Annotated in this window: 52 protein-coding genes (2 of these 52 only partly in view); 27 read left to right on the plus strand and 25 right to left on the minus strand. The window is 44.7% G+C overall.

Features of this window, described 5'->3' with window-relative positions; all coding sequences use genetic code 11:
- From BLT53_RS16515 to BLT53_RS16525, 3 genes are all read right to left on the minus strand, one after another.
- Positions 1 to 572 carry the 5' portion of an XdhC family protein gene (locus BLT53_RS16515; protein WP_090236349.1) on the minus strand. Its footprint begins 502 nt before the window's first position, so the window shows 572 of its 1,074 coding nt (coding positions 1-572); its start codon is at positions 570 to 572; the stop codon falls past the left edge of the window.
- 1 nt (position 573) lies between these two features.
- Positions 574 to 1,362: a response regulator transcription factor gene (locus BLT53_RS16520; RefSeq protein ID WP_090236350.1), complete on the minus strand. Its 789-nt coding sequence runs from the start codon at positions 1,360 to 1,362 to the stop codon at positions 574 to 576.
- A 642-nt stretch (positions 1,363 to 2,004) separates the two neighbouring features.
- Positions 2,005 to 2,847: a nucleotidyltransferase gene (locus tag BLT53_RS16525; RefSeq protein WP_090236352.1), complete on the minus strand. Its 843-nt coding sequence runs from the start codon at positions 2,845 to 2,847 to the stop codon at positions 2,005 to 2,007.
- A gap of 318 nt (positions 2,848 to 3,165) precedes the next feature.
- On the opposite strand from BLT53_RS16525, the gene BLT53_RS16530 reads away from it, so the two are divergent.
- From BLT53_RS16530 to BLT53_RS16540, 3 genes are all read left to right on the plus strand, one after another.
- The gene (locus BLT53_RS16530; protein ID WP_090236353.1) at positions 3,166 to 4,137 is read left to right on the plus strand and encodes a patatin-like phospholipase family protein; all 972 of its coding nucleotides are present in this window, start codon (positions 3,166 to 3,168) and stop codon (positions 4,135 to 4,137) included.
- A 392-nt stretch (positions 4,138 to 4,529) separates the two neighbouring features.
- Positions 4,530 to 5,579, plus strand: a complete 1,050-nt coding sequence (locus tag BLT53_RS16535; RefSeq protein ID WP_090236355.1) for an NAD(P)/FAD-dependent oxidoreductase — start codon at positions 4,530 to 4,532, stop codon at positions 5,577 to 5,579.
- A gap of 195 nt (positions 5,580 to 5,774) precedes the next feature.
- On the plus strand, positions 5,775 to 6,734 hold the full coding sequence (locus BLT53_RS16540; protein WP_090236357.1) for a patatin-like phospholipase family protein: 960 nt from the start codon (positions 5,775 to 5,777) through the stop codon (positions 6,732 to 6,734).
- A gap of 429 nt (positions 6,735 to 7,163) precedes the next feature.
- On the opposite strand, the gene BLT53_RS16545 is transcribed toward BLT53_RS16540, so the two are convergent.
- The 8 genes from BLT53_RS16545 to BLT53_RS16580 form a co-directional block, all read right to left on the minus strand.
- A complete protein-coding gene (locus tag BLT53_RS16545) occupies positions 7,164 to 10,895 on the minus strand; it encodes a S8 family serine peptidase (RefSeq protein ID WP_090236358.1) in 3,732 nt (1,243 codons plus the stop codon).
- Positions 10,896 to 11,177: 282 nt separating this feature from the next.
- On the minus strand, positions 11,178 to 12,467 hold the full coding sequence (locus BLT53_RS16550) for a helix-turn-helix domain-containing protein (protein WP_090236360.1): 1,290 nt from the start codon (positions 12,465 to 12,467) through the stop codon (positions 11,178 to 11,180).
- Positions 12,468 to 12,658: 191 nt separating this feature from the next.
- Positions 12,659 to 13,588: a ribose ABC transporter substrate-binding protein RbsB gene (gene rbsB / locus BLT53_RS16555; RefSeq protein WP_090236361.1), complete on the minus strand. Its 930-nt coding sequence runs from the start codon at positions 13,586 to 13,588 to the stop codon at positions 12,659 to 12,661.
- Between the two features lie 30 nt (positions 13,589 to 13,618).
- A complete protein-coding gene (locus tag BLT53_RS16560; protein ID WP_090236362.1) occupies positions 13,619 to 14,563 on the minus strand; it encodes an ABC transporter permease subunit in 945 nt (314 codons plus the stop codon).
- Between the two features lie 2 nt (positions 14,564 to 14,565).
- The gene (locus BLT53_RS16565) at positions 14,566 to 16,062 is read right to left on the minus strand and encodes a sugar ABC transporter ATP-binding protein (RefSeq protein ID WP_090236364.1); all 1,497 of its coding nucleotides are present in this window, start codon (positions 16,060 to 16,062) and stop codon (positions 14,566 to 14,568) included.
- Positions 16,062 to 16,454 (minus strand): D-ribose pyranase, encoded by a 393-nt coding sequence (gene rbsD / locus BLT53_RS16570; RefSeq protein WP_090236365.1) that lies wholly within the window; start codon positions 16,452 to 16,454, stop codon positions 16,062 to 16,064. The genes BLT53_RS16565 and rbsD overlap by 1 nt, the downstream gene beginning before the upstream one ends.
- Positions 16,455 to 16,495: 41 nt before the next feature.
- Positions 16,496 to 17,374, minus strand: a complete 879-nt coding sequence (gene rbsK / locus BLT53_RS16575; protein WP_090236366.1) for a ribokinase — start codon at positions 17,372 to 17,374, stop codon at positions 16,496 to 16,498.
- Position 17,375: 1 nt separating this feature from the next.
- Positions 17,376 to 18,377 (minus strand): LacI family DNA-binding transcriptional regulator, encoded by a 1,002-nt coding sequence (locus tag BLT53_RS16580; RefSeq protein ID WP_090236368.1) that lies wholly within the window; start codon positions 18,375 to 18,377, stop codon positions 17,376 to 17,378.
- 321 nt (positions 18,378 to 18,698) lie between these two features.
- Here BLT53_RS16580 and BLT53_RS16585 point away from each other — a divergent pair, with 321 nt between their 5' ends.
- The 5 genes from BLT53_RS16585 to BLT53_RS16605 all read left to right on the plus strand — a co-directional run bounded on the left by BLT53_RS16585 (position 18,699) and on the right by BLT53_RS16605 (position 24,657).
- A complete protein-coding gene (locus BLT53_RS16585) occupies positions 18,699 to 19,250 on the plus strand; it encodes an AAA family ATPase (RefSeq protein WP_090236369.1) in 552 nt (183 codons plus the stop codon).
- Positions 19,251 to 19,395: 145 nt separating this feature from the next.
- A complete protein-coding gene (locus tag BLT53_RS16590; protein WP_090236371.1) occupies positions 19,396 to 20,379 on the plus strand; it encodes a BMP family lipoprotein in 984 nt (327 codons plus the stop codon).
- 35 nt (positions 20,380 to 20,414) lie between these two features.
- Positions 20,415 to 22,067: a methyl-accepting chemotaxis protein gene (locus BLT53_RS16595; RefSeq protein ID WP_090236372.1), complete on the plus strand. Its 1,653-nt coding sequence runs from the start codon at positions 20,415 to 20,417 to the stop codon at positions 22,065 to 22,067.
- 289 nt (positions 22,068 to 22,356) lie between these two features.
- Entirely contained in the window at positions 22,357 to 23,661 is a 1,305-nt protein-coding gene (locus BLT53_RS16600) for an MFS transporter (RefSeq protein WP_244520442.1), read from the plus strand.
- 15 nt (positions 23,662 to 23,676) lie between these two features.
- Positions 23,677 to 24,657 carry a 2-hydroxyacid dehydrogenase gene (locus BLT53_RS16605; RefSeq protein ID WP_090236374.1) on the plus strand — a complete coding sequence of 327 codons (981 nt, stop codon included), beginning with the start codon at positions 23,677 to 23,679 and terminating at the stop codon, positions 24,655 to 24,657.
- Positions 24,658 to 24,755: 98 nt separating this feature from the next.
- Here the strand turns inward: BLT53_RS16605 and BLT53_RS16610 are convergent, their stop codons facing one another.
- Positions 24,756 to 24,974: a hypothetical protein gene (locus BLT53_RS16610; RefSeq protein ID WP_090236377.1), complete on the minus strand. Its 219-nt coding sequence runs from the start codon at positions 24,972 to 24,974 to the stop codon at positions 24,756 to 24,758.
- Positions 24,975 to 25,214: 240 nt separating this feature from the next.
- Between BLT53_RS16610 and BLT53_RS16615 the strand changes: the two genes are divergently transcribed.
- Entirely contained in the window at positions 25,215 to 25,832 is a 618-nt protein-coding gene (locus tag BLT53_RS16615; protein ID WP_090236379.1) for a cell wall hydrolase, read from the plus strand.
- A gap of 197 nt (positions 25,833 to 26,029) precedes the next feature.
- Positions 26,030 to 26,968 (plus strand): LCP family glycopolymer transferase, encoded by a 939-nt coding sequence (locus tag BLT53_RS16620; RefSeq protein WP_090236380.1) that lies wholly within the window; start codon positions 26,030 to 26,032, stop codon positions 26,966 to 26,968.
- A 172-nt stretch (positions 26,969 to 27,140) separates the two neighbouring features.
- On the opposite strand, the gene BLT53_RS16625 is transcribed toward BLT53_RS16620, so the two are convergent.
- The gene (locus BLT53_RS16625; protein WP_090236382.1) at positions 27,141 to 27,683 is read right to left on the minus strand and encodes a Rok-like winged helix domain-containing protein; all 543 of its coding nucleotides are present in this window, start codon (positions 27,681 to 27,683) and stop codon (positions 27,141 to 27,143) included.
- A gap of 263 nt (positions 27,684 to 27,946) precedes the next feature.
- On the opposite strand from BLT53_RS16625, the gene BLT53_RS16630 reads away from it, so the two are divergent.
- A complete protein-coding gene (locus tag BLT53_RS16630) occupies positions 27,947 to 30,364 on the plus strand; it encodes an ABC transporter permease subunit (protein WP_090236383.1) in 2,418 nt (805 codons plus the stop codon).
- A 408-nt stretch (positions 30,365 to 30,772) separates the two neighbouring features.
- On the opposite strand, the gene BLT53_RS16635 is transcribed toward BLT53_RS16630, so the two are convergent.
- Entirely contained in the window at positions 30,773 to 31,075 is a 303-nt protein-coding gene (locus BLT53_RS16635; RefSeq protein ID WP_090236384.1) for a DUF4176 domain-containing protein, read from the minus strand.
- Positions 31,076 to 31,273: 198 nt separating this feature from the next.
- Between BLT53_RS16635 and BLT53_RS16640 the strand changes: the two genes are divergently transcribed.
- From BLT53_RS16640 to BLT53_RS16665, 6 genes are all read left to right on the plus strand, one after another.
- Positions 31,274 to 31,963: a response regulator transcription factor gene (locus tag BLT53_RS16640; RefSeq protein ID WP_090236386.1), complete on the plus strand. Its 690-nt coding sequence runs from the start codon at positions 31,274 to 31,276 to the stop codon at positions 31,961 to 31,963.
- A complete protein-coding gene (locus BLT53_RS16645) occupies positions 31,960 to 32,964 on the plus strand; it encodes a sensor histidine kinase (protein ID WP_090236387.1) in 1,005 nt (334 codons plus the stop codon). The genes BLT53_RS16640 and BLT53_RS16645 overlap by 4 nt, the downstream gene beginning before the upstream one ends.
- 104 nt (positions 32,965 to 33,068) lie before the next feature.
- Complete coding sequence (locus tag BLT53_RS16650) at positions 33,069 to 33,830, plus strand: ABC transporter ATP-binding protein (protein ID WP_090236389.1); 762 nt, start codon at positions 33,069 to 33,071, stop codon at positions 33,828 to 33,830.
- Entirely contained in the window at positions 33,820 to 35,769 is a 1,950-nt protein-coding gene (locus BLT53_RS16655) for an ABC transporter permease (protein WP_090236390.1), read from the plus strand. The genes BLT53_RS16650 and BLT53_RS16655 overlap by 11 nt, the downstream gene beginning before the upstream one ends.
- Positions 35,770 to 35,900: 131 nt before the next feature.
- Positions 35,901 to 36,722, plus strand: a complete 822-nt coding sequence (locus BLT53_RS16660; protein ID WP_090236391.1) for an SDR family oxidoreductase — start codon at positions 35,901 to 35,903, stop codon at positions 36,720 to 36,722.
- Between the two features lie 98 nt (positions 36,723 to 36,820).
- A complete protein-coding gene (locus BLT53_RS16665; protein ID WP_090236957.1) occupies positions 36,821 to 37,387 on the plus strand; it encodes a DUF2238 domain-containing protein in 567 nt (188 codons plus the stop codon).
- On the opposite strand, the gene BLT53_RS16670 is transcribed toward BLT53_RS16665, so the two are convergent.
- Positions 37,384 to 38,538 (minus strand): 2-methylaconitate cis-trans isomerase PrpF family protein, encoded by a 1,155-nt coding sequence (locus BLT53_RS16670; RefSeq protein ID WP_090236392.1) that lies wholly within the window; start codon positions 38,536 to 38,538, stop codon positions 37,384 to 37,386. The two genes, BLT53_RS16665 and BLT53_RS16670, sit on opposite strands and share 4 nt — an antisense overlap.
- A gap of 152 nt (positions 38,539 to 38,690) precedes the next feature.
- On the opposite strand from BLT53_RS16670, the gene BLT53_RS16675 reads away from it, so the two are divergent.
- From BLT53_RS16675 to BLT53_RS16685, 3 genes are all read left to right on the plus strand, one after another.
- A complete protein-coding gene (locus tag BLT53_RS16675) occupies positions 38,691 to 39,560 on the plus strand; it encodes a LysR family transcriptional regulator (RefSeq protein ID WP_090236394.1) in 870 nt (289 codons plus the stop codon).
- Between the two features lie 166 nt (positions 39,561 to 39,726).
- On the plus strand, positions 39,727 to 41,061 hold the full coding sequence (locus tag BLT53_RS16680) for a CitMHS family transporter (protein WP_090236395.1): 1,335 nt from the start codon (positions 39,727 to 39,729) through the stop codon (positions 41,059 to 41,061).
- 66 nt (positions 41,062 to 41,127) lie between these two features.
- Positions 41,128 to 41,862 (plus strand): ZIP family metal transporter, encoded by a 735-nt coding sequence (locus BLT53_RS16685; RefSeq protein ID WP_090236396.1) that lies wholly within the window; start codon positions 41,128 to 41,130, stop codon positions 41,860 to 41,862.
- 28 nt (positions 41,863 to 41,890) lie between these two features.
- On the opposite strand, the gene BLT53_RS16690 is transcribed toward BLT53_RS16685, so the two are convergent.
- The 5 genes from BLT53_RS16690 to BLT53_RS16710 all read right to left on the minus strand — a co-directional run bounded on the left by BLT53_RS16690 (position 41,891) and on the right by BLT53_RS16710 (position 46,144).
- The gene (locus BLT53_RS16690) at positions 41,891 to 43,201 is read right to left on the minus strand and encodes an alpha/beta hydrolase family protein (RefSeq protein ID WP_244520443.1); all 1,311 of its coding nucleotides are present in this window, start codon (positions 43,199 to 43,201) and stop codon (positions 41,891 to 41,893) included.
- Between the two features lie 235 nt (positions 43,202 to 43,436).
- Positions 43,437 to 44,096, minus strand: coding sequence for a TerC family protein (locus BLT53_RS16695; RefSeq protein WP_090236398.1), 660 nt, complete (start codon positions 44,094 to 44,096; stop codon positions 43,437 to 43,439).
- A gap of 138 nt (positions 44,097 to 44,234) precedes the next feature.
- Positions 44,235 to 44,693 (minus strand): SgcJ/EcaC family oxidoreductase, encoded by a 459-nt coding sequence (locus tag BLT53_RS16700; RefSeq protein ID WP_170834378.1) that lies wholly within the window; start codon positions 44,691 to 44,693, stop codon positions 44,235 to 44,237.
- A gap of 2 nt (positions 44,694 to 44,695) precedes the next feature.
- Positions 44,696 to 45,262, minus strand: coding sequence for a PadR family transcriptional regulator (locus tag BLT53_RS16705; protein WP_139168417.1), 567 nt, complete (start codon positions 45,260 to 45,262; stop codon positions 44,696 to 44,698).
- A gap of 138 nt (positions 45,263 to 45,400) precedes the next feature.
- Complete coding sequence (locus BLT53_RS16710) at positions 45,401 to 46,144, minus strand: YqcI/YcgG family protein (protein WP_090236402.1); 744 nt, start codon at positions 46,142 to 46,144, stop codon at positions 45,401 to 45,403.
- Between the two features lie 173 nt (positions 46,145 to 46,317).
- Here BLT53_RS16710 and BLT53_RS16715 point away from each other — a divergent pair, with 173 nt between their 5' ends.
- Together BLT53_RS16715 and BLT53_RS24760 are read left to right on the plus strand one after the other, a co-directional pair.
- The gene (locus tag BLT53_RS16715; protein WP_090236404.1) at positions 46,318 to 46,971 is read left to right on the plus strand and encodes an HAD family hydrolase; all 654 of its coding nucleotides are present in this window, start codon (positions 46,318 to 46,320) and stop codon (positions 46,969 to 46,971) included.
- A 261-nt stretch (positions 46,972 to 47,232) separates the two neighbouring features.
- A complete protein-coding gene (locus tag BLT53_RS24760; protein WP_139168418.1) occupies positions 47,233 to 48,147 on the plus strand; it encodes a C1q-like domain-containing protein in 915 nt (304 codons plus the stop codon).
- A 189-nt stretch (positions 48,148 to 48,336) separates the two neighbouring features.
- On the opposite strand, the gene BLT53_RS16735 is transcribed toward BLT53_RS24760, so the two are convergent.
- The gene (locus BLT53_RS16735) at positions 48,337 to 49,155 is read right to left on the minus strand and encodes a YihY/virulence factor BrkB family protein (RefSeq protein WP_090236410.1); all 819 of its coding nucleotides are present in this window, start codon (positions 49,153 to 49,155) and stop codon (positions 48,337 to 48,339) included.
- A 431-nt stretch (positions 49,156 to 49,586) separates the two neighbouring features.
- Positions 49,587 to 51,053 (minus strand): flavin monoamine oxidase family protein, encoded by a 1,467-nt coding sequence (locus BLT53_RS16740; RefSeq protein WP_090236411.1) that lies wholly within the window; start codon positions 51,051 to 51,053, stop codon positions 49,587 to 49,589.
- 399 nt (positions 51,054 to 51,452) lie between these two features.
- On the opposite strand from BLT53_RS16740, the gene BLT53_RS16745 reads away from it, so the two are divergent.
- Complete coding sequence (locus BLT53_RS16745) at positions 51,453 to 52,289, plus strand: STAS domain-containing protein (protein WP_090236413.1); 837 nt, start codon at positions 51,453 to 51,455, stop codon at positions 52,287 to 52,289.
- A 99-nt stretch (positions 52,290 to 52,388) separates the two neighbouring features.
- Here the strand turns inward: BLT53_RS16745 and BLT53_RS16750 are convergent, their stop codons facing one another.
- A complete protein-coding gene (locus tag BLT53_RS16750) occupies positions 52,389 to 53,177 on the minus strand; it encodes a TrmB family transcriptional regulator (protein WP_090236414.1) in 789 nt (262 codons plus the stop codon).
- A gap of 269 nt (positions 53,178 to 53,446) precedes the next feature.
- Between BLT53_RS16750 and BLT53_RS16755 the strand changes: the two genes are divergently transcribed.
- The 4 genes from BLT53_RS16755 (at position 53,447) to BLT53_RS16770 (ending at position 56,419) form a co-directional block, all read left to right on the plus strand.
- Positions 53,447 to 54,142, plus strand: a complete 696-nt coding sequence (locus BLT53_RS16755; protein WP_090236415.1) for a Na-translocating system protein MpsC family protein — start codon at positions 53,447 to 53,449, stop codon at positions 54,140 to 54,142.
- 183 nt (positions 54,143 to 54,325) lie between these two features.
- Positions 54,326 to 54,547: a hypothetical protein gene (locus BLT53_RS16760; protein ID WP_090236417.1), complete on the plus strand. Its 222-nt coding sequence runs from the start codon at positions 54,326 to 54,328 to the stop codon at positions 54,545 to 54,547.
- Positions 54,548 to 54,963: 416 nt separating this feature from the next.
- The gene (locus BLT53_RS16765) at positions 54,964 to 55,365 is read left to right on the plus strand and encodes an anti-sigma regulatory factor (RefSeq protein ID WP_090236418.1); all 402 of its coding nucleotides are present in this window, start codon (positions 54,964 to 54,966) and stop codon (positions 55,363 to 55,365) included.
- Positions 55,366 to 55,519: 154 nt separating this feature from the next.
- A complete protein-coding gene (locus BLT53_RS16770; protein WP_090236419.1) occupies positions 55,520 to 56,419 on the plus strand; it encodes a COX15/CtaA family protein in 900 nt (299 codons plus the stop codon).
- A 108-nt stretch (positions 56,420 to 56,527) separates the two neighbouring features.
- On the opposite strand, the gene BLT53_RS16775 is transcribed toward BLT53_RS16770, so the two are convergent.
- Both BLT53_RS16775 and BLT53_RS16780 read right to left on the minus strand, forming a co-directional pair.
- Entirely contained in the window at positions 56,528 to 57,280 is a 753-nt protein-coding gene (locus BLT53_RS16775) for a hypothetical protein (protein ID WP_090236421.1), read from the minus strand.
- Positions 57,281 to 57,301: 21 nt separating this feature from the next.
- A protein-coding gene (locus BLT53_RS16780; RefSeq protein WP_090236422.1) for a lactonase family protein crosses the window boundary here: on the minus strand, positions 57,302 to 57,671 show its end. The gene runs 683 nt beyond the window's last position; only the last 370 of its 1,053 coding nucleotides appear in the window; its start codon lies off the right edge, out of view; its stop codon occupies positions 57,302 to 57,304.

Consider the following 57,671-nt stretch of genomic DNA (forward strand, 5'->3'; position numbering starts at 1 on the left):
TCCGGTCCTGCACCAAAAATGACCAGTTGTGGAGGAGGCGTGAGGGTTTCTGAAAATACAAGGGCCTCTTTCTCTCCATAAGGGATAGAATACACCCCTGCCCTTGATTGGTGAAAAGGAACCTGCTCACTTACCCATTTTTCACCAATCAACACAGGGTCAGACGCTTCTACAATAGTGGCGATGCCGACTTCATGGGCAAGTGCCGTTTCACAGATATCCATGCTACGGGCTGCCTTTTCAGGGTCACCCAGTGTATCAAAGGGCTCCAGGAAAATATCGATGGAACCATTGCATCCGAGGCCAAGCCCCCATAGATCGTCACCGCCGCCTCGGAAATCATAGCTTATCGTTTTACAGGATGCCGACTTTAACACCTCTTTTGCGTGTTCCATGAAGTCTCCCTCAACACACCCTCCGCTTAATAATCCGGTTAACGTTCCATCTTCGCTCCAAAAGCATTTGGCCCCTGATTTTTGATAGGTAGAGCCTTCCGTACGGATAATCGTCCCCAAAACTCCCCGGAGACCGTTTTGGATACAGCGTTTCATTTCCAGATAAATCGGGAGCATCTCACACACCTCCAGATGATATCGTTAGTCCCTGCTCCGCTTCTAAATGAAATTGCTCACGGTAATCGCTCGGTGTTATTCCAGTAAGTTTTTTAAAGGTAGTGGCAAAATATCCCGAATTCGCAAAACCGGCATTGTTGGCAATCACTTCAATCGGCAGTGTTGACATTCTCAGCAGGGATTTGGCTTTTTGCACTCTGACAAACGACAGATATTCAACAAACGTCATTCCTGTTTCCTCTTTAAACATTCTGCTGAAATAAGAAGGGCTCAGGTATACCCTGTCGGCTACACCTTTTAATGTGAGGGGTTCGCTGTAATAGATTTGCATATATTGGATGGCGCTGCCGATCGGATTTTTCAGATCTGCAGTAAAGGGCTCTTCATTTGATTTCATAACCCGGTTTATACTTTTGCTGAGAACAGGAATTAACACCCTGTCTAGCGTTTCAATCAGTTCATTTTTAGAAAGCGGTTTCAATAAGTAACCTAAAAAACCGGCATTGATTGACGATTGAACGAGTTCAAACATCTTTAATTGGGTCATCACGATAATCGGAAGGTCCGGATACAACTGAAGAGCGATTTTGCCAAACGCTATGCCATCGGTATCTGGCAAAGAAATATCAATCATGAGTGCGCTCGGCTTGCTTTGTTTCAGCAACAGCATCCCTCGATGGGCCGTACTGGATTCATAAATGGATAAAAAGCTGTATTTACTTCCCTGAATGATTGCACAAACTTCTTTTCGGCATTGTTTATCATTATCGACAATAAGTAATTCCGACACGTGTGCCCCCCCTCACATCCTTAAGGTAACGCAATTACAAAATCAGCAGTTTTAAAATCGAGTTTTGATGGTTTTAAAATTTTGTTATAATTTTCAGATATTATTAAAATAACCGACTATAAAAAGTCGAAATCTGTAGAATCGTTATCTCTATGAAACCATAATTACACCGCCCCGCCAACAGACAGCAAAGTGGTGTTTCCTTTTATATGAATTTATGAGATGACTTGCAGATCGACATGATTAATTGCGGTTCGACAAAGAATACTTGCATATCACGTCATTTCATAACCCCCTCCGAGCAAAATCCATAAAAAAAAGAGCGCTCACCCTGGCGCTCTTCACCCATCGCTGCATCCCGGTCAATGACATAGAGGATTTCAGGATTCTTCCCGGAAATAAGTTCCATAGAGAGGTTTTGCCCATGCACTGGATCGGCGTGACTAAAGGATTCTGTTTTGAGCTGCTTTTACAATAAACCTTATTGAAACAATCCTTTTGACACCATATATGTTATATAAAAAGCAAAACTCGCCTCAAAGTTGGCGAGTTCTTTTTATTATAAATTGCCAGTTCTTTCATCAAGCAGCCTTTGTTTACGTACAACTTTTTGCGAATCACACATTTAGTGTTGAAATCTTTCTACATTTCCATATTGCTTACCTTTTGGGGGTTGTGAACCTGCAACCATTTATCAGCCTCGTTAATCATCCAAGTTCCCATATCCTCTAAAAAAAGAATGATTTCATTTCGATTTTCTGTAGGATTAATCGCAGAGTAAACTGCTTGTTTCATTTCACATTCCTTCTCTGGGTAATACTTAGAAAATATCTTATACGCTGGATACAAGTCTCTTGTATACTTCTTTTCTTTCTCAATGACAAGTGCAAGACCTGCCCTAACGATGATTTTCATAATCCATGCGCAACAATCCAATATATCTTCTTTATCGTCATTGCCTGCAAGGTCTTCCTTAGCTTGTTGGATTTGATTCTTCAGGGTAACAAGATGTTGGTTCCCCAATGTTTTATCTGCCTTATAGTTGGGTAATTGGCCCCTTACATCTTCTCCATAAACACATACACTATGAGTCTTGATCATAAACGGAATGATTGAAAAGGTAATGGTCTCTATAATATCTTCAATATAATAGAAACTAAACTCTACACCATTTATACAATCATACTTTCTGTTCAACTCCTTTTCTGCTTTATCCACCCATTCCAAGTCGATTTCATTTGTCTCTCTATTCGTTAGTGCGATTGTATCCAAGTCTGAAACACTATATATACCCAATCCACGGGGAACCGATCCCCTGACATATACACTATGCAGATCGGAGCCCAAGTATTTTTGGTAATTGTCCACTACCTCTTCTATCACCTTATAAAATTCAGGGTTAACCTTCTCTAAATTTGAGTCGTTCATTATAAAACCATTTTCATTCGCCGAGCAAAAACGTCCAATATTTTTAATATAAGTCACCGTATCCTCCACCTTTGTCACAACATTCTAACGACACACGATTTATTGTCTATTATAAATATAATGTTAATGGCTGTGCCATAAATAAGGAAACAAGCTGAAACGATATTAAATAGGGGAAAGTGACGTGTACCAATACACACGTATATTTAATAAAGCACCCTAATGCGGTGTTGGGAATTTTAGTTGCGGTTCAGCAAGAAACCGTTGCATACCACGTCATTTTCATAAGTCCTTCTAATCCATGCCCATACAACTGCCGCCAAACAAACATAAACTGAAGAAACTTCTGACCGGAATAGAAAGGGGAAATCAACTTTGGGCAAATACAGGATTATAACGTTTGATGGAGGCGGCACTTTGGGGGCATTAAGCCTGCAGCTGTTGAACCGATTGACGAAAATAACGCCACAACTCGTTCAAAAAACAGACCTTTTCTCCGGAACTTCCATCGGGTCGTTTACCGCTCTTTCCTTAGCCAGCGGAAGATCGCCAAAAGAGACCTTCCGTTTTTTTAAGGAAGAAATTTTGCCGGCATTTGGTGTTTCCCGGCCAGGTGGACCTGTTTTTAACCAGCAATTACCGTATTCCGGTTTTATTAAAGCGGTACGAGAGTTTTTTCCATCAGACCTTCGCCTGAAGGACTTAAATCGGAGAGTGGTTGTGCCTGCGTTTCAGCTCTATTCTCGAGAATTGGATCGTTGGAACACTGTCCTGTTCCATAACTTCCCCGGCTCTCCTCATTTAAATGAAAAAGCGAGCGATGTCATTCTTAGGAGCAGCGGTGCCCCCGCTACCCAACGTGCCTATCAGAACTATGTGGATGGGTATATCTTCGCAGCTAATCCCAGTGCAGACAGCATCTCGTTGGCGGTTGGGAAAGCCTGCGTACCCCTGGAGCAAATTGCGGCTTTATCCATTGGAACAGGTGAAGCGCCGACACGCTTAAAAAGAGATACAAGAGGCTGGGGAATGGTGAGCGCAGATAACATCCGTCCCGAAAACCTGGAGGATTTGCCTCCGAACTGGGGTGTGCTTTTAGACCATGCAACGGATGAACCATTATTGCCCTTTCTTCAAGTAACCGGCAGCAGCGCCTCGTACAATGCAACCATGATCAGTGGCAACCTGCTGGGCAAACGTTTTTTTCGATTAAATCCGAGCATCCCCAGCCTCTCTCTAACCGATCCTGCCTCCGCTCCGATTGTTATCGAGATTGCGAACGAAACCAATTTAAAGCCTGTTCTTCAATTTGTGGAGAAGAACTGGGGGTGTTCGCAGCCAAAATAGCATTTTTTTGGAGGGCCTTTCTGTCGTTAGTTGCGCTTCGGCAAGGTTTAGCTGCATATCATGTCATTTTTATAAACCGTACCATTCCGCACGAGGCAGAAAAGAGCGCTCAAACCCGAGCGCTCTTTTTTTACTTATACACCGAAACTGCTGTATGCTTTTTCAAAACATCAAGCAAGCCTTCATTATCATTTGCTATATTGCGGAGGCTGAACATAAATGGATGGATGTCCGGCCAGAAACCGCTGTCTACGAGTTTATACTAAGCCAATTTTTTTGGTGGTTTTTTATTTTTGTTTTAAACAAAATTCTGTTGTAAAAATTGGATGTTCGTTATATAGTATAAATGAGAATGATAATCACTACTATTCCCTTTCCAAGGAGAGGTACATATGACAAACAACGATATTTTTGATGTGACGATTATCGGCGGTGGTCCTGCTGGGTTATATTCCGCCTTTTATAGCGGGCTTCGGGAAATGAAGACCAAAATTATTGAGTTCCAGCCACAGTTGGGCGGAAAAATACATGTGTATCCTGAAAAGATGATCTGGGATGTCGGCGGCCAGCCTCCCCTGCCTGGAGCAAAGCTTATCGAAAACCTTGTTCAGCAGGGACTGACATTTGATCCAGAGGTTGTCCTAAACGAAAAAGTAGAATCCATTCGTCGGGATGAAGATGGAATCTTTATCTTGCAGGGCAGCAATGGCAGAATGCATTATTCCAAAACGGTCATTGTGGCTGTTGGCAGCGGCATTCTTAATCCTCAGAAGCTTGATATTGAAGGCGCGGAGCGATTTGAGGTGTCTAATCTAAATTACACTGTAAAGTCTCTTCAGCATTTTAAGGATAAAACCGTGGTTATTTCGGGTGGAGGAAACTCAGCCATCGATTGGGCCAATGAGCTTGTCAATATCGCGAAAAAGGTCTACATCACCTATCGAAAAGAAAACCTTAAAGGCCATGAGGCACAAGTGACGCAACTGATGAACAGCTGTGCCGATTGTATTTTTAACACATCAATCTCAAGGCTGTTCGCATGCCCAAATCATGAGGTTATCGACCAGATTGAGTTAACGAATCATGAAACAGGGGAAATCTCTTATCTGGACATTGATGAGGTGATTATTAATCACGGCTATGAACAGGATGCCTCCCTTCTTCAAAACAGCAGCCTGCGTGTTGAACTAATCGACAATTTTTACATTGCTGGCAATTCTGCCAGTGAAACTTCCATTCCTGGTTTGTATGCGGCCGGAGACATCTTGAAACATGATGGCAAATTGAACCTCATATCCGGCGCGTTCCAAGATGCAGCCAATGCGGTCAATAAAGCCAAACAATTTATCCAGCCAGATGCTCAACAAGTGGCCATGGTTTCCTCTCATAACGAAGTATTTAAGGATCGAAATCGTGACTTGGTCAAACAAATGATCAGGTAAAGTAAAATATAAAGCATGTTCAGCCAGCCGGCTTGTAATCGGCTGGCTTTTTTTGTGGTTAGTTGCGGTTCCACATGGTTTAGTTGCAAATCACGTCATTTTTATACCTCCATCTATTCCGTGCCCATACAACCGCCGCTAAATGAACATAAACTACAAGGATACTTGTGATCGGATTAGAAAGGAGAATCAGCTTTGAGCAAATACCGGATCATGACCTTTGATGGAGGCGGCACTTTGGGGGCATTGAGTTTACAGCTTTTAAACAGGTTGTCGAACCTAACGCCACAACTCGTTCGAAAAACGGAAGTCTTCGCCGGAAATTCCATCGGCTCTTTCACCGCTCTTGCGTTAGCCAGCGGAAGAACGCCAAAAGAAACCTTCCGTTTTTTTAAGAAGGAAATTCTGCCGGCATTTAGTGTTTCGTGGCCTGGAGGCCCTGTTTTCAACCAGCAATTGCCGTTCTCCGGCTTTACTAAAGCGATACGGGAATTTTTCCCGGATGACCTTCGCCTTAAAGACTTAAAAACAAAAGTTGTTATTCCTTCGTTTCACTTGTACGACCCAGAGGTGGATCGTTGGAATCCTGTGCTGTTCAACAACTTCCCCGGCTCTCCCTACTTAAATGAAAAAGCGAGCGATGTTATCCTCCGGAGCAGCGGCGCACCCACGGCACAGCGCGCTTACCAGAATTATGCGGATGGCTATCTCGTCGCAACAAACCCATGTACAGCCTGCATCTCGTTTGCCGTGGGGAAAGCGTGCGTTCCATTGGACAAAATTGCGGTTTTATCCATTGGAACAGGTGAACAGCCAACACAGTTAAGAAGAGATACCAGAGGCTGGGGAATGGTCAGCGCAGATAACATCCATCCTGAAAACCTCGAGGACCTGCCGCCGAACTGGGGAGTCCTCTTGGATCAATCAACGAATGAACCGTTACTCCCTTTTCTTCAAATTACCAGTAGCAGCTCCGCCTATTATGAATCCATGGTCAGTGCCAACCTGCTGGGCAAACGCTTCTTTCGGCTGGATCCCCGCATCCCCAACTTCTCTAAGACAGATCCAACCGTTGTTCCCGCTCTGATCGAGATTGCAAATGAGACTGATTTAGAGCCTGTTGTTCGCTTTGTGGAGAAGAATTGGGGTTGTTAATGTTAGGGATGTAAGAAAGCCATCCAAATTGGATGGCTTTTTGCTTTGTGTTTGTCGTTTAAGGGGATATTTCGTGTTAAAAAGAAGGCTTTTGGGTTATTAAAGTAGTTTAATAGAGTTCACAATACGATTTTAGCCTCTTATTGGCCAATTTATCGGAATAGATGGAGTTTTACCACGCATTTCATTTCCATAAATTCACTTACTCTCAAAAACAGTTCTTTTATTCTCAAAAATTACAATCTATTCTCAAAATCGGTTTATTTATTCTCAAAAAGTCCTCTTTTATTCTCAAACGGTTGATGCCTAATGGATTTCGACAAATTTCGCCATATTTATTCTCCTGCTAACTGCCCTCCCGCCTTTCCATCACACAAAAAAGAAGAGGCTCCCACAAGCCTCTTCTCATGCATCCGAACGATTTACCTATTACCTGACCCCATAGGCCTTAATAATATCCTGCTTAATTCTATTTCCTGCGTCATCCCACGCATTGGCTCGTAAGGAAACAGAGCTTCCGGCTTTGTTTGGATTTTTAATGTCGGCTGTCCAGCTGTCTCCGTCACGGACGAGCTTCACGTTTTTCCAAGTTTGCCCTTCGTTAAATGAAACATCCAGTGTTGCTCCCTGTACGTTTCCGTTGCCGATGGCGTCTTTGATCTGCGCCACAGAGATTACGAGTTTCGTAGTTTTGCCGGCAATCGCATCGCCGTTCATATCGGTGTCGAGGTTATAATCCAGGGAAAGCAGCGGCAAATTGTATTTGCCTTCTGGCTGTGCCTTGGACCAGAATGTCCACTCGGTGTGCGTGCTAGTAGATGTATGCCAGCGCTTGGCATCCCGTGTGGCATCATTGACCAATTTGTACTGTGTGTTGGCTTCAGGGTAGTTTTTAAACGAATAGATGGCTTGCCCTGTACGGTTTTCCACGAGGGTATCACCCTGATAGAGTTTCAGCGTCTGTGTATTATTCGGATCTTCTCCCAAATCGGAGCCGGTGTGCCCTTCACCTGAGTCGGCCCATGCCGGAATGTTCATAACCAATGAATTATCGGAACGGTATGGCACCCAGAATCCGTCACCTAAGCGCGGACGCACAACGGGAGCAAACCAATCCTGGCTTAAACGCTCTCCCGGTTTATAGGACAGGCGGGTTTCCCGGACACCCCACGAGCTGTCGATCACTTGTGCTTCATGGTACCATGACGTTCCAGCTTGTGCAGACATCCATTCGGTGCGAACAGAGGGAAGATCAATTTTGTACAGAAATCCGATGCCGCGTGCAGAGTATGGACGGAAGTCATAACGGAACTCTCCGCCAGGCGCGTTGCGGTCAGAATGGTAGCGTGTATTGATTTTCGCCAGCTCACTAGTTTTTGGTGCATAGGACAAGTCTTTTGGAATTTGATCCGTATGCGGGTCCACCAGATCATACACGTACGGTGTATTTGGCGTTCCTTTTGCATCAAGGGTCAGATTGCCGGAACGTGCGGCTTTTATGACCTTATCCCCTTCTGTCCCGCTGATGGCAGCAACCGGTATCTTCACATCACTGCCCTCATTGTTTGCATAGTACTCACTGATTTCTGTTGGTTTATCGTTGGCCACGATCAGCATTTTGGCTCCTGCATTCAAGGCATTCAGAGCGCGCTGATTCGGTTTCACCTCATCGCTGCGGTCCACGATAACAATTTTGTTCTTCGCGTTTAGACGGTTATAATCCTCAGCTGATCCTTTACCTGCATAAACCACTTTGGCATGGAGGTTTCCTTTTAACAGAGTGCTTCCTGCCTGTGGAAGGTCATCGAGTTCATTTCCTCTAAAATTGATCGTCAATACCGGTTTCGTAAGACGCCAGCGGGTGAGCACCTCAAACTGTCCTTCTTTTACCTTCTTTGTTGGTGCGGCGTACATTTTATCGACAGCTACTGGCAGCATCCAGACGTCATCGACCGTTTTTGACCCAAGCTTGCGGAACACCTCCATACGGCGGTAGCTTGGTTCAGCCTTCTTTGGAACATGTGCTGTAATTTCGCGTGCTTTGCGGGCATCCAGTTCCACCGTCTGCGCTTTGTTCAGCTTCACTTCCGGATCGCCGACCACAGCTGCTCCCGCATGATCGGTATCTGTATCCACATCCATAATGGACATTGCAGAATAGGTCCCTTCCGGAAGTCTTACCTCCTTCGTGCCGTTCACTTCCACAAAGGTGGGATCCATGTTTTCGCTGAACAGTGCCACATAGGCCAAGCCTTCGGAACCATCACGGTCGGTTGCCTTTAAGGTTAATGAATAGCGCTCGTCCTCTTTAATCATTCCAATCGCCGTGTGAGCAGCAGCCTTGCCGTCAGACGTTGCGGTAACTTGTCCCTGGTAACGGGAGCCTAAAGCACCAAGATTCGGGTCAACCGCCACTTTTACTTCTGCTGATCCGTTTGCCGGTACAGTGACTTTGGCTGCAGACAGCTTAACCATACCTTGAGGGGCATCGTTTCCTTTTTGATCCTTGAATGAAGCTGTCACATTTACCGATACATCCTGATCACTGTCATTCGTATACGTGATGGTCTTTTCTTTTACAGCATCGTTTTCATGCGGGTAATCATAGAACCCAAAATCAAGGGAGCCTGTTGCCTTAATGTGGCCGAGTGTGGCCTGGACAACATCCAGACGGCCGGTTCCCCCCTGGTACGGTTTGATGTCCGAAAGCTCTTTTGTTGAACTCATCAGCGCATCCTTCAGCTGCTGGCCGCTCCAGTCCGGATGGCGCTGTGACAGGATCGCTGCTGCACCGGCGACGTGCGGTGTTGCCATGGATGTTCCGCTCATGCTTAAGTACGAGCCTGATCCCTGCGTTGCATATTTGGAGCGCGCGGCCGTGATATCCACACCTGGTGCGGTAAGATCCGGCTTGAGCGCCTGGTCTCCGATACGAGGGCCTTGGGAGGAGAAGTACGCCAGCTTGTCCGACTTGTCCACTGCTCCCACAGTGAGCGCCTTATCGGCGGCTCCCGGTGATCCGATGGTTCCCTCATTGCCGTAGTTGCCTGCCGCGATCACAAACAGTGCACCGGTTTCCTCACTCAGGTTATTAACCGCCTGCGCCATCGGGTCGGTCCCGTCACTTGCTTCAGAACTTCCGAGACTCATGGAGACAACCTTTGCTTTGTGTGAAGCCCATTCCATACCGTCGATGATCCAGGAATCGAGACCGGATCCGCTGTTACTCAAAACTTTACCAACGATAAGCTTGGCTCCTGGTGCAACGCCTTTGTATTTTCCGGACGAGGCAGCTCCGGTACCGAGAACCGTGGAGGCAACATGTGTGCCGTGGGCATGATGGTCGACTGCATCCTCACCCGGCACAAAGCTGACTGCTTCCGTCAATTGAGGCTGTATGTCCGGGTGAGTGCTGTCGATTCCCGTATCAAGAACAGCAACCGTTGTTCCTTTGCCGTCATAGCCCGCAGCCCAAGCTTCAGGCGCACCGATTTGCGGCACACTTTCTGCAAGTGTGGCTTCTGCTTTTCCATCGAGCCAAACTTTCTTGATCCCTTGTTCGAAATTGGCCGCCTTTGCTTTTGCCGGCTGTTCTTCTTTCGTAATATCGGCCCAGAAATCCTCCGCTTCTTTTTTCTCTGCCGAAACAGCTGCGGCGTTGATGCTTTCCAATGTACGTGTCTTTGATGAGCCTTCCGGTGCAGCAGGTATAACCGCTTTTGCCCGGGCTTTGGATTCATTGTACTGAACGATGATTGGAAGCTGTTTCGTTTGTCCATCTGTATAGCCGTCTTCCAAAAGCGCTGTAATGTTAAACAGCTGCTTGTCCAGTTTATTGGTTGCAAGATATGGCATCGCTTTTTGCGGGATCACATATGTATCCTTGCCAATGGTTAAAATCCTTGTCCCCGTATCTCCCTTTTCAGCCGGTTCAACGGCTACCGTACTCTTTCCGTCCCCATGTTCCGTTATTGTGACCACATCGCCGGTAATGAGTGTAATTTTCTTTTCGTCTTTCTTTACCATTTGCGTGTTCTGATCTTGCGATGCTTTTGTTACTATCGTGGATGAGTTCATGGCATTGACCGGCAGATTTGGAACAGCAAGCAGAGCTGTTGTCATCACGGCTGCCAGCCATTTTTTCGATTTTAATTTTCCCATCATACAATCTCCTGTCTTTTGAGTAATGATGTCCCCCTGACAAAATTCCGCGAACGATCCTCCCTTTTATCGTTGTTAAGAAAAAGTATAAGGGGAACTTTTCGGGCTGGTAATTGGGAAAATCTTGTGTAAAAGCTGGGTGAAAACCGTATCTTTCAGCAGTCTTTCAGACCGGTAAAAAAGTACCAGACACCAGGCAGGAGAAGAAGGCTGGATACTTTTCAACTTGGGAAAAAAGCAAAAAAAGGCAAATAAAAAAGACAATTGCTGTCCACAATTGTCCTAACCTTTCACCACTTCTTTTTCAGGTTCTATGGGTGAACCTATGTTAAACAATAGATTTTTCATATGCTTTGTGGAAAGCCGGAGGAAATGGTTGGCTTTCTCAAAGTCTTTCTGGTCCTCATAAAAAGAGGAGATCATTTCAAGGTATTTAAACCCCCGGGTAAAGCTTGAATATTTTTGTAAAACAGCAAGGCCATCCTTGGTCAAATAGTTAATCAATGCTTTTTGATTCCCCAGTGCTTCCAGGTAAAGGATCTTCAGCTCGATAAACTGAGGAGATTTCTCATCATAAAAATGGTCGAGTTCCTTTTTTAAAAGTACAACCGCTTTCTCGTGCTGATGGTCGCTGATCAGCGTTTCCGCGATACAGGCAACCGTCACATAATACGATGAGGAATACGGTTCTTTTATTTTCAAAGCCACAGCATAATTATCCAATGACTCCTTCATCTGCCCTCTCCGAAAATACAAAAAGCCTAAGTTATGATAGGCCAACGAACGGATTTCCCGGTCTTTCAGCTGCTCCTCATCCCTTAAAATGAGCTGCAGCATCTCGTAACTTTTCTCATATTCTCCGATGAAAATAAAATTAACAGCGAGGATCATCTTTACATAAACGATCCGCAGCAGATTATTGCTGTTCTGATAAACTCTGAGCGCCTTATACGCATAGTGAATGGAAAGGGAATAGTGATAAAGATGCCCATGCACCGCCGACAAATAATAATAGTAGTCTGTCACCTTTGTTTGATAGAGTTCAGCTTTTTGCTCGTTACGGCTGTGTATCGACAGGGCCTGGGCAAATTGCTGCTTCTGTCCATGGTAGACACCCTGCAAAAAATCCCATAAAAACAATTCGAATGGGGAGAATTTCGACTGGTACTTTTTCATTTGAGGAGCTGTTTGTTCAAACTCCCCGAGTTCATTTGTCATGAGCATGTATCGAAGCCGGCACAGCTCATACAGATAGATCATTTCTGTGCATTGTATGTAATCTTTTTGTTTCTCCAGTACTTTATACAATTGTTGAGCCGAATCCTTTTGCAGCCGTTCCATGCTGTCAAAGAAGGTTTCAAGCAGGCGGCTGATCTGGCTGCTTTTCCTGTTTTCTTCTTCTGTCGAAATGTTCAGCCTCTCGCACAGCAGCTGCAGCGTTTTCGGATTCGCATCTTTTACGTTGTTCTCAATCTTGCTTAAGTGAGTCACCGAGCAAATCCCCTGGCAGAGCTGTTCCTGTGTTTTGTTCTGCTTCCTGCGATGATAATAAATGATTCTCCCTATGGACATCCCACCCACTCGCTTTCCCGTATCGTATCCTTATAAATTACGGAAAAGCACGCTCATTCCCTGCAAAAATTGTGGAATTTCCCCGGAAATAACCAAGAGTATATAAAAAAGCCAGCAGGTCCGCGTGGCCTGGCTGGCTTTTTGGATATTTAGTTGCGGTTCTACAAAAAACAGTTGCTAATCACGTCCATTTATTTTGTAATCAAGTCCAAATCAACGGGAATAAACTTACCTACTTTTTCTTTCTTGCTGACTTTTACCGCTGTTTGTACGGCTTCTGAACCGATCATGTCCGGTTTTTGGGCAACGGTTGCTGCCATTTTTCCATCTTTGATCGCTTTTTGCGCATCATCTGTGGCATCAAAGCCGACAACAATCACATCTTTCAAACCAGCAGCTTCCAGCGCTTGAAGTGCGCCAAGCGCCATTTCGTCGTTGTGCGCGAATACTGCGTCTACATTTTTGTTGCCTTGAAGGATGTTTTCCATAACATTCAAGCCTTTGGCACGGTCAAAGCTTGCCGTTTGCTTCGCTACGACTTTGATTCCTTTTTCGTTATCAACAGCTTTATGGAACCCTTCTCCACGCTCACGGGCAGCTGAAGATCCGGAAATCCCTTCAAGTTCAACGACATTTCCTTTGCCTTTCAGTTGCTTGGCAATGTATTCGCCTGCCATTTTACCGCCTTCCACGTTATCAGATGCGATATGGGAGACTACTTTTCCGCCTTCTGCACTTCGGTCAACGGTGATGACCGGAATGCCTGCGCTGTTTGCTGATTCAATGGCTGAGGAAATGGCAGCAGAATCGGTTGGATTCACAAGGAGCACGTCCACCCCTTGCTGAATCAAATCCTCGATGTCATTCGCTTGTTTTGCGGAATCGTCCTGTGCATCTACAGACTTAAGCTGCACGCCTGCTTTTTTCGCTTCTTTTTGAGCACCTTCTTTTAACGTAACAAAGAACGGATTGTTTAACGTGGAGATGGAAAGACCGACTTTCAAATCACCTTTGCCTTTTTTGTTGCTGTCACTCTCTGTGCCTGGTGCTTTTGTGGAGCAAGCAGTCAAGAGCAAAGCTCCAACCAGCAATAGAACAAAACTTTTAACCATGGTTTTCATAGTGTATTCCTCCCATTATTTTCAATAAAATTAAGCGGCTTTCTTACGGTCTAGCAATACGGCGAGAAGGATGACCCCACCCTTTACGACCTGCTGATAAAAGGATGAAACGTTTAATAGATTAAGCCCGTTGTTCAGTACACCGATAATAAGAGCACCGACCAGTGTTCCGAAAATCCATCCTCTGCCACCTGACAGGCTTGTTCCGCCAAGTACAACTGCTGCGATCGCATCGAGTTCGTACGCGGTACCTGCTGTTGGCTGTGCGGAATTCAATCGGGATGTGAGGATGATTCCTGCAAAGGCAGAAAGCAAACCAGTCAGCGAGTAGATCATCACCTTGATGCGGTCGACTTTAATCCCGGAGAGCAGTGAGGCTTCCTCATTTCCTCCGATGGCGTATGTTCTTCTTCCGAAGGTCGTCTTTTTCAAAAGAAACCAAAGAACGGCGAAGGATGCGAGCATCCAGATGACCGGAATCGGAATACCTGCGAAATAGCCGCGGCCCATCAATACAAAGCTCATATCATCAGAAAGGCCTGTGATCGGTTTTCCGTCGGTATACACAAGGGTCAGTCCCCGGAACACAGTCATGGTAGCAAGGGTTGCGATGAACGGTGCCACCTTCCCTTTCGTGATGATCAAACCATTGATTGCACCCATGACGGCTCCCGCTGCCAATCCGACAAGCATAGCGAGGATCGGATCGGTACCGCCGGCCATCAGTCCTGCCGTTATGGCTCCGGAAAGTGCGAGCATCGAGCCGACGGACAGATCAATCCCTCCCGTCAGGATGACAAAGGTGAGTCCAAATGCAATCAAGGCATTAATGGACACCTGCCGCAGCACATTTAAAATATTGGCCAATGTGAAAAACTGCGGACTTAATATGGAAAGAACGATTAAGATAATAGCCAGTCCGATAAGCGGACCCAGTTTCTGAAAAATGCTGATCTTTCTTGTTGATGCAGACATTCTTACATCCCTCCTGTTGCAGCATGCATGATTTTCTCCTGATCGGCTTCCTCACGATGCAGGATTTTCGCAATCTTTCCTTCATGAATGACGAGAATCCGGTCACTCATGCCAAGGACTTCGGGTAGCTCGGAAGATACCATAATGATCGACACTCCCTGCTCGGTCAGTTCATTCATGATCTGGTAGATTTCCTTCTTGGCGCCAACATCGACTCCGCGCGTCGGCTCATCAAGGATCAATACCTTCGGCTCATTATTGACCCATTTACCAATGACAATCTTTTGCTGATTTCCTCCGCTCAGCGACTTGACGGTTTGTTCCGGACCCGATGTTTTTACGTGAAGCTTCTTGATCAGCCGGTCGGTTTCTTCCTGTTCCGATCGGCCAGAAAGAATTCCATTTTTTGAGACCGCTTTCAAATTGGTGAGTGTAAAGTTTTCCCGGACGGTCATATCGATCACAAGCCCCTTGTCTTTACGGTCTTCCGTGACAAAAGCCAATCCAGCAGCAATGGCATCCGCCGGTTTAGAAATGTTCAAGCGCTGTCCGTCCAGATAGACGGCACCGCTGTCCTTCTTTTTGTATCCAAAAATGGCTTCCATGATCTCGGTGCGGCCAGCACCCATCAATCCGGCGACTCCAAGGATTTCTCCCTGCTTTACATCAAAATGAATGTCCCTAAAGTGCTCATTTCGTGAAAGGTTTTCCACTCTGAGCCGTTCCGGTCCAATCGCGGCCTGCCGTTCCGGGAACCGTTCACCGAGCTCGCGGCCCACCATCATGGAAACAATTTCATCGAAGTTCGTTTCACTTACCGTTTTCGTCCCGATAAAATTGCCGTCCCGCAGCACAGAGATTCGGTCACAAATCCTGAAGATCTCTTCCATCCGGTGAGAAATATACACAATGCCCACACCCTGGTTTCTCAGTTTTTCGATAACCTCAAAAAGAGCCTCGATTTCACGGTCGGTCAGTGCGGCGGTCGGCTCGTCCATAATAATGCAGTCCGAGTTCGTTTCAAGCACTTTTGCAATTTCGATCATCTGTTGCTGCCCCACGGACAGTTCGCCAGCGACCGCCTCGGGATCGATCTTAACTCCCAATGCTTCCAGTGCCTTTCTTGCTTGTTTTCGCATTGCACCAGTCCGTAAAATACCGCTTTTTCCATAAGTCAGTTCTTTACCGAGAAACAGATTTTCGGTAACCGTTAAATATGGAATAATGTTCAGCTCTTGATGGACAACGCCGATTCCCATTTCTTCTGCTTCCTTAGGCGAGGAAAAATGAACCTCTTGTCCTTTAACCATGGCTGTTCCCTTGTCCCGCTGGTAGATGCCGGCCATAATTTTCATTAATGTTGATTTGCCTGCGCCATTTTCTCCCATAAGTGCGTGTACCTCTCCGGGCCTCACTTCAAAATTCACATCTTTTAACACGTGTACATCTGAAAAAGATTTATAAATTCCGTTTAACTGAACAAGTGGTGTTTCATTCATCAGAAAATCACCCCCGCATGTAAGATAATGTTGGCATAAGGTGTGGTTTCACCTGTGCGGATGACCGCTTTCGCGTTTTTCGTTAACTCTTTGAACGTTTCGTGCGGCACCTTCTGCTGTTTTGCTTCAGGCACCAAGTCTTCGATTTGCTGAAGGTAGGTGCGGTTTTCCTGCAGCTCCTCAGCAAGCGTGATCTCTTCTGTCTCCATGTCCTCCACAACCGCCTTCAAGGTTTCAAGAAAACCTGGTGTACCTATGGTCAGTGAGATGTCGATCCGTTTGACGCCGTCTGGGATCGGCAGTCCGCAGTCTGCGATCACGATGGTGTCTGTATGCCCGAGCCGTGCAAGAACAGCCGCAATCTCGCTGTTCAGCATCCCGTGTTTTTTCAATTGCCTCACCTCTTTTTCGTGCTGTAATTCCTTTTAAAAGATTATCCGTTAGCGGCGATGAACCGTTCCACTTCTTCCCTTGTTGGCATGCCGGTCTGGGCACCGAGCTTTGTGGTTGAGAGGGCCGCAACCGCATTTCCATACTTGCAGGCTTCCTGTAACGAAAGACCTTGGCTCAATCCGACAGCCAATCCGCCGTTAAATGAATCACCCGCCCCTGTTGTGTCCTTTACCTCAACACGATAGGAGGGGATGTTTACTTCCTCATTGTTTTGAAAAAACGTAAGGCCTTCCGATCCCTTGGTTACAATGATTTTGTCTTGAATGGACGCTTGGTTGCGCCCTTGAAGAAGCAGCTCCAGCTCGTGTTCATTAGGAGTGATATAGTCTATTTGCTGCAGGAGTTCTTCAGACAACTCCTGAATTGGAGCTGGGTTCAGGATGACCTTCACTGCGTTTTCCTTTGCGATGCTTACTGCCTTTTGTACACTTTCCAGCGGAATTTCAAGCTGTACCAACAGAAAGTCACTGCCGGCGATGGCCTCCCGCATCTTTTCCACAAACTCGGGAGTTACGCTATGGTTCGCTGCAGGAACAACAATGATGCTGTTATCTCCTGCCGAAACAAGGATGGTGGCTGTTCCTGTTGATCCGGAAACCTGTTCAACATGGCTGACATCCACTCCCTGTTTTTTCAGATGATCCAGCAGCTCTGTACCGAATACATCGTCACCGACACAGCCTACCATCCGGACATCAGCTCCCAGTTTTGCCGCGGCCACTGCCTGATTGGCTCCCTTCCCTCCAGGTATGGTCCTGAATTCCTGCCCAAGGAGGGTTTCTCCCATCTTGGGCACTTTTTCCGAAAGTGTCACCAAATCCATGTTAATACTGCCTACTACCGTGATCTTGGGTGCCATATTATCGTCCTCCTTTGTTGTTCTGTTTTCTGGTGGATTCCCGCTCGACCAGCTCAACCTCCAGTTCGAGGAACGTGCGCTCGACAGGCTTCTTTTCAATGAGCTTAACGAGCAGATCAGTAACAGCTGTCCCCATATCGTAAATAGGCTGCGCAATGGTGGTAAGCTCTGGTGTCGTTGCCTCAGCCATGGAAATTCCGTCAAACCCGATGATGGCCAGCTCCTCAGGCACCTTTTTTCCAAACCGATGCGCGGCCTTTACCGCCCCGATCGCCATCACATCGTTTGCCGCAAAAATCCCGTCAATCTCGGGATGACGCTCCAGAAGCTCCAGCGTTGCCTGGATCGCGTTCTTCATCACATAGTTTCCATCCACTATATAGCTGGATTCGAACCAGGGCTCATTTCCCACTTCCTCAAGATAACCATCCACCCGCTCGTTCGCGTTATCAATATGGTGAGGGCCTCTGAGATGGGCAATGCGCTCGCAGCCAATTTCTTTTAGATAACCCGTTGCTTTTTGCGCACCTTCTTTATTTTTAACGACGACCGTTGGAATTTCCGCGGTAATCTTACGGTCAATGCTGACGACCGGTATGTTCAGCTCTTTCACTTTTTCAGCTGTGAGCGTATTGGAGGCAACGATTACGCCATCCACATACTTTTGAAGGAGAATTTCCAGATAATGCTCTTCTTTCTCCGCATTCTCATCTGTGTTGCAAAAGAACACATTATAACCCTTTTTGTGAGCCGTATCCTCCACCGCTCTTGCCAGTTCGGGGAAAAACGGGTTCCCAATATCCGGTACGATTAATCCAATTGTTTTTGATGTTTTTTTATAAAGGCTTCGGGCAACCGCATTTGGCTTATAATTCAACTGCTGGATCGCTTCGTCCACCTTTTTCTTCGTTTCATTGTTTACGTATCCATTGCTGTTGAGCACTCTGGATACCGTCGCCACGGAAACACCCGCTTGTTTGGCGACATCTCTGATGGTTGCCATACTGAACACCCCGATAAAAATCCAATCATGTGTAACCGGTTACATGTTGTTGAAATAAATAAGCGGTTCTAATGTGTAACCGGTTACACACAGTATAATTTCTCTTTTTGCAAAAGTCAAAAAGAAATTTTTGGCATTTATCATGGTTCAGATCCAGTGAGTATAAGCTTTGTTGCGCTAATGAGCGATTTAGTTTCGGCAAAGTGAATTTTAGTTGCGGTTCGACAAAGAAGAGTTGCATATCACGTCTTTTCATAAAAAAATCCCTTATTGAGCTAACTGCTCCGATTTCGTAATATGAATAAACAAGGGGTGATCTCAGTGAGAATACAAATCATCGGCGGGTCAGGAACCGGTAAAAGTACGCTGGCCCAATACATGAGTGAAAAAGAAAAGATCAAATGGATTGATACGGATCAATACCTGTGGAAAGATGATACGTTTACTGAAAATCATCCGATAGAAAAGCGTACCGAAATGTATCAAGCAGACATTGAGTCTTTCAGCAGTTATGCGGTTTCCGGTTCTATTGATTCTTGGTATCCCCAGGGATTTGGCAACCGGAACCTTCTGGTTTTTCTTTCACTTGATGAAACCATCCGATTGAAACGGTTACGAGATAGAGAACACCAACGGGAAAATCTAACCAAACCATGGCGGCTTGATGAAAATGGAGAGTGCACAAACGACTTTTTAGAATGGTGCAAAACCTATTACACCACGAAAGATAAAAGCAGTTCAGGCACATTTGCTCAGCATGCGTATCTTATGAAAATATCAAAAAGCCCTGTTCTTAAGCTTAATAGCTCCCAACCTGTTGAAAAACTTTACGACAAAATAATAAAGGAATATAAAAAGTACTATCCTGAGTGATAAGAAATGCCCTGTATGTCTCGATTTGAGCATAGAGGGCATTTTTTTTGAAACATTTTATCTTCGATTAAACTCTCATTTGCCAGCTACCGATAATAACCTTGTGATTTATCACAGCACAATTTGGAAGGAGAAATAATACAGCATGAAGAAACACATACACATTTTTTTAGGAGTACTTTTACTTACCACCACTCTTTTGAGCGGTTGTGGTCCACAAGAAACGAATCCTGTTGACGATAAAACCAAAATTGGTATCATGCTATCGGACGTTGGCCTTGGAGATCAGTCGTTTAGTGATGCCGGTTTTAACGGATTAGAAAAAGCGCGAGACCGCTTAGATATCGTTTTTGAATATCGAGAATTAAATGATTCAAAGACGTATGAAAAAGGATTAACAGAGTTAGCTGAATCAGGTAATGATTTAATTATCGGCCTGGGTTTTATGGTTCAGGAAGATTTAGAAAAAGTGGCGAAAAAGTATCCTGAAAAACAGTTTTTACTAGTGGATTCGGTGTCAGATGTAAATAATGTCACTTCTCTAACCTTCAAAGAAGATGAAGGAAGTTACCTTGCCGGTGTAATAGCTGCTTTAACAACAAAAAACAAAACAGTAGGGTTTGTAGGTGGCGAAAATGCACCACTTATTCAAAAATTCTCTAAAGGGTTTACCGAGGGAGTTAAGTCTATCGACCCTTCTATAAAGGTCCTTAAAGAATATGCAGGAGATTTTGGGAACGATAAACTCGGTGAAAAAATTGCACAAGACATGATTGCAAAAAAGAGTGATGTGTTATATGCCGCGGCTGGTTTTACTGGTGTTGGTGTTTTAAAAAAAGCGGAGCAAGAAGGGGTTTATGCTATTGGTGTAGATAGTGACCAATTCTTCTACGCTGAAAAGGCAATCATAACTTCAATGGTCAAAAATGTGGATAGCGCTCTTTATGATGTTGTAAAAGAATTTAAACAAACGAAAACCATTAAAAACAAACACATTGAACTTGGTTTGGCTGAAAAAGGCGTCGGGCTTGCAACCATTCGTCTCGTTTCTTTATCAGATAAACAACAAGCCAAGCTGAAAGAAGCGGAGCAAAAAATAATCCACCACAAGGTATCTTTTACTAACTAACAACAAGCAGCATTTCGACAGCAGGAGGAAATTAAATGTCCATAAGAAGAAAAATTCTTTTCAATTCATTGATCGGCCTTGTTTTATCTATACTGATGATCGGGTTTATTATTACTAAAATGCTTTCCATCCAAAATTCAAATGAAGATAATGTATCTGGAGTAGTCGCCGTCAGGGACCTAAGCGCAGAAATGCGATTAGTAAGCTTGAATCTTAACAACTACGCAAGCAATCCAACAGAGGGAAACAAGAAAGACTCTCTTGATGAATTAAAAAATGTAAATGAAGCATTTGTTCATATGAAACCTTTACTCGTTACTAAGCAAGGGGAAAAGTATTTTGAGCTGGCTTATTCCAAATTCAAAACATTGACAGAGGAAACGGAAACAGCATTCAGCAGTGATGACCTTGCTGAAGTAAAAAAACAAAGTATGAAAACAAAAGGAATTTCCAATGATTTGTATTCCTTAAACTTAATTACTGACTCCCACTACAACTTTATCAAGAAGTCTACAAAAGACCAAATTGGCTTCGTGATTACCTTTGCTCTTATTGGCAGTATTGCATTAATGATCATCTCTGCATTTTTCTTAATTCGCATGACCAACAGTATTACAAAACCATTAAAGAAATTAACCAAAAATGCACAGGAGATCGCCTCTGGAAATCTGGCAGTTGAAAAGGTGAACTATAAACATAATGATGAATTGGGTACGCTTAATGAATCGTTTTCTAAAATGGTGGTACAGCTTACGTCTCTTATCACTTCAATCGGTTCAGCAAGTCAAAAAGTAGAATCATTCGCGATTGAACTGGAACAGGAAAATAAGCATTTGACCGAATCCAGTAAACAAATTGCGGTTTCAACAGATGAATTATCGATCGGTACACAGAGTATCTCAGAAAGTTTACAAAGCTCTGTAGAATTAGTTGGACAAATGGACAGAGGATTTGCAGCTAATGTGAATATCGCTCACCAGTCCTTTGAATACGCTTCTGATGCCTCTGCAGCGATCACAGAAGGAAGAAACGCGATCAATGAGCAGCAAGTTCTGCTTACAGACAATATCCAGGCCACGCATTCCATTGAAGAAGCTACAAAGGAATTCATACAATATGCTACAAAAATTGAAGACATGGCCCATATCGTTTCGAAAATCGCCAATCAAACGAATCTTCTTTCTCTAAATGCGGCAATCGAAGCCGCACGTGCAGGAGAAGCTGGCCGGGGTTTTGCAGTAGTTGCACAGGAAGTACGAAAACTAGCGGATGAATCCACTGCCGCTACTTCTCATATCTTTGAGATGGTTAAACGTATTCAACAAGGACTGGGAATCATTTCAGATTCGGTAGAAAAGGGTGTAAAAATTTCAAGCGAACAAAGTCAGCATATGGCTCGTACTTTAAGGACTTTTGAACAAATCGAAGAAAAAGTAACCGGTATTTCTACTGTGTTAGAAGAACTTGCGGCCGGAGTCGATCAATCTAAGAAATCCAACGAAAATGTGCTAAAAAATGTAGAAAATATCAGCGCAGTTGTAGAAGAAACCGCAGCAGGCAGCGAAGAAATTTCCGCTTCCACTACAGAACAGCTCGCTTCTTTCAGCAATGTGGTGGATAAAATCTCATCATTACGAACATTAACAAATGAACTCAATACTGCTTTATCTCAATTTTCTTTTGAATAAGTTCTAAGCTAAAAAAGCCACGGACCAATGGTTCGCGGCTTCTTCTTATTCTCCTTTCCTCCCAGGACTTTCTGCCTATTCTTCCTAGAAAGATTGACAAACTTTTATGACCATAATAAGATTATCGACAGAATTATCTGTTTATTTTTGCCCTATTGTCAAAACTTAGTTTTATATTATAAAACCAGTGAAGATATACCTCCTTGTCCAAACAGAAGAACACCTCATTTTTTTGTACTTTGAAAGCGCTGCCAATAATGGCGTTTTAATAAATTTAGGAGGGATAGGTATGGCTATGGATGCAAATCTGCAAACAAAGCAGGTAAAGACGGCCAATTTGGCAAAGAAATTTCGCTGGACGGTTGTTATTTGGCTGTTGATCGGAGGTATTATCAATTATCTTGACCGTGCAAACCTTTCAATCGCCGCCCCTGAAATGATGAAGGAGCTGGGGCTAAGCGCCACAGACATCGGACTGCTGGGAACCGTTTTTTCATGGAGCTATGCGTTGATGCAGCTGCCGGCCGGCTGGCTGATTGACCGGTTTGGAACCAAAAAAGTGTATACTCTTGCGCTGATTTGGTGGAGCGGCGCGACCATGCTGACAGGCGCAGTATCCAAGATGGGGTCATTGATTTTTGCCCGCTTGCTGCTCGGAGTCGGTGAAGCACCCTGCTTTCCCACAATGGCAAAGATTACGTCTTATTGGTTTCCAAAAAAGGAACGCGGGCTGGCAACAGGAATATGGGACTCCTCCTCCAAGTGGGGCCCTGCCATTGCGCCGCCTTTACTCGTATTTATCATGGTTACGTTTGGCTGGAGAGCCCTTTTTTACATTACAGGCTTGCTGGGTATTATCTTCGCCATTGGATTCTATGTCTTTTACAAAAATCCAGATCAGAGCCGCAAGCTGACAAAACAGGAACTGGACTATATCCAGTCGGATGGGGCAGGTTCTGAGCAAAGCATCCAAACCTCCAAAATTAAATGGAGAGAGCTGTTCAAATACCGTAGTGTATGGGGAATGATTCTCGGCTTTTTCTGCACCATCTGGATCTGGAACATCTTCCTTGTCTTCCTTCCCCTGTTCCTGACGAACGTTCATGGTGTTACACTAAAAGAACTGGGAATTTATGCAGGGATTCCCTGGGTAGGTGGAATCTTCGGCAACATTTTCGGAGGCTACCTGACCAAAAAGATGGTGGACAAAGAAATGGCGTCACCGATCAAAGCAAAACGCATTGCGATTAGTGTAAGTGCCATTTGTGCTGCTATCGTCGTATGCGCTGTTCCATTTGTCGAGAGCCTTGCCATGACGATCGCTCTGCTTACCCTTGCTCTTTGCTTTATTTCAGCGATGACTGGAAGTGCATGGGCGCTGGCGGGGGACATTGCCCCGCCGTCCATGGTCGCTTCTGTCGGGTCCATTCAAAACTTTGGCGGGTATTTTGGCGGTGCATTTTCTCCTGTCATCGCCGGCCTTATCGTTGACTCCACCGGCTCCTACTCGCTGGCCTTTATTTCCGGAGGCGTTATTGCGGGCTGTGCGGCCTTGTGCTACTGGTTTATCGTGAATAAACCAATTGAAAACTAAAAAGGAGGAACACCATTGAAACCTTACGTTTACCTGGCAAGACCTGTACCGGAAGAAGTAGAAAACTATATCGCTGAACACTGCTCCTACGATAAATGGGAAGGCTTGGAGCCGATTCCCCGCAGCGAGCTGCTGAAAAAGCTGGGTGAAGCAGAAGGACTGATGATTACCGGGGAAAAGATCGATGATGAACTGCTTGATCATGCGCCCAACTTAAAAGTGGTGAGCAACATCTCCGTCGGCTACAACAATTTTGATACGGATGCGATGAAACGCAGAAACATTATCGGGACCAACACACCAGACGTGCTGAATGAGACTGTGGCTGATTTAGCTCTTGCGCTCATGCTGTCTGCTGCCCGCCGTGTTCCTGAGCTCGACAAGCTCGTAAAGGAAGGAAAATGGGAGAAGAAAAGTGATGAACCTCTTTTTGGTGTGGACGTGCACGGAAAAACGCTGGGCATCATCGGCATGGGAAGAATTGGCGAAGCGATCGGCCGCCGTGCCAAGTTTGGCTTCAACATGGAAATTCTGTATCACAACCGCCACAGAAAGATGGAAACAGAAAAACAGCTGGATGCATCTTATGTGTCACAGGAAGAACTTTTACAGAAGTCGGACTTTGTGCTGCTGATGGTTCCGTTTACCGAAGAAACAAAGCATCTGATGGGCAGGGAGCAGTTTGCCCAAATGAAAAATTCAGCCATTTTTATTAATACGTCCCGTGGACAGACCGTGGATGAAGTGGCGCTGACTGAAGCCCTTCAAAACGGGGAAATCCTTGCTGCTGGCCTCGATGTCTTCGACCAGGAGCCGGTTTCGCCGGACAACCCGCTGCTGAAGCTGCAGAATGTGGTGACCCTTCCTCATATCGGATCGGCCACCTACCAGACGAGATTTGAAATGGCCATGCTTGCCGCGGAAAATTTAGTCGCGGCCGTAACAGGCAAAGAACCGTCCACTGTGGTCGGTGAACTAAAGGGAGTATTGAAATAAAGAAGAAAGCCAGGCCCCCTTAGCGGCCTGGCTCCTTTTATGGATTCGATTACCCCTCGCTCCAGGGCTGCTTCTCCGTATGAACTGATTGTCCTGTCTCAATGGCCTTTTGGATCATGAAACCCAGGTTGCAGGAGCTGCCCGAGGGTCCGGCAGGTTTTTACCTTCCACTGCTCCTCCAGTTCCTCCTTGAGCTTCATCCCGTACAACCATTCCTGCGACGTGAAACGTCTGTGGCAGCATTTCGGCGATCCGCAAATATACTGTGCCCGAAAACTTCCTCCGCCAATGATACTAAAAACGATGGGCTGGACCATTCTATCACCTGCTTTTTGTGTCATTTGATGGTTCTTTATCCTTTAGCCTACAACAAAATCAGCTTTTTACCATTTCCTTCCTCAGTTGTAATGGTAAATAGTGCCCAGATCCCTTTAACAAAAGAAAAAAAGTTACTTCCTCCTCATTCCAAAATAAACCTTAAGTTGGATTTTATAGTATAATTTGTCTGCTACTGTAAAACGATAGCGTAAAAAAATAGCGAGAGGTGATGTAGATTGATGAAGATTGTAAAAAGAATTGCAGTATTAGTCATCATAGGGTTCACATTAGTAGCCACACCAAGCTTGTCGTACGCTCAAATGCTGGGGAAAGGGAGCACCGGCCGGGAAGTCACCGCCCTGCAGCATACTATGAAAAACGCCGGCTATTTTCATGGCCCGGTGACTGGATATTTTGGTCCTCTTACCAAAAATTCCGTTGCGAACTTCCAACAGGCTGCCGGACTTGTTCCTGATGGAGTAGCCGGTCCTAAAACCCTGAGAAAATTAAACGAACTGGACATTATGGCAAGGGTGGTCAACGGGGAAGCACGCGGAGAATCCTATATTGGAAAAGTCGCTGTTGCTGCCGTCATTCTGAACCGCCTGGAAGACCGCCGTTTTCCAAAGGATGCCTACAGTGTTGTCAACCAGTCCAACGCATTTACCGCCGTTCATGACGGCCAATATAATCTGTCTCCCGGCTCCGATTCATACCGTGCAGTTGTTGATGCCTTAAAAGGCTGGGATCCTACATACGGTTCCGTTTTCTATTACAATCCAAACACGGCAACCAACCAGTGGATTTTCACACGACAAAGCGTTACACGCATTGGCAATCATATTTTTGCTAAATAATTTTTTATAAGCTTAAGCCGATTCTCTTGATGAGGATCGGCTTTTTTGGCGTGTAATTAAAAATTTGCTGTAATAATCTTTCAATAATCTCTAGCAAACTTGTAATTTTCTGTTATATTATAAAAGATATTGCATTTAATCCGATATAAAACATGCTATGAATTTTAGCCGTTACTAATAAAGAAGAGGTTGATGAAATGGATAGTCGTTCAGCAAAGCGCAAGAAAAAGCGCTCTGGTTTAAAGATTGCGTTAATCGTTATAGGGGTAATCGTGCTGATTGCTGCGGGAGGAATTTACTATGTCTATGGTTCCGTTAAAAGCACAGCCAACAAAATGCACGAAGGTTCTGCATGGAATGGTTCTGACAAGCGCAAAAATGCGCTGACTCCTGACAAAGGAGATCCGCTTTCCATCCTGATTCTCGGGGTCGATGAGCGGCAAGGCGACCGCGGCCGCTCAGACACATTAATTTTGGTTACTGTTAATCCAAAAACAAACAAAATGGTCATGACCAGCATCCCGCGTGATACGCGCACCGAGATTGTCGGGAAGGGAACGGAAGACAAGATCAATCATGCGTATGCATTTGGCGGAGAAAAAATGGCGATCAAGACCGTTGAAAACTTCCTTGATGTTCCGGTCGATTACTACGTTAAAGTAAACATGGAAAGCTTCCAGGGCCTTGTTGATGCACTTGGCGGAGTAACCGTCGACAACGAACGCCTGGCATTTAAATACGACGGCTATACCTTCCCGAAAGGTGAGTTGAAGCTAAGCGGTAAAGAAGCATTGGCCTACACCCGTATGAGAAAAGAAGATCCTCAAGGCGACTTTGGCCGTAACGCCCGCCAGCGCCAGGTCATCTCAGCCATTATTAACGAAGGTGCCCAGGTTTCTTCCGTAACAAAAATGGGAGACATTCTGGACGTGATCGGTTCCAACGTCAAAACGAACTTGACCTTTGATGAAATGAAGGACATTCAGTCCAAATACAAAGGTGCCCGCAACAACGTGGATAACGTTGAGATCAAAGGAAACGGCCAAATGATCAACGGCATCTATTACCTTATCATACCGGATGAAGAACGCACACGCATCCAGACCATGCTGAAAGAACAATTGGAGATTTCTTAATAAAGCAGATGAAGAAAGCTGCCCTGCGGGGCGGCTTTTTTTTGCGTGTCTGCAGGAGTGGCTATCATTTACTCACCATTTTAAACCATTACTCACCAATCACATCCCTTTCATAAAAAGATAAGAAAACCCCGTGCAGCGCATTGCCTGCATGGGGTTTCCATCATCTCTCTTATTCTTTCTCCTGAAGCTCTTCCGATCCTGCACTCACAGGTTCTTCATAAAAATAGACTCCTCTGCGGGGACTTGTGATTGCATCCGTTTCTTTTTTCAATTTGTAAAGGATGGTTGTCAGGTTGGCCAGTCTTAAGCCGTACTGCCTGTCGAGCTCGCGTTTGATTTCTGAAATGGTCAGGCTCCCGCTGCTGCCCTTCAGAACTTCTCTGACAGCTTGGACGTTGGATACCTTTGGTCTTGGAGCAGTTGCAGCAGAACTGCTGCCTGCTGAGGGTAATGACTCCACCACCTCTTCTTTTCCAGTAACAGCCGCCGTTGCTTCATCCTCCAGTACAGCTTCTACTGCAACAGCTGCCTCTTCCCTCACCTTCATAGGTTCTTTAAACGCAGCCAATGATGTTAGGTTTGGCTGGTTGTCAATTTCCCGCAGCCGATCATATATTTCATTTCTTTCTTTTTGAAGTTCTTTCAGGAAAAATCGTTCTTTTTCCTCCATCTGATGCAAACGAAAAAGTAATGCTTCTTTTTCACTAGACAATGTCAAATCCCCCCATAATCCTCTGTGTATCTACTCACTACTAGACTATCACAAGATATTGAGATAAATAGTGGCTAATTGCAGCAATTCGGGGAGGTAATATGTTCCATTTATTTGACAAAATGTCATATTGAAACATTGTATCTTTACAATTACCGCATCAAAAGAAGGAGATTAGTGTAAATTTATGGAACATATTCTAGGTAGGGGGTATTAATTTCCTGTCTTCATTTACCTTTTCGATCGGAGGATTTTTTCATTTTATGTTGATAAAACGCATGTTCATCACATTTGTTACATCCATCATCGGAATTTTGCTGATGGGGGCAATTCCGTTTGCTTTTAACGGAACCTCTTTTCAATTCAGCAAATATACGGATGGATTGAAAGAGTTGCTGAGCCAGCTGGGCCATTTGGCTGATATTACTTATCCAGCTGGAGCGGCCCAACGATCGCTTTTTCCTGATGTATGGGAGCCTTATGTCTATTCCATGACAGTATTGTTTTTGGCGTTGTTTCTGGCTCTTTTTGCAGCGATTCTGCTCAGCATCCTGATTTCCCTGCTTCCAAAACGGTTGTACCGCGGAGCCAAGTCCGTTCTGTTTTTATTTGAGTCGTTTCCTGATCTTTTGATTACGGTACTGATTCAGTTTTTGATCATCTGGATTTACAAAAAAACAAACGTGCTGCTGTTTGATGTGGTTGCCTATGGAGATTCGCAGCCTTACACGCTCCCGATTCTCTGTTTAAGTGTGATGCCGATTATTCTCTCCCTGCGTATTCTGCTTTTTCATATGGAGGGGGAGTGGGAAGAACCGTATATCGAAAATGCAAAAAGCAAAGGCCTCACACGGCTTTATATCCTGATTCATCACATCATGCCAAATACGCTTATTCACTTTTTTCACCAGTCCAAGATGATTCTCTGGTTCATGCTTTCGAATTTGCTCGTCATTGAAATCCTGTTTAACATTCGCGGCATCACCAATTTTGTCTACCAGCACGGGGTCCCGGCTATTTTTACCGTCGCCTCCCTGCTTGTGTTCCTTCCGATGTATGTATTTTTCGCTTTTGGGTCTTGGTTCACCAGCCGGTGGGCGATGCAAAGCGAGGCGGCAGCCACCGCCGCAGCTCAAACGAGCTTGAATTTGGAGCCGTTTTGGCGAGCGTTAAAGCATGTGCTTGTTCGAATAGTACGGCCGCTGCGATATGTCGCTGCACAGCCTCTTTTTGTTGCGGGATTTTGCATTATTGGTTCGATCCTTGCGTTAAGCCTGATCCATAATTATGCGTTTGGCAACGAGATTCCACAAACTCAAGTCGTATATGCCAAGGATGGATTCAACGCCCTTGGGCGCGCGCCATTTCAACCTTCTTCCCGTTTTTGGTTTGGCACCGACCAGTTTGGGTATGAACTGCTTTATAAAATTGCGTCAGGTGCCAAGTATACGATTGGACTTGCCTTCTTCATCAGCCTGGCCCGGCTTCTCCTATCCTTTGCCGGTGGTTATTTGTTTTTCATCATGAATCGCAAAGCAAAGGAATGGATCAAAGGGCTGGTGGATTCCACCCATTACATACCGGTTGCACTGCTTTGTTATTTTATTCTGTTTACGGTTGTTCTTTCAGAAGGCCTGACGTTTTGGCAAAAAGGCTTCTTTTACATTCTGATCTTGACGCTCGTTGCCGTTCCTGCGGTGTCTGTGATGATCGGCTCGGAAATGGAGCTGATTAGTTACCGTGAGTTTATAACGAGCGCGAAAGTTCTCGGAGGCAGCCGTTTTCATGTCTTTTCCAGGCATATCCTTCCGCACATGCTGCCGAAATTGTGGTTTATCTACATTCAGCAAATCATGTATGTCCTGATTTTATTTGCCCACCTTGGGCTGCTGCAGATCTTTTTTGGCGGCACTGTTCTTGAAGAGTACACGGTCTTTGGCGGAGACCTTTTACCGAAGTCCATGTCCAATGAGTGGTCCGGCCTGATTGGTTCCTACTACCGGCAAATGATGCTCCGGCCGTATCTTCTTATCATTCCTGTACTGTTCTTTGCGGTTTCCATTTTCGGGGTCAACCTGATGCTTGAGGGGCTGAAGAGGGCCATTGAGGATTTACAGTGGCGAAGAAAGAAGTACTTTCATCCCGCCTCCCTCGTCATCGTCGCTGTAGCGGTTGGCTTTTGTTTCTTTGCCGTTCATAAGTTTTCGGATGACTTTGGACAAAGAGCAAAAGCCGCCGCATCACAGAAAGCGGAAGCGGAGAAAACAGAACGAAAGATTTCCATTGTGGAACTCGACAGTGAAACGATCAGCCAATTTGAAGACGGAATGATCAATGGGGTCAGAGAATACTATATTGGCGGACCAATGGAACGGTCGATCATTAACACCGTTTACGGTAAGCCGATAAAAGTGAAAGATTATGAGAAACGAACGGACTATTATTACAAGGAAGACGGCTACCAAATTATTATTTCCTCCGGGTTGAGCCGGGTGATCAACCGCATGCAGGTTGAATACGACAGCCCCCGTGACGATATTAAAAAGGCGATGAAAACAAAACCAATGAAAGAGACGAAAGATTCTTTGTCGTATCTAAAAGGACGATATCTTGTTCTTTTCACCCAAAAATCGAAGGGCCACTGGTGGTTAAGCCTCCAGGATCAGTATTATTTCAAGTAAATGATGAAAACCGCACCGGATTTAGGTTCCGGCGCGGTTTTTTGGTTGTGAGGCAAGCCATGGATAACTCACACCTCACATTCCTTAACACTCCAAAGTATTACTAAGAAATACTTGTGTTTATAGATAAATTCCCCCATGCACAGTTTGGCATGTCCCTGGAGTCTTATCTATATTTCCCCGGAAATTCGACAGCAATTTAATACACAATATTTTCGTAATCTGATTGGTAAATATCGGGAATTGGAGCGTATCGGTGACCGATACACCGGAATTTCTGTAAAGAAATACCAGATTGACCTATAGAGATGTATCGCTATACGATATAGGAAGTTTGTTTGACGGCTGCCAGGCATTATTTCGAGAACGAAGCAAAAAAAGCCTGCAGCCCTGCTGCACGCTTTATCTTCAAACTCCCTCTTCACTAGTTTCTTCATCTTCCCTTAACCTTTCGCGCTCAACTTCGAGTTTGATGCTCAGATCCTCTTCTTCCTCGGAGATATAGCCTTTATGAAGGATGGATTGGATTTTACAGTGCTGAAAGTAGATGTTGTTGTTGCTGTTGCTGTGTCCGGTTGGATAGCTGCACCCGATGTAGTCGAACAGCACTTCATCACCTGCAATCGGCATGCGGCCATAGATCATTACAGGTCGGTCTGAACCTTCCAGTGTAACAACCGTACCAATCGGCAGCGGGAATTTTTCTGTCATGGGTTACCCCACCCTCCTTCACTTTATTCTCTTCCATTTCTATCACGAGTTTTCACCCTCCATATCTATTCTCCTTCTTTCCCCGATTTTCAAGGATCTATCCCTGAAAAGAGCAATACTCCTCCAAATGGGTCTTATGCAGCCCATCACCGTTTTGCTATAATATGGTGAAAAAGGACAATCGTGTGGTGAACCAAAATGTTTAAATTATTGCTTGTAGAAGATGATACCTCACTGTTTCATGAGATGAAAGAACGGCTCAGCCAATGGTCTTATGAGATTTATGGTATCAGTGATTTTAACTCTGTGTTTCAGGAATATACAGACCTTAATCCCGACCTGGTGATCCTGGATATTCAGCTGCCTAAATACGACGGGTTTCATTGGTGCCGGATGATTCGCTCGCATTCCAACGTACCCATTATCTTTTTATCGTCACGTGACCATCCATCGGATATGGTCATGTCCATGCAGTTTGGAGCGGATGATTTTGTTCAAAAGCCCTTCCATTTTGATGTGCTCATTGCCAAAATACAGGCGATTCTCCGCCGTGTATATAACTATAGTGCAGAAAAAACAGAATTCCGGACGTGGGCCGGAGCTACGGTCGATTATGACCGAAACACAGTATCCAATGACAGGGGCACCGTTGAACTGACAAAAAACGAGATGTTTATCCTGAAATTGCTTATTGAACAAAAAAATAAAATTGTAAGCAGGGACCACCTCATTAACAGCCTCTGGGACGATAAGCGGTTTATCAGCGACAACACCCTTACCGTGAATGTGAATCGCTTACGAAAAAAATTAGAGGAAATTGGATTGGGCAGCTCTATCGAAACAAAGGTTGGCCAGGGTTATATGGCTCTTGAAGAGGGCATTTCATGATTCGCTCCTTTATAACCGAACGGCGCAGCTGGATAGCTGCTTACCTCGTTCTTCAGTTTGCCATTCTTTCTGTTTGTTATATTGATTCTTCTATCCCTGTCAGTTCCGTGCTTTATGTGATTTTCCTGTCCCTGATTCTGTTCATCCTCTTTTTGGCCTATCGGTATCATAAGGAAACGAAATTCTATCAGCGTTTGCAGGAGCGGGAGAACGATTTTGATTTGACGAGCCTGCCGGAAGCGGAAACGCCGTTTGAAAAAATCATAGAGAACAGCCTGGTGAGCCAGAGTACATATTTAAAGAAAAAAGCAGCTTTTTATCAAGAAGAAACAGAAGAGGCAAAAGACGATCTGCTGGGATGGATACATGAAGTAAAAACACCGCTGACTGCTCTCCGGTTGATGATCGACCGCCTGGAGGATGAAAAGCTGAAAAATCCTTTTCTGTATGAATGGCTTCGTATTCATTATCTTCTGGACCAGCAGCTTCACCAGAAACGCCTTCCTTTTATGGAAAATGATCTGTATGTGGAAAAAGTGGACCTGGAGGATCTTTTGTTCTCGGAAATAAAAACCCTTCAATCGTGGTGCATTCAAAAAGGGATCGGGTTTGATTTGAAGCTGGAAGAAGCCGTTGTGTTAAGTGACAGCAAATGGCTCTCTTTCATTGTAAGGCAGCTGCTGACAAATGCCGTCAAATACAGCAAGGAGTCCGATATCGTCATATCCACCGGAAAGCACGGCGAAAGGGTGTTTCTCCAGATTGCGGATGATGGCCGTGGAATTGATCCGAAAGACCTGCCAAGAATCTTTGACAAGGGATTTACTTCAACAGCGCACCACGGGGATCATGCAGCTACAGGCATGGGATTGTACCTGGCAAAAAAAGCAGCTGTCCCTTTGTTGATGGAGATTGAGGTACAATCCGAACTGGGTAAAGGAACTACATTCACGCTTTTGTTTCCCAAACCAAACGACTTCTTGAAGATTACGGGCATGTGACATCTTTGTCACATGCTTTTCCCTTTTGTTCGGCGAAACGAAGGAAGTGAGCATTCTTTCCTTTTATACTTTAGATATCAAGAAACAAAAGGAGTGCAGGACGCATGACCATATTAGAGGCAAAAAACCTACACAAAAGCTACGGCAATAAATTTAACAAACAGGAAGTGCTAAAGGGACTCGATTTCAGTTTTGAAAAAGGAGAATTCGTCAGCATTATGGGACCATCCGGTTCAGGGAAAACGACCCTTTTGAACGTCCTTTCTTCCATTGACCGGATCAACAGCGGCTCCGTCATGATTGAAGGCAATGAGATTACCGGGATGAAAGAAAAACAACTTGCTGAATTTCGCAAGCATCATCTCGGGTTTATCTTTCAGGAATATAATCTGCTCGATACATTGACGGTAAAAGAAAACATACTGCTGCCATTGTCCGTGACAAAAACCTCCCCCGCAGAGGCCGATCACCGGTTCAATACCATTGCGAACGAGCTCGGCATCTACGAGCTGAAGGACAAATACCCGAACGAAATTTCCGGCGGACAGAAACAGCGTACATCCGCTGCACGGGCATTTATTCACGAGCCGAGCATCATCTTTGCCGATGAGCCGACAGGTGCACTGGATTCGAAATCAGCTTCCGACCTGCTGAACAAGCTCGCTGAGCTGAACCGGAGCCGTAATGCAACGATCATCATGGTTACCCACGATCCTGTGGCCGCCAGCTATTGCAGCCGCATCCTTTTTATTAAGGATGGGCAGCTATACACCCAGCTTCACAAAGGAAACCAGACGAGACAGGAATTTTTCAAGGACGTTATGAAAACACAAGGTGTGCTTGGCGGTGTTCAGAATGAGCATTAATCAACTGATCTTCCGCAATCTGAAAAAAAACCTGAAAAACTATTACCTTTATGTCTTTGCCCTGATTTTCAGTGCCGCCCTTTATTTTGCTTTTGTAACTCTGCAGTACGATCCGTCCATGGATGAGACGAAAGGATCCCTTAAAGGAGCGGCAGCACTCAGAGCAGCTTCCGTTTTGCTTGTTGCCATTGTTACCATCTTTTTGTTATATGCAAATAAAATTTTCATCAAAAGACGAAGCAAGGAAATCGGATTGTTTCAGCTGATCGGCATGACCAAAAGCAAGATTTTCCGTATTCTTACGGCCGAGAATTTCCTGCTATACTTCGGTTCAGTTCTCTTGGGCATCCTATTCGGATTCGCCTTCTCAAAGCTTGCCATCATGATTTTATATAAGGTGACCGGTGTGGAAGCCATTGCCACCCTGCATTTCTCAGCAGAGGCGTTGGTCCAGACCTTTATCGTCTTTATAGGAATCTACGTTTTGATCATGCTAACGAACTTTATTTTTATTAAAAGGCAAACCATTTTGTCGCTGTTCCGTGTCGTTTCATCGACAGAAAGCAAAGTAAAGAAAATCTCCGTGCTGGAGATCATCATGGGTATATTAGGTCTGGTTCTCATCATTGCGGGATATTATGTATCCTCCAAGCTGTTCGGCGGGGATTTCAACTCCATGACCAAGCTGTTTGTCGCGATGATCGCCATTCTTGGTTCGGTGATTCTCGGTACGTACTTATTCTATAAAGGATCTGTCCGTTTCACATTCAATCTGATCCGCAAAAAGAAAAATGGCTACCTGTCCGTCAACGAGGTTCTCTCCCTTTCATCCATCATGTTCCGGATGAAATCGAACGCTCTCCTATTGACAATCATAACGACTGTATCCGCTCTCGCTATCGGGCTGTTGTCATTAAGCTATATTTCCTATTATTCTGCTGAAAAAACAGCCAAAAACTATGTGCCGAATCAATTTTCATTTACAAGCAAGGATGCGTCAGAACGGTTTAAAGACATCCTGCAGAAGAACCAAATCGCTTTCTCTGATACAACCATAGATGTGCTTCAAGTAGAGGCGGACCTTTCTTCTGTGATGGAGACCAAGATCGAGGCCACCTCCTCAAGTACTGGAATTGATCCTTCAAAAACTCAACTTTCGGTTATCAGTGACTCCAGTACAAAAGGCGAAAATGTATCACCTAAGGAGATGTATTTCACCGGCGTGTCCGATTTGCAAAAAACCTTTTTTAACTTAAAAGACTCCGGGCGCATAGTATGGAAATCAAAAAAGGAAAAAATCCTTCAAAATTATATTGGCATGAAAAAAGATTCTGTCATTTCGATTCCTTTTACAGGAGGCTTGCCGACAGCCGTTGTTAATGATTCTGTGTTTCAAAAGCTAAAAAAAGGAATGGATCCTTCTCTGCAAAAGGAATTCACCCGTTACACCGGAATTGACATCAAAAATGAAAGCCAGCTCAAAAAAGCGAATACGCTCTTTCAAGATCAGCACTTTAAAGGAGGGCAATCCTCACGCCTTGAAACCATCCAGAGCCAAAAGAAAAACATGGGGCTTACGATGTTTATCGTTGGTTTCCTTGGACTGACTTTCCTGATTACATCAGGTTGTATCCTTTACTTCAAACAGATGGATGAGAGTGAAGAAGAAAAGCCAAACTACACCATCTTACGGAAGCTCGGTTTCACACGGGGAGACCTGGTAAAAGGGATTCAGTTCAAGCAAATGTTTAATTTCGGAATCCCATTGGTATTGGGCCTGATCCACAGTTATTTCGCCGTAAAATCCGGATGGTTCTTTTTCGGAACCGAATTATGGGCTCCGATTATTATCGTTATGGTTCTGTACACTGCACTTTATTCCATCTTCGGAATCCTGTCGGTTGTTTATTATAAAAAAGTAATCAAAGAAGCATTATAGGAGAACGCTCCGGGCTGTATGGCACGGGGCGTTTTTTCATGCCTTGATTGTAAGCGTTTCCCCGCCGCATCCTATGTTTACTCTACATACTTTGGAGGAATACACCCTACAGATTAAAGGAGGCAGTTACGATGGGAAGACTTGAAAACAAAATTGCGGTTGTGACGGGGTCAGCAACCGGGATCGGAGCAGGGACGGTTAAGCTCTTTGCCAAAGAAGGAGCAATTGTTATTTGCGCCGATATCAATGATGACGATAATCACAAAACGGTAGATGAAATTATCAGTGCAGGGGGAAAAGCGGAGGCCTGCCATGTGGACGTATCCAGTGAGGAAAGTGTGGTTGAATTCGCAAACCATCTCAAAGAAAAGTATAAGCATATTGATGTATTGTTTAACAATGCCGGCGTGGATGCAGAAGGCGGAAAAGTGCATGAGTATCCCGTGGAGTTGTTCGACAAGATCCATTCTGTTGATTTAAGAGGAACGTTCTTAATGAGCAAATACTTGATTCCGCTGATGCTTGGCCGTAGGGGTTCCATCATCAATACGTCCTCCATGTCAGGGCGTGCGGCTGACTTGAACCGCTCGGGCTATAACGCCGCAAAAGGCGGTGTAACCAATTTCACGAAAGGAATGGCTGTCGATTACGCCCGCGAAGGCATCCGGGTGAACTCCATTTCACCGGGTACCATTGAAACGCCGCTCATCGATTCCCTTGCCGGAACAAAGGAAGAGGAATCCGGGAGACAGTTCCGGGAAACAAACAAATGGATCACCCCGCTTGGACGGCTGGGAACCCCTGAGGATATCGGCCATCTTGCCGTCTTTCTGGCCTCTGACGAGAGTGCTTATTTAACAGGTGAAGACATCACCATCGACGGCGGCATCATGGCCTACACCTGGCCTGGAAAGATGCTGATGGAAGAAGGATGGAAAGAAACAACCGAATAAGCCGTCAGAAAGCCGCAAGCACTGATGCTTGCGGCTTTTTGTTTCATATTTTTCCTGTTGGCCATACTGATAACAGTAAAGGAAGGCAGGTGAAAGGGATGGAACGAAAAATTCTGGTTTGGATAAGTCTGCTTTTTATGGCATTTATGCTGGGCTTGTTTATCTACTACCTTATGAAAGGCGATGCTTCCCGCTGGCAGGTTGCTCTCGGCGGAATAGCAGTCAGTGCGCTGCCCCTCAGCCTTCTTTTTCTGAAAAGGAACCCCTTTCCTAAGGTACTTACCATCGGTTACTTTCTATTTCTTTTGTGTACTACATATCTTGGCAGCATTATGCAGTTTTATCTCAAATTTCCTTGGTGGGACACCACACTGCATTTTTATAAAGGAGCATTCGTCGGCTTATGTGGCATGTCGCTTTACAAACGGTTCGTGCCCGAAAAGCTCCGGGACAGCGTATCTCCCTGGCTTTATTTTCTTTTCGTTCTCTCCTTATCATCCCTTGCCTCGGTCCTCTGGGAAATCTATGAATTTACCGGGGATCTGGTGGCTACCCACACGATGCAGCTGGGCGGGAACAAAGATACCATGGGGGATCTCCTGGCCGGCGTAGCAGGCGGATTGACCGCTGCACTATACGCCAAATGGAGAGGTCATCGCGTTTAAAATACGAGCTGTTCTTTTCTATGATTTTTTTTTGTTGCCATTGCATACTCTTTTTTGGTGTAAACGTAACCTTCCATAATTCTTCTTGAGGTCCGGACCACCTTTATCGCGTGCACTTTCTTTTCATAGAGTTTTGCCTGGGTTTCCATCACCCCGGCAGGATGGGCAAGGCGTAATGTGCTGCTCCGGTCTGAAATCATACGGGAAACAATGGTGTTTTCCAGGTAAGCCGCCGCTGTTGTACATACCGCCCCCGTTATGGCCAATGCCCTGTGAGGCCGCTGCATGGACATCATCCGAATGACCAAATCCATTTCCTCCGCTTTCCGCTTCCTGCCGGTAAGATCCATGTAATCCCTGGGTTCCGCTACAATCGTAAGCTTTGGCACAGCGGGTGATTGATCCGTCGCCTCTTCTCTTGAACAAAATCCGCAAAGCTCAGCAGCGATTGATCGTACTTCTTCCAGTTTTGCTAATGAATCCGGGGAATAGTCATCAGGCAGTTCGATTCCGTTCAACCCCACATCTATCGCCTTTACAAAAACAAGCGGATTAGCGACATCGACGATAGAGATACAAAAGGCACCGAACGATGTCTCAATGAAATCAATGGCATTTCCAGTAGGAAACACCCTGCCTGTCACAGATCCTTCGGCATCTTCAAATGACAGATAAATAGGAGATCCGGTTCCTGGCACCCCGGGAATCGAACAATTCCCTTCCTGTTTCACCCTTCCGTCCTCTACTTCCACTTCCGAAATAATCACCTTTTTTGTATTCGTATTGTAAATCCTTACTTCCGTAACGGGCACCCTTGCCGCCACCAAACCCTGTTCGATGGCATAGGGGCCAACAGCCGAGGAGATATTTCCACAGTTCCCTTTAAAATCGACCATTTTCTTGTCGATGCTCACCTGGGCAAAGGTATAATCAATATCCACACCTGCTTGCTCTGATTTCTTTATAATGGCCACTTTACTGGTAAGCGAATTGGCGCCGCCCAATCCATCAATTTGCAAGTGGTCCGGACTTCCCATGACATCCAGCAAAAACTCTTCCCAATCATTCCGCAGCTCTGGCATATCCTGTTCATTGAAAAATGCGCCTTTGCTTGTTCCTCCCCGCATGATGGTTACCGGAACTTTCGTCATCTTCATCACCTCAACTGATCTGTTCTTCTCTCTTTGACCTCATCTTAGTCCAATACTTCTGATAAATTAAATACATAATATTTATCCAAAATACTAAAAAATATTTATAACCTAAAACAGAAATGATAGGATGAAAAAAAGGAGTGAGAAAAATGGACGAGAAAGACTGGGCATTAATGAAAATATTATACGAGGAAAAAAGTATTACGCGTGCAGCAGAAAGGCTTTACATTTCCCAGCCTGCTCTGAGCTATCGGCTGAAACACCTCGAGGAAGCCTTCGATACCCGCTTGTTTTATAAACGAAAAAGAGGAATTGAATTTACCGCAGAAGGAGAATATCTCGCAAAATATGCAGAGCAAATGATGGAAGAACTGCAGAGGACAAAAGATCACATCTCGAATATCGGACAAGCGGTGAAAGGGACCCTTCGAATCGGCGTATCGAGTAATTTTGCGCAATACCGCCTTCCCGATATTCTTAAACGATTTTCGAAAATCTATCCTGACGTCCAATTTAAGGTCAATACCGGCTGGAGCACGAAAATTATGAGTCTGTTGGATGCTTCCAGTATCCACGTTGGCGTGTTAAGAGGAGATTACCATTGGCGGGGAGATAAATTTTTGCTGACAAAAGAGAGGCTATGTCTGATCTCCAGATCTGAAGTCAATTTGGAAAACCTGCCAGAATTGCCGCTGATCCACTATAAGACCGATACATCGCTCGATAATTTAATCAACGCATGGTGGCACGATAACTTTGCCAGCCCGCCGTCTGTTGCGATGGAAGTGGATCGTCAGGAAACCTGCAAGGAGATGGTCAAGCATGGACTCGGATTCGGAATTGTTCCCGAAATCTGCCTGCAGCCTTCAGACAACCTATTTGTAAAAGGGCTTTCGTATAAAAATAACGAACCTGTCCTTCGTGATACCTGGCTGATGTATCATCCCGATTCTCTCAACCTTGCAGTCGCCAAAGCATTTATTGATTTCCTAAATCAAGAACCCTCAACGGCCTTGTAATGCTTTTAGCCAGCATTGTTACGTTATAAATATTTTTTATTGAATGGATAAAAAAATATATATTTAACTTATTCATTGACGTGTATTATTCTTGAACAAACATGTTGGGCGCTTTTAAAACCATTTATTTTGAAAGCGTATACAGAAATGAGGAGGTTTCCGTACTATGCTGGCTATTCTTGGTATTATCATGATTGTGGTGTTTACGTATTTGATTATGGCGAAACGTTTATCACCCATCGCCTCGCTTACTCTTGTTCCTGTCGTCTTTGCTGTACTTGGCGGATTTGGAGGGAAGCTCGGCACGATGATTATGGACGGCCTGAAACTTGTCGCTCCATCTGCTGCTTTGCTGCTGTTTGCCATTTTGTTTTTTGGTATTTTAATCGATGCCGGCTTGTTTGACCCACTTGTTGAAAAGATTCTCAAGATTGTTAAAGGAGATCCTGTAAAAATTGCCATTGGAACAGCCATTCTTTCCTTGCTGGTGGCGTTGGACGGAGATGGAACCACCACCTATATGATCGCTGTTTCCGCATTGCTTCCCCTTTACATCCGCATTGGGATGAATCCATTGATTCTGGCTACCGTATCCATGCTTTCACTCAGCATTATGAGCGGAATGACCCCTTGGGGCGGCCCTGCCACACGGGCGATTGCCGTCATGGGGCTGGATGCTTCCGAATTTTTCATCCCGCTGCTGCCGACGATGATCGGAGGCGCGTTATGGGTTGTTTTTACAGGGTATCTTCTCGGAAAAAGAGAACGCCGCCGGATTGGAATTGCCGATCTGCAGCATAAAAAAGTAGATCCTGAAATCCTTTCACAATTGGCAGCTGCCCAGGAAACCATGTCGGCAGACGGTGGATCTGAAAGCTTTAAACGCCCGCATCTCCGCTATTTCAACTTATTGCTTGTAATTGTTGTGATGACCGTTTTGGTCATGGGCTTGCTTCCGGCTCCCGCTTTATTCTTAGTCGGCTTCATAGTTGCGTTGATGATCAACTATCCGAATCTTGATCTTCAAAAGGAACGAATCGCCGCACATGCGAACAATGCACTCACCGTTGTACTGCTGGTGTTTGCTGCAGGTGTTTTTGCCGGAATATTATCAGGCACAAAAATGGTGGATGCGATCGCACAGACACTCATATCCATCATTCCGGATCCGGCTGGTCCGCTGTTCCCGGCGATCGTGGCCATCACCAGCATGCCGTTTACCTTTGTTCTTTCCAACGATGCCTATTACTTCGGCGTGCTTCCGATTCTTGCTGAGGCCGCTTCCGCTTACGGAGTTAGTCCGGTTGAAATTGCAAGGGCTTCCATTATGGGGCAGCCGGTTCATTTAATGAGTCCGCTGGTGGCTTCCACCTTCTTGCTTGTCAGTATGGTCAATGTCGATATTAGTGCATTTCAGCGTTTTGCATACAAATGGGCCATTTTGACCGCATTGGTTATCACCTGTCTGGCTCTGCTTACCGGAGCGTTAACCTTGATTTGACGTTGCATGTGTTACTTTTTCGCCTCCTTTGGGTAAAACTGTACTAAGCCTAAAGGAGGTGGAAACATGTGGATTGCCGCAATGTGGGGGGCCATATCTGGTTCAGCGGTGCTCTTGGGCGCCATTGCCGCCATGGCCATCCCGATCAAAAAACGAGTGATAGGCTTCATCATGTCGTTTGGTACAGGAGTATTGATAGGTGCTGCTACATATGAATTACTCGGCGAGTCTGTACGGTCGGGAGGCTTGCTTCCAACTGGATCAGGCTTTTTGGTTGGCGCCATCGTGTTCACCCTTCTGGATTTTTTTATCTCGAGAAAAGGAGGCCATCAGCGGAAGCGGTCGGCCGGACAGAATGATGCTTCGAAAAGCAGTTCCGGCCTTGCGATTTTTATCGGAACGGTAATGGACGCCATTCCGGAATCCATTATGATCGGTGCCAGTCTTATCGAAAATAACAATGTCAGCTGGTTGCTGGTCATCGCCATTTTTATCAGTAATATTCCGGAAGGCTTGTCGAGTACGTCGGGTATGCTGAAAAGCAACATGAGCAAACAGAAAATCCTGATTCTCTGGGCAACCGTTCTCTTCATCTCTACCCTTAGCGCATGGGGAGGTTATTTCTTTTTGGAAAACGCCTCAGAGGAAGTCATGGCGATCATCGCCTCTTTTGCCGCGGGCGGTATTATCACCATGGTTGGCTCGACCATGATGCCTGAAGCCTTTGAAGAAGGAGGATCCATTGTCGGCCTGGTCGCTGCCGTCGGATTGTTGGTTTCACTTATATTGACGACAATTTGAAAAAGCAGCTGGCTCAGACCAGCAGCTTTTATTCGTTTAGTTTAAAATGGTGCTTCTTCAAAAACTCAACAATCCCAGTTTCAAGACCGTCAGCAAGCGGAAGAGATGGATCAGTATATGTTTTTAAATTGGCCTCTCGTTCAGCCGGGGCTTCTTTTTGCACATGATTCATCTTATCAACCAGCAGCAGCTCTGCTTCCGGTTTTGCCTTTTTAAGAGTTTCTGCTTCGGACGCTGGCACCTGCAGATCATGCTTTCCATTAATAATTAACGTTGGAAGGTCGAGTTTCCGCACTTCTTTCGCCGGATCATACTTCATCCATGACATTAAATATGGCTGAACACTAGGGTTAAATATGCTTTTTAATGAGTTTGGAACGTCCTTTACCGTTTTCCCCTGTTGCAGTTGTTCCAATATCCATTCACTTTCTTTGTATTGATCCTGAGGCAAACCGGCTTTCAACTGCTGTTTCAACACCTGGTCAATGGTATGGCCGGCACCTGACACGGATATATAGGCATCTGCGTTGTTTTTTTCTGCTGCAAGCATTCCAACCAGCGCACCTTCACTATGACCCAAAACAACCACTTTTGAAAATCGTTCATCTTGGTTCAATTTCGAAAGCCATTGCTTTGCATCATCTACATTTTGATCGAAACGGTAGTCTTTTTGCGGAATCATCGCCTGTGCATTCTTGCCTGCTCCCCGCTTATCATATCGAACACTTGCAACCCCGTGCTTTTTTAGTGCCTCAGCCAGGAGTTTCAAGCTATTATTTTTGCCTTGCATCGCGGGAGAGTTTCCGTTCCGATCGGTCGGACCTGAACCTGGAATGATTAGGGCAACCGGATATTCCCTTTCATCTTCTGGCGTCATAAGCGAACCGTAAAGCTTTCCAGTTGATGTTTCAATAGATAAGAACTTCTCTTGATCTGCCTTATTGGCTGCCTTTTTCTTTTTTTCTATTTGAAAAGGAAATGTTTTTCCTTGTTGGGTAAATGTTCCGCTTATTTCCTTTTCTTTTTGCTCCCCTTTAAATATGATACTTTGTCCTGGCAGCGGTATGGAAAAAGAAACGTCCTTGCCCTTTTTCTTGATGTCAGATAAAGAAAAATCTTCTATTCCCTGAGCAGGTATACTAATACTTCCTGATTTCCCGTCGTTAAAGTTTATCAAAATCTGAAGAGGCTGATTTGGAATCTTAATTTCACCTTTCCAATTTCCCGTAATCGCAAGATCTTTATCCGAACTTTTTTGTTCTTTTTTCACCTCGGTACCGCACCCCGCCACTGTTAAAATAAGCATGAACATCAATAACACTTTCAATGGTTTACTCAATACTTCAGCTCCATTCCATTAAAGAGAATTTCTATTCAACTTTATCACAGCTACCATAATTTTACTCAAACACTGTGAAAATAGAGCAATTATGCACATTAAATTTACATTTTTTAGTAATTTATAATATTTTTGGATCAGGTGAAGAGAGGTAGAAATGTATGAAGTCAAAATAAAAAAACCAGGCCTTCCTTTTGACTTGGGTCAAAAGAAAGCGCCTGGCTTGTCCGGATGATTAATGACTTTCTGCATGCCGGCCGCTGAACTTGCCGATCACAACGACAAGCACGGCGAGCAGAAGCGGTACAATAAGATGGAGATTGAAATCGAAGTTTTCGAGGTAATGCCCGACAGCCTTGTCCTTCAACATCATTTCGCCTGCGGTATAGCCGAGTAATGCTGCTCCGAGAATGATGATGATCGGGAATCTTGTCATGATCTTCATTAGCAGCTGGCTTCCCCAAATAATTAATGGAATACTGATGATGAGACCAAGAATGATCAGCACGATATTTCCGTTGGCTGCCCCCGCAACGGCCACAATGTTGTCCAAACTCATGACAAGGTCCGCTACAATAATGGTTTTAATCGCCCCGGAAAGGCTGGAGTTCGCTTCAACATCCCCCTCTTCTTCCCCTTTTAAAAGCTTAATGGCAATCCACAATAACAGCAGTCCGCCGACAAAGTTCAAAAAAGGAATCTTCAACAAATAAACCGCAACAAACGTTAACACCACTCTTAAAAATATCGCTCCGAAGGTACCGAAGAAAATGGCCTTGTTTCTGTGCCGCTCCTCGAGGTTTCGGCAGGCAAGCGCGATAACTACTGCGTTATCCCCGCTCAGCACAATATTTATAAGAAGGATTTCCAAAAGATTGACCAATAAATTATCCATGAAACCACCTTATCTATGTTAAATAATTCACTATAATATCCCATTATAATAGTTTACCATTATTTATTCTATAACAGAAAAAATTTTATCTAAAAAAGAGGTTTCATGGATTACAAGAATGGTTTCCAGGAAATTTTCTTAATTTTTACGGCTTTGCTTCTTTTTTTCTCGATTCATCAGCCATTTAATAAAAACATTCGGTTCTTTTATCCGGCAATTATGAAAAGAGGTGATCTTCCAATTGCCATCTTGCTTTACTATAATATTCGTATTAATGGACTCCCGTTTTTCTGAAAAGCTTTTTTGATGCGGCATTTTGGTATTGCCGATGCAATGAACCACAGCAATTTCTTCTCCCAGAAAACGAATATTTGTAATCCGGCCTTGCATCTGGGATCCCTTTAGAACCCCATTAAATAACTCTTCATGGCTTTGTTTAACCTGCTCTCTACCTTTTATATGCTCTCCAAAAAATGTTATATAATCCACATCCTCTGTAAAGCAGCCGGCAAACAATGTGGCATCACCAGAGCTCCACGCTGAAAACAAGCTTTCAAACAAGTGATCAATTTCTCTTTTCCGTGTGTCCAAGTCCATGATCAATCTCCTCTCCCTTGAATTCTTTCTTTTAAGGTGTTTGCCCATAACTTTTCAGAATTCCATTGCTCTTCCCCTAGTTGCATTAAACCCTCAATCGTTGAAAAGTAATGCACTTGGTCAAGCTTTTCGGTCTGGTCGGGATTTTGCTCAAACTCGGCTTGCTGCTTCCGCAAATGATCAAGGGCCCTTTGACAATAGTCAAGATAATGATTAACAAGCATCACCCTGGCCCCATCATCAATTAAGTCCAAGTAGAGAGCTTTAATGTGGAACAGTTTTTGGTAATTGCCCATGTTCTTTTCTGTATCAAGCATCAATTCAATGAAACGTTCTTTCCCTTTATCTGTGATCTCAAATGTGCGTGACGACCGTTCACTTGGAAATGGAACGTCTGTAGCGGCCGTTTCTTGAATCAACTTCCTCTTCTCCAATTTGTTCAATAATGTGGAAAGCGTTCCCCTGCTTACCTGTTCCCATGGCCCGGTGGTATCATTGGAAATTTTGGAAATCAAATAAGCATGAAGAGGAAATCTCATTAACAGGCTTAAAACAAGCAATTCATACATGGTTCCCCTTCTTTCGAATAGTTTTTTTAAAACGGTTTTAATAAAACTATATTCACCGGTTAATGAATTGTCAACCAAAACGTAAAAAATTCCACCTTCGTGTTTGAAGGCGGAACATACTAAATTGCTATCATCTCGTTACTGGCGGTTCCCTTTTTTAAAAAACCGGTGGAAAGGGCATTTAGAAACTGTCGTATCGTCATCATGCAAAAAATATTGCTTCCATTCGTAATTATCTTCATTTCCGTACGTTTTCAAATCCTTATGAATATCAATCGCATCATATTTCTTCAGACGGTCACGAATCCTTTTTTTTATTTTGGACGCTCTTGACGGAGAAGCATTGAATCTCTCGAGCACCCATCTTGGTGTAATGGCCAAAATAAAACAGGGAAAATACCTGCTATTACGGTTGACATGTGCCGGTGTGCCGCAATACATAAAATACTGCTCCCCATGAAAACAAAACTCCCACAGAGGTTGATGGGGGTCGTTCGGTATATGGGCTGGCCATTCACTCGGGTCCTGTTCGGCCAAACCCGCCAGTTGGCTCCAAAACAGCTGTTCATACTCCTCCACCTCCATGCTTTCCGCCATTTCCCATGGTGTTTCATAAAACACGATAAGGGACGTATAATCTCCGCAGTCCCTTGCGCATGCTGTATATTCCTCCAGCAGCCCCGCCAAATCCTCCACCGAGGATGTGTGGCCGGGATTTCCGGCAAATCCAAAACGAAATTGGCGCAGAGACTCACCAATCGTTGCTGGAATACACGGAAACGGATGTGCTGTCGATCTCATCCTTCTCTCAAACTCATCAATCGCTCGTTCTTGCCAAAACGCCAGTTTCTCTCTCCTGATTGTATCGCTGTCATATAACATACGCCCCACTCCCTGAAAACCATTCGTACCAATGTATTCCTGGTGGGCCAATCAGGTGAATGTACCGGTGGCGATCGATCATGCTGTTCACGTTAATAGAATGGAGAGAGTACGTTTTCAAACAGGAATAAAAGTCTGCCATTTCGGGAAAAGGACGGCATGGAGGTGTCGAGGTGAAAGCAATTATTTTTGACTTTGATGGTACAGTGGCCAATACGCTGCCAGTGAATTACCATTCCTTTCAAACGGTTTTTAAAAAATATGATGATAAAGATTTTACAGACGAAGAAATTAAAGAAATGTTCGGGCCAGTGGAACCGGTGATCATCCAGCAGCAGCTTGAGCATTCTGATAAGGAAAGCGCCATCGAGGCGTTTTATCAAACGTATGAAGATAAGCATTCAGATTTGGTGAACGCCAATTCCGAAATGGATGACCTGCTTCGTTCCTTAAAGGATAAAGGCTTGAAACTCGGAATTATGACCGGGAAAAGCCGCCGCAGTCTGGACATCTCTCTGGAAAAACTGGGCATGAGGGAATTGTTTGATGTGATTATGACTGGGGATGATGTAAGTGAACCAAAGCCCCATCCCGAAGGCGTGCTAAAAGCGATTGATCAGCTTGGTGTTTCAATGGGAGACGTCATATTCCTTGGTGACAGCGACTCTGACATTGAAGCCGGGCAACGAGCCGGGATTCGAACCGTCGGTGTTCACTGGCTCCCTGAGGTGCAAACGAAAGAATTCAGCCACCAACCCGATCAAACCTTTGAAAATATCAGTGATTTTGTAGATTTTTTGGAAGGAGCCAAGACTCGGTTGAGATGAAAAGAGCGTCCTGCAGTGATGCAGGGCGTTCTTTTTGTGTTCCCTGGAGCCAGGAATGCTAAATCCTGGCCAGACTTACTGGCTAAAATAAAAATTTTCTCACAGAATGCAAAACTTACTGTTCCAGCCACCATGATGTAATCGGATATCTCTTTTAGATAACCTGACCAAGATATATGTCCAAGCATATTCTTCCTGTCCGCATACACTGCTAGAAACACGTTTTGTGTAGAAACCTAAATACTATATGGAGGAAGATATATGCGTAAAAGATACAGGAACTGCAGATGCTGTCATTGCCGGGAAAGCAGCAGTAGCAGCAGCTCCAGCTATGAAAGCAAATATATTTGTCTCGAAAGTAGCACTCTCCAGGCAGAGAGCAGTCTGCCCCGCTTTGAAAGCAGCCCTCACTTCGAAAGCAGCACGCCCAACGTAAAACTTAGCAGCTGCCACCACAAGAAAAGCAGCTTTCATTATTCAGAGAGCAGCAGCTGCCATTGCCAGAAGGGCCACCACGTAATGCATGAGAGCAGCTCTTGCCCGGAAAGCAGTCATCACTCTGAAAGCAGCTCTTGTCCGGAGAGCAGTTCCTATTGTCCTGATCCGAAAAGCAGCAGCTCCAGTTCAAGTTCTAGAAGGTCAAGTTCAAGCTCCAGTTCCAGCCCGCAGCAGGAGAGCAGCAGCTCCAGTTCAAGTTCGCAACCGCGGATGGATTTGTGCAGAATTCCAGGGCCGATTGTAGATTTCTTACCTGTTCCAATCGGGTTCTCTTACTTTCTTGCAGAATCAACGACACGACAGGTGATCGCTCCCAATGTGGTTACACCCGTTGATTACACCAACGTGATCTACAATCGAATGAACGAATATAATGTATTCGGTTCACAATTTACAGCTACCCGTGCAGGTGTATACAAATTTTGCGCCCAAACAAAAGTACGCGGTATTACAGCTGCGACAAGAGGCAACGTTACTTTGGGTCTAATGGTAAACAATTCAGTGGTTACTTCCTTGTCTGTAGCAGGACTACAGGGCACAGCCTGTGTTGATGCAAACGGTTGTGCGACCAGCTTGAACTTAAGCGCTGGAGACGTGGTGCGTGTAGTGGTGTTTTCCACCACCAACCAGAGCATTATCATCGAAAGCGGCTATTTCGAGGGCGCCCGCACCAGCTAATTTTGGACGAGAAGCGTTTCTGGCCCTGCCAGAAGCGTCTTAATGAGATTTACCTGCGGAAACAGATCATTTACCTGCCAAAACCTGATTAACCAAAAAGAGCCTCTCCGCGCCCAAAGCGCAGAAAGGCTCATCTTTATTCATCACTCCGGCAAGCGGGAATTTACTGCTTCCTCCTTTAGAGGAGCTTCAGTCCCTTCTGTGTTCATTGATCGGATAGACGATGGTATTCAACAGTGCACCGATAACGATGGTCATTGCTGACAGGTAAAACCAAAGCATAAGTACCACAATACCGCCAAGCTGCCCATAGAGCGCCGAATAGTTATTTCCTCTGACATAAGCCGCAAAGCCCATGGATACGAGCTGCCAGCCGATCATGGAAAAAAAGGCACCCGGCAATACTTTTGAAATGTGCAATTTCACATTTGGCGCGAAATAATAAAGTCCAATGAAGAAAAGAAGCAAAAACAAGCTTCCAATCCCCCACTGCAGAAAAATCCATACTTTATGATAACCATCCCTTGTAAACACGTCGTTCAGGTAATGCCTCATCAATTCTTCAATAATCGGCACAAATACCGAGAAAAGAACCGCCATCATAAAACCTATTGTGAGAACAATTCCCTCCAGTATCTGTTTGAAAAAACTTTCCTTCACTTCAATGGCATAAGCGTCGTTCATGACACGCTTGATGCACTGAAACCCCATCGACGAAAGCCACAATGTAATGAGTAAGCTGAATGACAATAAGTTTCCCTGTTGGTGGGTCACCGTATAGGTCAGTGTTCTCTCGATTAATAAATACGTATTTTCCGGCGCATACGGTTTCGCAAGCTCCAGAATGTTCTCTTCCTTAATTGGCAGGTACGCCAGCAAGGAATAAATGACCAGCAGAAATGGAAATACAGACATTAAAAAGTAATAGGCCATCTGAGCAGACAAATCATAGACTCGTAGTGCGAAAAAACGATTAGCAAGTTTTTTTAGAATTGCAGAAGCTGTCATATGAGCCTCCTTTCATAAGGCCGGCAGGTCATTCATCAATTATACAAGGATTATACATAAGTGAAAATCGATTGCAATGGAAGACAAATCCAGTTCATGGACATGGTAGTAACAACTATGTGCCTGACGCCTTTTTTAGAAGCTCTTTTGTTTTTTTTACTTAAAGCTAACGTTAGTTCCTCCAAAACGGATCATTTTTTTGAGATTTTAGCGAAATTTATATAGCTCATGATATTGTAGCGGCGATAGTTGCGGCTCGACATCATTTAGTTGCGGTTTTAAGAGACTTACTTGCGGTGCGGGGACATTTACTTGCGGTTCGACACGATTTAGTTGCGCTTCGACAAGGAATACTTGCATATCACGTCATTTTCATCAAATCGGACACTAAAAAGCTCCGCTGTTGCACCAAACAGCGAAGCTCTTTTCCTCTATTCACTCTCGTGCACTTCATAGGCGGCGCGGATGGCTGATTCTATCGATCCCTGTATCCAGCCGTGGTTCATGGTGGCGTGCTCTCCGGCAAAGTGAAGCCTTCCTTCCGGCGTTGAAACCACATCTCCGAATTCTTTTTCCTGGTATGGTTTATACATCGTGAAGGCTCCTCCGGCAAACGGATTATTCGTCCAGGAAACCGAAGTACCCGTAATGAATTGCTCATAAACTTGCGGGCCATGCAATACTGAGAGGCACCTTAGCGTTTCTGCCACTCGTGTTTGGCTGGGCAGACAGCTCCACAGATTCGAGTCATCTTCCCATGTATAGCTTCCGAGCACAACCCCCGACTGGGTCCCAGCTGGATAATGGCTGGGATAATAGGTGAAACGGGAGGCGAGATCGGTTACTGCTTTTCCGCCATGCAAACCCTCACGTTCCCAAAAACGATTTTTAAACTGAATGCCTACTTTGGTGGAAGGTACATAATGAAGTTCTCTGATGGCCCTTCGTTTCAAATAAGATAATGAACGTTCGGGTTCAATCTGAACAAAGTTAAGAACAGAAAACGGGATGGTTATGATCGCCCGGTCAGCTTCAAATTCTTCCGTGGACCTGCTGGCCGGATTTTCCGTAAATAACGTTACCTTTTTTTGATCCTGGATAATACGGGTCAGCCGTTTTCCAAAAAGCAGCCGGTTCCCGAGATGAGGAACAAATGCGTTGGGCAGCTGGTCATTTCCACCCGTAATTTCATAAAACCGCAGATTCGGCTGAATAAAAATGAGGAGGATGTCGCGGAAGGTCTCTAGAAAAGAAAGCTCGGGAAAACCTTCAAGAGAAATCAGCACCTTAATTTTATCCACCGCTCCTGCTGATAACGACCGGCCAAACGGATTGTTTTTCAAAAAAACATCCACCGAATAATTTTCATAAAGCTGGATTACGATCGGCCAATTCTTTGTTGGGTTTTGATTCAGGTAATCAACAAGCGGGCCAATGGCATACCGCATCAAATCCTCGGCCGTTTTTCCCCGTTCGTGCGGCGCAACAGGAAAACCGAGCAGCTCGGGATTCTGATTGTATTCAGCAGACTTCACTTTTCGGCCATTCACATAAAACAAATCCTCGGGCAAACGGTCCACAAACCGGTTATACGGAAGATTGAAGCGGTGAATATACTCAAAGACCAGTTTATGGGTGTCCGGAATCCGCATGGCACCTGCCTCAAAATGATGCCCCTCAGTAAAAGGAGCCCTGACAGAGAATATTCTCCCTCCAACACGCTGTGACGCCTCCAGGATTTTGACCTCGTGTCCGGCATCCATAAGCAGCGTCCCCGCCACCAGGCCTGCAATCCCAGCTCCTGCTATCAAAATTTTTTTTGGTTTCACTGCCGGCGGCAACCCATTCCGAATGGTGTTAATCATCTCGCTTTCCGTTAAGAGCCTTCTTTCTGCCATGATTGATCCTCCAACCCTTAAAGCCTTCTCCCACTATATGCCGTCTACTGTAGGAAAATTAACTTTATCAGCCAACCAATCGAGAAGGAATGCTCACCTGTTTAAGGTACACTGGGTTGCAGTTTTCCTTTTTTATATGACAAAAAATTTCCCGGAAAATCTAATTTTTCACTTTTAGAGTTTTGTTGACTATTAGCCACAATACTATTTTAGTATAAAAAGAGGAGTTGGCTTCTTTACAAGAGAAATCAATAAATCAACAAACTATTTCATTCCTCATTTAAGCTGGCATCATTACTTCCCTCACTGCCTGTATCGCTGCAGTATATACAACTTGACGACAATAAAGGACACTGCAATTCTGCATGTAAGATTCTTATTCAATTGGAGGAAGAGTCAATGGTGATTGAAAAACAGCTTTATATGTACTTGCTCGACCATTCTCATCAGATGGCTGATGAATGGATGAACGGCCGGGACGAACAGCAAAATTCCCGCTACTCTATTCATGCCCCAAAGGAAGTTGAAGATAAGCTTCGTATGCAGCATATTCAATTTACCGACGGGCTTGCCCATTTCATTCACTGCGAATATGACCTCATTAAGTGGGCAAAGGAGCTGGCGCTGGAGCGCGAACATGAGGGTGTTCCCCTCCTGCGAATCATACAGAATTTCAAGCGCTGCCGTGAAATTTGCTGGCAGTTTATTGAAGAGTTTGCACGCATCCATGAACAAGTGGAAGCCGGCCATATCAGCTCATGGAGCTTTAAGCTCAACAGCGCCTTCGATATTATTATTGAAGTCTTTGTCGATCATTATCATTATGCCGACCAGGAAAAAATCAACCAGAGACATTTAATAGCCCAATTGGGTGTCCCCATCATCCCCATCAATGAACAGATTGGTGTGCTTCCGCTGATCGGTGATATTGACTCAGTACGGATGAACGTCATTCAGGAGCAAACGTTGACGAAAGCTCTTTCCCTGGAATTAACCTATTTAATTATTGATCTATCAGGTGTATATACACTGGATACCACGGTTGCAGAAGAATTGTTTACGGTGATCGAACAACTTTCCCTCGTTGGAATCAAGGCCATCATTACCGGTATCCGCCCGGAGATCGCGATGACAAGTATTCAGCTTGGGCTGGATTTTTCGAAAATCATAAAGTTTGGCACCCTGCAAATGGCACTGGCACATCTTTTTGATGTGAAGAAAAAGGTAAGAATATAGAGTTCCACAACAACTCTCCCCTCATGAATTCCCACTCACGGGAAAGCCTCTTTATCAATTTCTTAATTCAAACCGGCCGCATGTTTTGCGTCTCACCCTTTACACCTTCCACCCTTTCTCATGGATATAATACTTTAATAGTTTTGTATAATTTTCACCATACCGGTGATGGAGATCAGAAGCAAAATCGTGCTCAATTTGCTGCATAATCAGATCATGGTAAAAGTTATTTTTCAGCATTTCAATGATAGCTGGATGGTCGGTTTCCACTGATGACGGTTTCAATGTGCCTCCAAAGCTCCCAATAAAGACCGTTTTTGAATCACACAGCACTGAAAATTTCCGTTCATTTGTATGCCATTGGTCCTCCAGCTGGCGGACGATGACATGCTCAAGCGCGATATCGGTCTCCCCGATGGAAATGAGGACGACTGTCACGCCTCTCTTTTCCGCTTCAAGCAAGCTTTCTCCGACCCACGACAAATCTTCCGCCCAGATTTCAAGGACAATTACCTGTTCGGTGTTTGCAATCACCCGCTGGATTGCCAAGTCCAATCCTTTGTTGCCCTGCCAGTTGTAAAAAGCAGGAGCGGGACGCGGAGGTGTTTTTAGTTCCTTAATCAGCGCTTTCGACGTCTGTTCAAACTGGGATTGAAACAGGCGCACCAGTTCCTCGATCGGTACAGCGTTATAGCGGACAGTCTCTCCCTCCATGCTCCTGCATGCTCCTTTTTCTGTCAGTGACCTTAAAGCGGCATATACGTTTGCCCTGGACACCGCAACCCTTTTTGCCACTTCGTACCCCGTAAGGTCAGGCTCTTCATGCAAGGTGATGTAACACCTTGATTCCAGCTCGGTCATCCCAAGCTTTTTTAATTGTTCAATCATATTGTCCCTCCATCGTCTTCATCCGTTTTTTTTAAAACTCCGATAAAGGAGTATATTTATATACCCCTTTATTTTAATTCAATTTTAATCCAAGTTCCACTTTCTAAGGAGACATTTTTTCGACAAATTAAAAGGTTTTATGGGCGACAAAAACGGATAAAAAAAGAATACAAACTCTTTCTATGAGATGTTTGATTTTTTTAATATAGGTGCTAAAATAAAAAATGGAAGGAAGATAGAATGCTTCTTTCTTACAAGGGATGAAATATATGGAAGTCAAAGCACAGCAATCCAAGCTGGCGAACAATCTCGGAAAGCTATTGAGGGATAATTTCGGCAAAGGGCCGGAAGCAATCCACGTGACGATCTATAAACCTTATATCGTCGTTTATGTCAGCGGTTTTGTCTCACCCATGGAACAAATCTTGTTAAATCAAAACGAAGAAATGCGGGTAATGACAACGAGAGAGCTTTTAATGAAATCACTTGAACCTGAGATTACTGGACAAATAAAAGGTGTAACGGACATTGAAATACAGCATTTGTATTATGATTGGAATCTTGAGCATCAATCTGGCATTTTCGTAGGGGTTTGCCTTGATGATCTGCAAGCGGATTTAACGGAAGGCGAAGCTTATCAAGGTAAACAGGAGATTCATAACCGGATTATTAAAATGAGTAAGCTCGCACAAAAGGAACCTGAACGAATTACTTCGTATAAATTAAGTCCCCGAACCCTTGTCATAGTACGGGAAGGGATTTTGGTAGCCATTGAGCGGCAGCTAATCTCAATGGGATTTGACGATACACTGCGCATTTGCAAACGACCGTTGGAAAAAGGCCTTATGCTTCAGAATGATGACTATGATGAGGTTTTGAATGCGGAGATTCTTGATATCTTTGTCGATTGGGATTTTGAGAAGGACAACAGCATCATTACGCTCATCTTAAAACCAAAAAGCTAGTGCGGCAGTAATGAATTGGACACAATGTGCCAGTCATGAGCCGGAAAGCAAAAGGATGGTCCTTTTCTTTTCGGCTCTTTTTTTGCTGAAAAGATAAAAATACTCTACAAACGGGTACATTAGTAGAGAGAGATTTTATCTAACTGCACCCCTTGTAAGTTCACAAAAAGGAGTTTTGTCGATATGGCTGACAAACACGAGATGTCGATGTTTATGAAAGAGCTCCGTCGATTGCTTCATGACTACAAGACATGCAATAAAGATTTTTTTAAAAAGAAAATCAGTGAGGATATTTTACTGTTGAGTTCCATTGTTTATGAAAACCAAATCGGCCGCTATGAAAGCAGACTAATGGAGGCCGGCAGCTTCGAGGCCCAGCCTGCAAGGGAAATGGGACAATCCTAATCCCTCCAGAAATGCCGCTTGATGTTTCAAGCGGTATTTTTTTGCAATAATTTAAAGTTTTCATCAAAGGAAGGAAGGGAATTAATAGGAACCCACGAATACTATACATAGAAAAGTTACCGTAGATGTCAACGCACAAACCAGTAGCCATTGGAGAAGCTCCTGAACACTTAAAGTTCGGGATGCATTCATTGACTGGAATATTGGACGGGATTCAGGCAGGGCGATGTTTATATTGGAACCAATCGCATAACTGGCAGCAACAAGCTAGGCATGGAACTAGATGTGAGCCAAAAAGAAAGGCAAAGGTTGCCTTCTTTTTGGCTTTTTTAATATACGTTTTACCTAAGGGGATGATCGCTTGTTTTATACCTACATCATTGAACCATCAGCTTTGGAGCAGAAGGGTGCTTGTCATGCTTAAAACAGCTATCATAACCGAGATACATAGTGAACAGGACATCGTCACTGCGCGTCAGAAGGTAAAGCAGCTGGCCAAAACCCTAAACTTCTCAGCCATTAACCAGGTTCGGATTTCTACTGCGGTTTCTGAACTGGCCAGAAATATATATTTGTATGCCGGAACGGGAAGGCTAAGATTTGAATCCGTACTTCATCAGGACAAAGCAGGAATTAAACTCACCGCAACCGATCAGGGGCCCGGAATTCCTTCCATTCGCCGAGTTCTTGAAGACGGCTATTCCACATCAGGCGGACTCGGTATGGGACTGCCGGGTGTGAAGCGGCTGATGGACGAGTTTTTAATCGACTCATGTCCAGGTATAGGAACCACCATTATTGCTGTAAAATGGGTATAATCCCTGTACATTTTTTCAGGCTGCTTCTTTGTTCACGAAATGTTTTTCTTTTATTGACAAATGTTTGTCATTTGCTTCGTCTCAGTTGACTACAGGCTCCTAATACCCCATGATGTCAAGTGTGAGTATATATTACTAAAGGGAGCTCTTCTCTATGGATAAAGCCTTTAAAACAATGGCCGTCTTTACAAGTGTTATTATGTTTTTATTAATGATCGCCGGTACTCTTGTCACGGACACCGACTCCGGAATGGGCTGCGGCAGTGACTGGCCGTTATGTAATGGTAAATTCATTCCTGAATATACCGTAGCAACAATGATTGAATATACACATCGTTTGATTACCGGTTTCGCAGGAATTGTTGTTATTATCTTTTCGATCTGGGCATGGCGCCGTTACCGGGGTAACCGTGAAGTAAAAGGTCTTGCCATTCTTGGCATCAGTTTTATTGTCGTTGAATCGCTAATTGGAGCTGCTGCGGTACTTTGGCCGCAATCAGCGGAAGTGCTTGCGCTTCATTTTGGATTTTCACTCCTGGCCTTTACTGGTGTTGTTCTTTTGAGTGTGTTCGTTGTCCAAAAGGACCGCTCGCATTTGTTGATCAAACAATCCGTATCCAAGCGCTTTAAGTGGTTCGCCTGGGTGACAGTCGCCTATGCGTATTTGGATATTTATTCGGGAGCGTATTTGCGCCACGTAAAGGCAAGTCTCGCCTGTACCGATTTTCCCGGTTGCTACCCCGGCAACTTCTTGCCGTTAGCGGGACTCCCCGGTATCCATTATCTTCACCGGGTGGCCGCTGTTGTCTTGCTTGCCCTAGTAATTGGACTCTTTATTTACTCTATCCGGCATTTGCGAGACGGCAGGCCCGATATCTTTTACGCTTCCCTTCTCGCATTAATTTTGACCCTCTTGCAAGGAGTAAGCGGTGTGGCTGTTGTACTCAGCCGCCTGAATATCTTTACCACCCTGTCTCACTCGGCATTGATCACCATCCTTTTTGCGGTGCTTTTCTATATTGCCTTACAGACAACCAAACGGCCGGATTATTAAATATGAAAAAAGAACCAGGAGCACCTGATTGGTGTTCCTGGTTCTTTTTAGGATAGAAGCTGGTTTACCAAAATGTTTGCTTGCCAGTAAGTTACCGATTTTTCCTCGTTATCCAAGTCCCTGATAGATTCTGAGCGCTTCTTCCACAAGGTTTCTGTGAATTCCTGTCTTTTCTGCAATCCGATCGGCCCATTCTTCAAGTGTGCCTGCTGGCGATTCCAGAATGATTCCTTCTTCGGTGCTGAAAAAGCTTTGCCAGTCGTTCATCTCCCAATGGGCGATTTTTCCAGCATAGATCAACCGGCATTCCACCTGGGGGAACGATTTAATATGCTGCTGTGAGTAATTCGCCGCTTCCCACAATACGTCGGTATCAATCGGACCAGTGTCAAATATCTGTTTCGATACTTTGCCGCTGGGCCGCAGGTAGTGTACTTCAAGCTCACTGCCGCTTAACAGCGTCCTGACTTCTGCAGCCGGGAAAAACCCTTTGTGCCACTTCTCATCGAGACGTTCCACATCCAATAGAATGGGAGACAGCCATTGATCGCCAAGGTCACAGAGATAGCGGCGTCCCTCTTCATCCAAGGCAATCACGGCCACATGAACCGCATCTGTCATTAATCCGCGTCCGATTTCGTAAGCCTTAATTCCCGCTTCCTTCAGCTCGTAGAGCAGCCACAGCGACAGATCAAAGCAGTTGCCGGTCATGCCATACTGCTCATGATGCTCTTTCATGAGTGATACTTCCCGTTGCTTTTGGCTGTCCATATGCTGGGTACACCACGCTTTGGTCAGGTTTTCCATTGGGAAATTATCAAATCTCCGCCATACGGCAAGGATTTCTTCAGGTGCGTTCATCCCCCTCAGCTCCCGGGCTGCTTATTTTACATGCATGAACTTTATACAAACCGGATAAGGCACAGCCACGTCCGATTGGATCAAGGTCAATTTGCCGGTGTTTTCATCTCTTGAAAAAAGAACAAGATTTCCTGACTCCTGATTGGACGCGACAATAAATTTTTGGGATGGATCAATTTCAAAATCACGCGGCCAGTTGCCTTCTGTTGAGGTATGTTCAACAAATGTCAGCTTTCCTGAATCTGCATCTGCACTAAACACGGCGATGCTGTTATGTCCGCGGTTTCCTGCATACACGAATCGGCCGTCTTTGCTCACATGGATCGCACTTCCCTGGTTGTTTTCCGAAAAGCTTTCCGGGATCGCAGAGATGCTTTGTAATACGGAAAAA

Origin of the sequence: Fictibacillus solisalsi (genome assembly GCF_900103485.1) — a bacterium.
In the GTDB taxonomy this organism is placed as follows: domain Bacteria; phylum Bacillota; class Bacilli; order Bacillales; family Fictibacillaceae; genus Fictibacillus_C; species Fictibacillus_C solisalsi.

Coding starts and splice junctions, on each gene's coding strand:
- BLT53_RS16535 (WP_090236355.1), top strand. CDS start 4,530: ATGACAAACAACGATATTTTTGATGTGACGATTATCGGCGGTGGTCCT.
- BLT53_RS16545 (WP_090236358.1), bottom strand. CDS start 10,895: ATGGGAAAATTAAAATCGAAAAAATGGCTGGCAGCCGTGATGACAACA.
- BLT53_RS16550 (WP_090236360.1), bottom strand. CDS start 12,467: ATGTCCATAGGGAGAATCATTTATTATCATCGCAGGAAGCAGAACAAA.
- rbsB (WP_090236361.1), bottom strand. CDS start 13,588: ATGAAAACCATGGTTAAAAGTTTTGTTCTATTGCTGGTTGGAGCTTTG.
- BLT53_RS16560 (WP_090236362.1), bottom strand. CDS start 14,563: ATGTCTGCATCAACAAGAAAGATCAGCATTTTTCAGAAACTGGGTCCG.
- BLT53_RS16565 (WP_090236364.1), bottom strand. CDS start 16,062: ATGAATGAAACACCACTTGTTCAGTTAAACGGAATTTATAAATCTTTT.
- rbsK (WP_090236366.1), bottom strand. CDS start 17,374: ATGGCACCCAAGATCACGGTAGTAGGCAGTATTAACATGGATTTGGTG.
- BLT53_RS16580 (WP_090236368.1), bottom strand. CDS start 18,377: ATGGCAACCATCAGAGATGTCGCCAAACAAGCGGGTGTTTCCGTGGCG.
- BLT53_RS16590 (WP_090236371.1), top strand. CDS start 19,396: ATGAAGAAACACATACACATTTTTTTAGGAGTACTTTTACTTACCACC.
- BLT53_RS16595 (WP_090236372.1), top strand. CDS start 20,415: ATGTCCATAAGAAGAAAAATTCTTTTCAATTCATTGATCGGCCTTGTT.
- BLT53_RS16600 (WP_244520442.1), top strand. CDS start 22,357: ATGGCTATGGATGCAAATCTGCAAACAAAGCAGGTAAAGACGGCCAAT.
- BLT53_RS16610 (WP_090236377.1), bottom strand. CDS start 24,974: ATGGTCCAGCCCATCGTTTTTAGTATCATTGGCGGAGGAAGTTTTCGG.
- BLT53_RS16615 (WP_090236379.1), top strand. CDS start 25,215: ATGAAGATTGTAAAAAGAATTGCAGTATTAGTCATCATAGGGTTCACA.
- BLT53_RS16620 (WP_090236380.1), top strand. CDS start 26,030: ATGGATAGTCGTTCAGCAAAGCGCAAGAAAAAGCGCTCTGGTTTAAAG.
- BLT53_RS16630 (WP_090236383.1), top strand. CDS start 27,947: ATGTTGATAAAACGCATGTTCATCACATTTGTTACATCCATCATCGGA.
- BLT53_RS16635 (WP_090236384.1), bottom strand. CDS start 31,075: ATGACAGAAAAATTCCCGCTGCCGATTGGTACGGTTGTTACACTGGAA.
- BLT53_RS16640 (WP_090236386.1), top strand. CDS start 31,274: ATGTTTAAATTATTGCTTGTAGAAGATGATACCTCACTGTTTCATGAG.
- BLT53_RS16645 (WP_090236387.1), top strand. CDS start 31,960: ATGATTCGCTCCTTTATAACCGAACGGCGCAGCTGGATAGCTGCTTAC.
- BLT53_RS16650 (WP_090236389.1), top strand. CDS start 33,069: ATGACCATATTAGAGGCAAAAAACCTACACAAAAGCTACGGCAATAAA.
- BLT53_RS16655 (WP_090236390.1), top strand. CDS start 33,820: ATGAGCATTAATCAACTGATCTTCCGCAATCTGAAAAAAAACCTGAAA.
- BLT53_RS16660 (WP_090236391.1), top strand. CDS start 35,901: ATGGGAAGACTTGAAAACAAAATTGCGGTTGTGACGGGGTCAGCAACC.
- BLT53_RS16665 (WP_090236957.1), top strand. CDS start 36,821: ATGGAACGAAAAATTCTGGTTTGGATAAGTCTGCTTTTTATGGCATTT.
- BLT53_RS16670 (WP_090236392.1), bottom strand. CDS start 38,538: ATGACGAAAGTTCCGGTAACCATCATGCGGGGAGGAACAAGCAAAGGC.
- BLT53_RS16675 (WP_090236394.1), top strand. CDS start 38,691: ATGGACGAGAAAGACTGGGCATTAATGAAAATATTATACGAGGAAAAA.
- BLT53_RS16680 (WP_090236395.1), top strand. CDS start 39,727: ATGCTGGCTATTCTTGGTATTATCATGATTGTGGTGTTTACGTATTTG.
- BLT53_RS16685 (WP_090236396.1), top strand. CDS start 41,128: ATGTGGATTGCCGCAATGTGGGGGGCCATATCTGGTTCAGCGGTGCTC.
- BLT53_RS16695 (WP_090236398.1), bottom strand. CDS start 44,096: ATGGATAATTTATTGGTCAATCTTTTGGAAATCCTTCTTATAAATATT.
- BLT53_RS16700 (WP_170834378.1), bottom strand. CDS start 44,693: ATGGACTTGGACACACGGAAAAGAGAAATTGATCACTTGTTTGAAAGC.
- BLT53_RS16705 (WP_139168417.1), bottom strand. CDS start 45,262: ATGTATGAATTGCTTGTTTTAAGCCTGTTAATGAGATTTCCTCTTCAT.
- BLT53_RS16710 (WP_090236402.1), bottom strand. CDS start 46,144: ATGTTATATGACAGCGATACAATCAGGAGAGAGAAACTGGCGTTTTGG.
- BLT53_RS24760 (WP_139168418.1), top strand. CDS start 47,233: ATGCGTAAAAGATACAGGAACTGCAGATGCTGTCATTGCCGGGAAAGC.
- BLT53_RS16735 (WP_090236410.1), bottom strand. CDS start 49,155: ATGACAGCTTCTGCAATTCTAAAAAAACTTGCTAATCGTTTTTTCGCA.
- BLT53_RS16740 (WP_090236411.1), bottom strand. CDS start 51,053: ATGGCAGAAAGAAGGCTCTTAACGGAAAGCGAGATGATTAACACCATT.
- BLT53_RS16745 (WP_090236413.1), top strand. CDS start 51,453: ATGGTGATTGAAAAACAGCTTTATATGTACTTGCTCGACCATTCTCAT.
- BLT53_RS16750 (WP_090236414.1), bottom strand. CDS start 53,177: ATGATTGAACAATTAAAAAAGCTTGGGATGACCGAGCTGGAATCAAGG.
- BLT53_RS16755 (WP_090236415.1), top strand. CDS start 53,447: ATGGAAGTCAAAGCACAGCAATCCAAGCTGGCGAACAATCTCGGAAAG.
- BLT53_RS16760 (WP_090236417.1), top strand. CDS start 54,326: ATGGCTGACAAACACGAGATGTCGATGTTTATGAAAGAGCTCCGTCGA.
- BLT53_RS16765 (WP_090236418.1), top strand. CDS start 54,964: ATGCTTAAAACAGCTATCATAACCGAGATACATAGTGAACAGGACATC.
- BLT53_RS16770 (WP_090236419.1), top strand. CDS start 55,520: ATGGATAAAGCCTTTAAAACAATGGCCGTCTTTACAAGTGTTATTATG.
- BLT53_RS16775 (WP_090236421.1), bottom strand. CDS start 57,280: ATGAACGCACCTGAAGAAATCCTTGCCGTATGGCGGAGATTTGATAAT.